The organism is Clostridia bacterium, from assembly GCA_024653205.1.
In the GTDB taxonomy this organism is placed as follows: Bacteria; Bacillota; DSM-521; order Neomoorellales; family SLTJ01; genus JANLFO01.
Genome location: JANLFO010000010.1, coordinates 1 through 57,007 on the forward strand (window position 1 = coordinate 1; position 57,007 = coordinate 57,007).

Annotated in this window: 57 protein-coding genes, 5 tRNA genes and 3 pseudogenes (1 of these 65 cut by a window edge); 9 read left to right on the forward strand and 56 right to left on the reverse strand. The window is 61.3% G+C overall.

What is annotated here, in order from left to right:
* Positions 1 to 70: 70 nt before the first annotated feature.
* The 8 genes from NUV99_06480 to NUV99_06515 all read right to left on the reverse strand — a co-directional run bounded on the left by NUV99_06480 (position 71) and on the right by NUV99_06515 (position 7,039).
* Complete coding sequence (locus tag NUV99_06480) at positions 71 to 352, reverse strand: spore coat protein (protein ID MCR4419767.1); 282 nt, start codon at positions 350 to 352, stop codon at positions 71 to 73.
* A gap of 14 nt (positions 353 to 366) precedes the next feature.
* Entirely contained in the window at positions 367 to 570 is a 204-nt protein-coding gene (locus NUV99_06485) for a spore coat protein (GenBank protein MCR4419768.1), read from the reverse strand.
* A gap of 78 nt (positions 571 to 648) precedes the next feature.
* Entirely contained in the window at positions 649 to 2,028 is a 1,380-nt protein-coding gene (locus NUV99_06490) for an aspartate aminotransferase family protein (GenBank protein ID MCR4419769.1), read from the reverse strand.
* A 21-nt stretch (positions 2,029 to 2,049) separates the two neighbouring features.
* On the reverse strand, positions 2,050 to 3,105 hold the full coding sequence (locus NUV99_06495; protein MCR4419770.1) for a flippase-like domain-containing protein: 1,056 nt from the start codon (positions 3,103 to 3,105) through the stop codon (positions 2,050 to 2,052).
* A 14-nt stretch (positions 3,106 to 3,119) separates the two neighbouring features.
* Positions 3,120 to 4,493, reverse strand: a complete 1,374-nt coding sequence (locus NUV99_06500) for a radical SAM protein (GenBank protein MCR4419771.1) — start codon at positions 4,491 to 4,493, stop codon at positions 3,120 to 3,122.
* A gap of 69 nt (positions 4,494 to 4,562) precedes the next feature.
* A complete protein-coding gene (locus NUV99_06505) occupies positions 4,563 to 5,294 on the reverse strand; it encodes a hypothetical protein (protein MCR4419772.1) in 732 nt (243 codons plus the stop codon).
* Between the two features lie 118 nt (positions 5,295 to 5,412).
* The gene (locus tag NUV99_06510; GenBank protein MCR4419773.1) at positions 5,413 to 6,603 is read right to left on the reverse strand and encodes a flippase-like domain-containing protein; all 1,191 of its coding nucleotides are present in this window, start codon (positions 6,601 to 6,603) and stop codon (positions 5,413 to 5,415) included.
* A 347-nt stretch (positions 6,604 to 6,950) separates the two neighbouring features.
* Positions 6,951 to 7,039, reverse strand: a tRNA-Leu gene (locus tag NUV99_06515).
* 213 nt (positions 7,040 to 7,252) lie between these two features.
* On the opposite strand from NUV99_06515, the gene NUV99_06520 reads away from it, so the two are divergent.
* Positions 7,253 to 8,482, forward strand: a complete 1,230-nt coding sequence (locus NUV99_06520) for an MFS transporter (GenBank protein ID MCR4419774.1) — start codon at positions 7,253 to 7,255, stop codon at positions 8,480 to 8,482.
* A gap of 123 nt (positions 8,483 to 8,605) precedes the next feature.
* On the opposite strand, the gene NUV99_06525 is transcribed toward NUV99_06520, so the two are convergent.
* Positions 8,606 to 9,172 carry a hypothetical protein gene (locus tag NUV99_06525; protein MCR4419775.1) on the reverse strand — a complete coding sequence of 189 codons (567 nt, stop codon included), beginning with the start codon at positions 9,170 to 9,172 and terminating at the stop codon, positions 8,606 to 8,608.
* A 294-nt stretch (positions 9,173 to 9,466) separates the two neighbouring features.
* Between NUV99_06525 and NUV99_06530 the strand changes: the two genes are divergently transcribed.
* From NUV99_06530 to NUV99_06540, 3 genes are all read left to right on the forward strand, one after another.
* Positions 9,467 to 9,541 (forward strand) — tRNA-Gly (locus NUV99_06530).
* Positions 9,542 to 9,550: 9 nt separating this feature from the next.
* Positions 9,551 to 9,626 (forward strand) — tRNA-Cys (locus NUV99_06535).
* Between the two features lie 119 nt (positions 9,627 to 9,745).
* Positions 9,746 to 10,000: a DUF3243 domain-containing protein gene (locus NUV99_06540; GenBank protein ID MCR4419776.1), complete on the forward strand. Its 255-nt coding sequence runs from the start codon at positions 9,746 to 9,748 to the stop codon at positions 9,998 to 10,000.
* Positions 10,001 to 10,073: 73 nt separating this feature from the next.
* Here the strand turns inward: NUV99_06540 and NUV99_06545 are convergent.
* The 36 genes and pseudogenes from NUV99_06545 to NUV99_06720 form a co-directional block, all read right to left on the reverse strand.
* A pseudogene (locus NUV99_06545) lies at positions 10,074 to 10,565 on the reverse strand (manganese catalase family protein).
* A 13-nt stretch (positions 10,566 to 10,578) separates the two neighbouring features.
* Positions 10,579 to 12,186 (reverse strand): recombinase family protein, encoded by a 1,608-nt coding sequence (locus tag NUV99_06550; protein ID MCR4419777.1) that lies wholly within the window; start codon positions 12,184 to 12,186, stop codon positions 10,579 to 10,581.
* Between the two features lie 221 nt (positions 12,187 to 12,407).
* On the reverse strand, positions 12,408 to 13,151 hold the full coding sequence (locus NUV99_06555) for a hypothetical protein (GenBank protein ID MCR4419778.1): 744 nt from the start codon (positions 13,149 to 13,151) through the stop codon (positions 12,408 to 12,410).
* A 54-nt stretch (positions 13,152 to 13,205) separates the two neighbouring features.
* Positions 13,206 to 14,609, reverse strand: a complete 1,404-nt coding sequence (locus NUV99_06560) for an MFS transporter (protein ID MCR4419779.1) — start codon at positions 14,607 to 14,609, stop codon at positions 13,206 to 13,208.
* Between the two features lie 60 nt (positions 14,610 to 14,669).
* Positions 14,670 to 15,896: a SufD family Fe-S cluster assembly protein gene (locus NUV99_06565; GenBank protein MCR4419780.1), complete on the reverse strand. Its 1,227-nt coding sequence runs from the start codon at positions 15,894 to 15,896 to the stop codon at positions 14,670 to 14,672.
* Positions 15,897 to 15,908: 12 nt separating this feature from the next.
* The gene (locus NUV99_06570) at positions 15,909 to 16,691 is read right to left on the reverse strand and encodes an ABC transporter ATP-binding protein (protein ID MCR4419781.1); all 783 of its coding nucleotides are present in this window, start codon (positions 16,689 to 16,691) and stop codon (positions 15,909 to 15,911) included.
* A gap of 179 nt (positions 16,692 to 16,870) precedes the next feature.
* Positions 16,871 to 16,963: pseudogene (locus NUV99_06575) on the reverse strand (manganese catalase family protein).
* Between the two features lie 15 nt (positions 16,964 to 16,978).
* Positions 16,979 to 17,236, reverse strand: coding sequence for a spore coat protein CotJB (locus tag NUV99_06580; GenBank protein MCR4419782.1), 258 nt, complete (start codon positions 17,234 to 17,236; stop codon positions 16,979 to 16,981).
* Positions 17,237 to 17,239: 3 nt separating this feature from the next.
* Positions 17,240 to 17,449: a spore coat associated protein CotJA gene (locus tag NUV99_06585; protein MCR4419783.1), complete on the reverse strand. Its 210-nt coding sequence runs from the start codon at positions 17,447 to 17,449 to the stop codon at positions 17,240 to 17,242.
* A gap of 143 nt (positions 17,450 to 17,592) precedes the next feature.
* Positions 17,593 to 17,668 (reverse strand) — tRNA-Phe (locus NUV99_06590).
* Positions 17,669 to 17,675: 7 nt separating this feature from the next.
* A tRNA-Asp gene (locus NUV99_06595) sits at positions 17,676 to 17,754 on the reverse strand.
* 49 nt (positions 17,755 to 17,803) lie between these two features.
* Positions 17,804 to 18,733 (reverse strand): agmatinase family protein, encoded by a 930-nt coding sequence (locus NUV99_06600; GenBank protein ID MCR4419784.1) that lies wholly within the window; start codon positions 18,731 to 18,733, stop codon positions 17,804 to 17,806.
* A 3-nt stretch (positions 18,734 to 18,736) separates the two neighbouring features.
* Positions 18,737 to 19,594 carry a polyamine aminopropyltransferase gene (gene speE, locus NUV99_06605; protein ID MCR4419785.1) on the reverse strand — a complete coding sequence of 286 codons (858 nt, stop codon included), beginning with the start codon at positions 19,592 to 19,594 and terminating at the stop codon, positions 18,737 to 18,739.
* Positions 19,595 to 19,596: 2 nt separating this feature from the next.
* Entirely contained in the window at positions 19,597 to 20,124 is a 528-nt protein-coding gene (gene mobB / locus NUV99_06610) for a molybdopterin-guanine dinucleotide biosynthesis protein B (protein ID MCR4419786.1), read from the reverse strand.
* A 2-nt stretch (positions 20,125 to 20,126) separates the two neighbouring features.
* Positions 20,127 to 20,375, reverse strand: a complete 249-nt coding sequence (locus NUV99_06615; GenBank protein MCR4419787.1) for a zinc ribbon domain-containing protein — start codon at positions 20,373 to 20,375, stop codon at positions 20,127 to 20,129.
* A 104-nt stretch (positions 20,376 to 20,479) separates the two neighbouring features.
* Positions 20,480 to 21,001, reverse strand: coding sequence for a ferrous iron transport protein A (locus tag NUV99_06620; GenBank protein ID MCR4419788.1), 522 nt, complete (start codon positions 20,999 to 21,001; stop codon positions 20,480 to 20,482).
* A 5-nt stretch (positions 21,002 to 21,006) separates the two neighbouring features.
* The gene (locus tag NUV99_06625; GenBank protein MCR4419789.1) at positions 21,007 to 22,464 is read right to left on the reverse strand and encodes a ferrous iron transporter B; all 1,458 of its coding nucleotides are present in this window, start codon (positions 22,462 to 22,464) and stop codon (positions 21,007 to 21,009) included.
* Positions 22,461 to 23,000: a 50S ribosome-binding GTPase gene (locus tag NUV99_06630; protein ID MCR4419790.1), complete on the reverse strand. Its 540-nt coding sequence runs from the start codon at positions 22,998 to 23,000 to the stop codon at positions 22,461 to 22,463. Before NUV99_06630 ends, NUV99_06625 begins: the two co-directional genes overlap by 4 nt.
* Before the next feature lie 473 nt (positions 23,001 to 23,473).
* Positions 23,474 to 24,649 carry a LysM peptidoglycan-binding domain-containing protein gene (locus NUV99_06635; GenBank protein ID MCR4419791.1) on the reverse strand — a complete coding sequence of 392 codons (1,176 nt, stop codon included), beginning with the start codon at positions 24,647 to 24,649 and terminating at the stop codon, positions 23,474 to 23,476.
* A 93-nt stretch (positions 24,650 to 24,742) separates the two neighbouring features.
* Positions 24,743 to 25,108, reverse strand: coding sequence for a hypothetical protein (locus NUV99_06640; protein ID MCR4419792.1), 366 nt, complete (start codon positions 25,106 to 25,108; stop codon positions 24,743 to 24,745).
* Positions 25,109 to 25,312: 204 nt separating this feature from the next.
* A complete protein-coding gene (gene oah / locus NUV99_06645) occupies positions 25,313 to 26,446 on the reverse strand; it encodes a 6-oxocyclohex-1-ene-1-carbonyl-CoA hydratase (GenBank protein MCR4419793.1) in 1,134 nt (377 codons plus the stop codon).
* Between the two features lie 29 nt (positions 26,447 to 26,475).
* A complete protein-coding gene (gene had, locus NUV99_06650) occupies positions 26,476 to 27,546 on the reverse strand; it encodes a 6-hydroxycyclohex-1-ene-1-carbonyl-CoA dehydrogenase (GenBank protein MCR4419794.1) in 1,071 nt (356 codons plus the stop codon).
* A 43-nt stretch (positions 27,547 to 27,589) separates the two neighbouring features.
* On the reverse strand, positions 27,590 to 28,354 hold the full coding sequence (locus tag NUV99_06655) for an enoyl-CoA hydratase-related protein (protein MCR4419795.1): 765 nt from the start codon (positions 28,352 to 28,354) through the stop codon (positions 27,590 to 27,592).
* Positions 28,355 to 28,470: 116 nt separating this feature from the next.
* Positions 28,471 to 29,589, reverse strand: coding sequence for a sodium ion-translocating decarboxylase subunit beta (locus tag NUV99_06660; protein MCR4419796.1), 1,119 nt, complete (start codon positions 29,587 to 29,589; stop codon positions 28,471 to 28,473).
* 145 nt (positions 29,590 to 29,734) lie between these two features.
* A complete protein-coding gene (locus NUV99_06665) occupies positions 29,735 to 29,950 on the reverse strand; it encodes an acetyl-CoA carboxylase biotin carboxyl carrier protein subunit (GenBank protein ID MCR4419797.1) in 216 nt (71 codons plus the stop codon).
* A 12-nt stretch (positions 29,951 to 29,962) separates the two neighbouring features.
* Positions 29,963 to 30,091, reverse strand: coding sequence for a hypothetical protein (locus tag NUV99_06670; GenBank protein ID MCR4419798.1), 129 nt, complete (start codon positions 30,089 to 30,091; stop codon positions 29,963 to 29,965).
* Between the two features lie 34 nt (positions 30,092 to 30,125).
* Positions 30,126 to 31,280 carry an acyl-CoA dehydrogenase family protein gene (locus NUV99_06675; GenBank protein MCR4419799.1) on the reverse strand — a complete coding sequence of 385 codons (1,155 nt, stop codon included), beginning with the start codon at positions 31,278 to 31,280 and terminating at the stop codon, positions 30,126 to 30,128.
* Positions 31,281 to 31,300: 20 nt separating this feature from the next.
* Complete coding sequence (locus NUV99_06680) at positions 31,301 to 32,875, reverse strand: acyl-CoA carboxylase subunit beta (protein ID MCR4419800.1); 1,575 nt, start codon at positions 32,873 to 32,875, stop codon at positions 31,301 to 31,303.
* A 195-nt stretch (positions 32,876 to 33,070) separates the two neighbouring features.
* On the reverse strand, positions 33,071 to 35,005 hold the full coding sequence (locus NUV99_06685; GenBank protein MCR4419801.1) for a sigma 54-interacting transcriptional regulator: 1,935 nt from the start codon (positions 35,003 to 35,005) through the stop codon (positions 33,071 to 33,073).
* Positions 35,006 to 35,349: 344 nt separating this feature from the next.
* Positions 35,350 to 35,760 (reverse strand): Zn-ribbon domain-containing OB-fold protein, encoded by a 411-nt coding sequence (locus NUV99_06690; GenBank protein MCR4419802.1) that lies wholly within the window; start codon positions 35,758 to 35,760, stop codon positions 35,350 to 35,352.
* A gap of 4 nt (positions 35,761 to 35,764) precedes the next feature.
* Entirely contained in the window at positions 35,765 to 36,919 is a 1,155-nt protein-coding gene (locus NUV99_06695; protein MCR4419803.1) for a thiolase domain-containing protein, read from the reverse strand.
* Positions 36,920 to 36,932: 13 nt separating this feature from the next.
* The gene (locus NUV99_06700) at positions 36,933 to 37,682 is read right to left on the reverse strand and encodes a beta-ketoacyl-ACP reductase (protein ID MCR4419804.1); all 750 of its coding nucleotides are present in this window, start codon (positions 37,680 to 37,682) and stop codon (positions 36,933 to 36,935) included.
* A gap of 64 nt (positions 37,683 to 37,746) precedes the next feature.
* Complete coding sequence (locus NUV99_06705) at positions 37,747 to 38,262, reverse strand: gamma carbonic anhydrase family protein (GenBank protein ID MCR4419805.1); 516 nt, start codon at positions 38,260 to 38,262, stop codon at positions 37,747 to 37,749.
* A gap of 222 nt (positions 38,263 to 38,484) precedes the next feature.
* The gene (locus NUV99_06710; protein MCR4419806.1) at positions 38,485 to 38,649 is read right to left on the reverse strand and encodes a hypothetical protein; all 165 of its coding nucleotides are present in this window, start codon (positions 38,647 to 38,649) and stop codon (positions 38,485 to 38,487) included.
* Positions 38,650 to 39,488: 839 nt separating this feature from the next.
* Positions 39,489 to 39,761, reverse strand: a complete 273-nt coding sequence (locus tag NUV99_06715; GenBank protein MCR4419807.1) for a MoaD family protein — start codon at positions 39,759 to 39,761, stop codon at positions 39,489 to 39,491.
* 63 nt (positions 39,762 to 39,824) lie between these two features.
* Positions 39,825 to 40,610, reverse strand: a complete 786-nt coding sequence (locus NUV99_06720; GenBank protein ID MCR4419808.1) for a HesA/MoeB/ThiF family protein — start codon at positions 40,608 to 40,610, stop codon at positions 39,825 to 39,827.
* A gap of 273 nt (positions 40,611 to 40,883) precedes the next feature.
* Between NUV99_06720 and NUV99_06725 the strand changes: the two genes are divergently transcribed.
* Positions 40,884 to 42,956: a molybdopterin-dependent oxidoreductase gene (locus NUV99_06725; protein MCR4419809.1), complete on the forward strand. Its 2,073-nt coding sequence runs from the start codon at positions 40,884 to 40,886 to the stop codon at positions 42,954 to 42,956.
* A gap of 129 nt (positions 42,957 to 43,085) precedes the next feature.
* Here the strand turns inward: NUV99_06725 and NUV99_06730 are convergent, their stop codons facing one another.
* From NUV99_06730 to NUV99_06760, 7 genes are all read right to left on the reverse strand, one after another.
* Entirely contained in the window at positions 43,086 to 43,586 is a 501-nt protein-coding gene (locus NUV99_06730; protein MCR4419810.1) for a 4Fe-4S dicluster domain-containing protein, read from the reverse strand.
* A gap of 21 nt (positions 43,587 to 43,607) precedes the next feature.
* A complete protein-coding gene (locus NUV99_06735; GenBank protein ID MCR4419811.1) occupies positions 43,608 to 45,536 on the reverse strand; it encodes an aldehyde ferredoxin oxidoreductase family protein in 1,929 nt (642 codons plus the stop codon).
* A gap of 39 nt (positions 45,537 to 45,575) precedes the next feature.
* Positions 45,576 to 45,815 (reverse strand): hypothetical protein, encoded by a 240-nt coding sequence (locus NUV99_06740; protein MCR4419812.1) that lies wholly within the window; start codon positions 45,813 to 45,815, stop codon positions 45,576 to 45,578.
* 46 nt (positions 45,816 to 45,861) lie between these two features.
* The gene (locus tag NUV99_06745; GenBank protein MCR4419813.1) at positions 45,862 to 46,596 is read right to left on the reverse strand and encodes a heterodisulfide reductase-related iron-sulfur binding cluster; all 735 of its coding nucleotides are present in this window, start codon (positions 46,594 to 46,596) and stop codon (positions 45,862 to 45,864) included.
* Positions 46,596 to 47,921, reverse strand: a complete 1,326-nt coding sequence (locus NUV99_06750) for a 4Fe-4S dicluster domain-containing protein (GenBank protein ID MCR4419814.1) — start codon at positions 47,919 to 47,921, stop codon at positions 46,596 to 46,598. Before NUV99_06750 ends, NUV99_06745 begins: the two co-directional genes overlap by 1 nt.
* An 84-nt stretch (positions 47,922 to 48,005) precedes the next feature.
* Positions 48,006 to 48,200, reverse strand: a complete 195-nt coding sequence (locus tag NUV99_06755) for a hypothetical protein (GenBank protein MCR4419815.1) — start codon at positions 48,198 to 48,200, stop codon at positions 48,006 to 48,008.
* Positions 48,201 to 48,683: 483 nt separating this feature from the next.
* Positions 48,684 to 49,004, reverse strand: a complete 321-nt coding sequence (locus NUV99_06760) for a hypothetical protein (GenBank protein MCR4419816.1) — start codon at positions 49,002 to 49,004, stop codon at positions 48,684 to 48,686.
* Positions 49,005 to 49,318: 314 nt separating this feature from the next.
* Between NUV99_06760 and NUV99_06765 the strand changes: the two are divergent.
* Both NUV99_06765 and ypeB read left to right on the forward strand, forming a co-directional pair.
* Positions 49,319 to 49,687 (forward strand): annotated as a pseudogene (locus tag NUV99_06765) (cell wall hydrolase).
* 24 nt (positions 49,688 to 49,711) lie between these two features.
* A complete protein-coding gene (ypeB, locus tag NUV99_06770; protein ID MCR4419817.1) occupies positions 49,712 to 51,082 on the forward strand; it encodes a germination protein YpeB in 1,371 nt (456 codons plus the stop codon).
* A gap of 10 nt (positions 51,083 to 51,092) precedes the next feature.
* On the opposite strand, the gene NUV99_06775 is transcribed toward ypeB, so the two are convergent.
* The 4 genes from NUV99_06775 to NUV99_06790 form a co-directional block, all read right to left on the reverse strand.
* Positions 51,093 to 52,091: a S1 family peptidase gene (locus NUV99_06775; protein MCR4419818.1), complete on the reverse strand. Its 999-nt coding sequence runs from the start codon at positions 52,089 to 52,091 to the stop codon at positions 51,093 to 51,095.
* A gap of 215 nt (positions 52,092 to 52,306) precedes the next feature.
* Entirely contained in the window at positions 52,307 to 53,920 is a 1,614-nt protein-coding gene (groL, locus tag NUV99_06780) for a chaperonin GroEL (GenBank protein ID MCR4419819.1), read from the reverse strand.
* Between the two features lie 47 nt (positions 53,921 to 53,967).
* Positions 53,968 to 54,252, reverse strand: coding sequence for a co-chaperone GroES (gene groES / locus NUV99_06785; GenBank protein ID MCR4419820.1), 285 nt, complete (start codon positions 54,250 to 54,252; stop codon positions 53,968 to 53,970).
* A gap of 113 nt (positions 54,253 to 54,365) precedes the next feature.
* Positions 54,366 to 54,884: a nitroreductase family protein gene (locus tag NUV99_06790; protein ID MCR4419821.1), complete on the reverse strand. Its 519-nt coding sequence runs from the start codon at positions 54,882 to 54,884 to the stop codon at positions 54,366 to 54,368.
* A 252-nt stretch (positions 54,885 to 55,136) separates the two neighbouring features.
* Between NUV99_06790 and NUV99_06795 the strand changes: the two genes are divergently transcribed.
* The gene (locus NUV99_06795) at positions 55,137 to 55,835 is read left to right on the forward strand and encodes a site-specific DNA-methyltransferase (GenBank protein MCR4419822.1); all 699 of its coding nucleotides are present in this window, start codon (positions 55,137 to 55,139) and stop codon (positions 55,833 to 55,835) included.
* Between the two features lie 304 nt (positions 55,836 to 56,139).
* Positions 56,140 to 57,007, forward strand: partial view of a transposase gene (locus NUV99_06800; GenBank protein ID MCR4419823.1) — the 5' portion only. 224 nt of this gene lie beyond the right edge of the window; 868 of the gene's 1,092 nt are visible here — the first part of the coding sequence; its start codon is at positions 56,140 to 56,142; its stop codon lies off the right edge, out of view.

Here is a 57,007-nt window from a genome sequence, read left to right on the forward strand (position 1 = left end):
AATGTACTCAGGCGAGCACCCGGTACCGCCAGTCAACTCAAGTTAACTCGAAAGTAGGGATCCGTCAGCGCTAGCGGAACTGGTAACCTCCGGCCGGCGAGGCCGAGGTTTGGAAGTGCCGCTGAACCTGGGCCACGTCCTGCGGGCTGGCCTGGTTGATCTGGTACCAACCCCGGGCGGACATGGCGTCGAAAACCTGGCGGTGCAGGTTCTGCTCCTCCTGCCAGATGGACATGAAATCCTGGCGCAACTGGGGATTGGCGCACTCGGTGATGGCGAGGTTGTAGGAGGAAACCAGGAACTTCTGCGTGGCCAGGGCATCGCTCAAGATGTCCTTATCCGAGAACTGCACCCTTCAACCCTCCTTCACATTACCGGCTGCCCGGCGCCCAGGTGCCGGAGCAGCATGTCCCGGTGCCGCTCGTGTGTCCTCTGCATGTTCAAACACATCTGCTTGAGCTGCGGGTCGTCAATTTGGGCGGCGAAGTTGGCCAGTTTGCTGATTACCAACAGCTCGCTGCTGAGGTTCTCCCGCAACTGCTGCAGTTCGGGCTGGGTAAAGTTGGCCATGCCAATTCCTCCTTTGGCCAAGGTTCAACCTCAAGCCTTATTATTCCCCCAGCCCCCCAAGTAATGCACGTTTGAGAGTCACTCCTTGCGGAACAGGGACTTGAGCAACGTGCGGCTCGAGGCCAGGGCCAGGCTGCCGAAACTCCCGTGCTCGCCCAGAATCGCCTCCAGCGCGCCCACTACCCGGTCCAGGTCCTCGTAGGTGATGGTGAGGGGCGGCTCCAGCCGGATAACGTTGGGGTTGTTAAGCGTGTAGGCGGTAAGGATGTGGTATTCGTTGAGCAGCAGCCCGGCAACCAGCGAGGCAGTGTACTCCTCGCGCAGTCGGGCGGTCATGCCCCCGGTAAGACGGTCGAGAAGCCCTTGCTCCTTCCCCACGAATTCGATCCCTATCATTAGGCCCCGGCCCCTGACGGCCTTGACCAGGGGATGGGTTTCTACCCGCTCGGCCAAACGCTGGCGCAGAAACTCGCCCTTCTTTCTAGCCTCTTCGGCCAGGTTCTCCTCTACCAGCGTCTTCAACGCGGCCAGACCGGCCGCCATGGCCCAGGTGTTGCCGCCGAAGGTGGAGGTATGTAGCAGACACTTGTCCATGCCACCGTAGGCCCGCTGCCACAGCTCGGGGGTAGTTATGAAGGCTCCCACCGGCATTATCCCTCCGCCCAGCGACTTGGCCAGACAGAGGATGTCCGGGGCCACCTGCTCGTGCTGGCAGGCAAAAAGGTTACCGGTCCGACCCAGGCCGGTCTGGATCTCGTCCACGATGAGAAGGACGCCATGGCGGGAAGTAAGCTCGCGCGCCCGGGTCAGATACCCCGGCGGAGGCACCACGATGCCGCCTTCTCCCTGAATGGGTTCTACAATGAAGGCGGCAGCAGGACGCTCTTTAAGGGCTTGCTCCAGTGCCGCCGCATCTCCGTAAGGAATGCAACGGCAGTCCGGGACCAGAGGCTCGAAGGGACGCTGGTACTTGTCCCTTCCGGTAACCGACAAAGCTCCCAGGGTCTTCCCGTGGAAAGAACCCTCACAGTAGATGAGGCCTGTCCTGCCCGTAGCCGCTCGCGCCAGTTTCAGCGCCCCTTCCACCGCCTCGGCCCCGCTGTTACAGAAGAAGCAATGGCGCAGGTTTCCCGGCGCCACTTCCGCCAGATTGTGGGCCAGGGCCGCGGCCAGGGGGTTCAACGATGCCTGCAGGAGGTTGGGTCGCTGCTTGACCTTCTCCAGTGCCGCCAGTACCTGCGGCGGGTTGTGACCGAGGTTCAGCGCTCCGTAGGCGCCCAGGCAGTCGAGGTAACGGTTGCCCTCGGCATCCCAAAGGCAGGGTCCCTCGGCCCGCACGAAGCGCTTGTCAAAGTCCAGCAGTCCCAGGACGGCAGCCAGACCCGGATTAACGTATTCCTTGTAGAGCTTGCCTACGGTGGCCCGGTCGAACTCCAGGGCCTCATCCAAAGTGAACATGCGAATGCCCGCCCTTCTGCCTTAGCCTATTCTTGCCAGCGGACGCTCGACCTCCGTGTGTACCGCCGGAGCGCGCGCCAGCCTCACCAGTAACGGGCCACCGGCAATTATCCCCGCATAGTAAGTGAGGAGCCGCCAGGTGGCCACGAAGCCGGCCAGTACCGGGGCCGGCACCAGGGAAGCGAACAGGGAGGCGTATCCTACTTCCGCTACCCCGCTGGCGCCGGGAAGTGGCACGTAGCAGAACAGGAAATAAAGCAGTACCTGACGAATGGTAGCCGCGGCCCAGGGCACGGGATAGCCCATGCCGAGCAGGAGCACCGGCGCCACGGAAAAGAAAAGCAGCCATATGGCCACGGTGTAAACCGTCAGAAGGACCAGCTTCCGCATCCCCGAGCGCACCAGCAGGCTCAGGGTGCGGCCGAACTTGGTTACCTCTTTCTCCACACCCTCCGCCAGGCTGCGGGCGTCCACGCGAAACCTCCGCGCCGGCAGCCACAGGAGCACCCGATAGGCCATCTTTTCTACCAGGGGGGGGCGGTACACAAAGTAAAAAAACAACCCGAAGGAAACCGACATGACCGCCACCGCTGCCACGGCCGCCACGAGCAGCGGCCAGCTTAACTGCAGTACGCCCCACCCGAAGATCAACAGCAGCGGAACCGTGACCAGGAAGAAACCGAAGGTCAGGAGGAGGCGGACGCTGACCATGGCCAGGGAGCGGTCCAGGGGAACGTTCTGGCGCCACAGCAGGTAGGCTTCCACAGGTGGCCCGCCGCTGGCCAGGGGGGTGACCGACGCGGCGAAGTTGCTGGCCAGCTGGACCTGAAAGGCAGCCCAAAAACCGATGCGGCTCCCGGTGATTTCCAGGATGGTCTTGGTGCGCAACCCTTCTACCAGCCAGATTATCAGTACCAAGCCCAGCGCCAGGTAAAACCAGCCGCAGCGGAATTGGGCCGCCACTTCTGCCAGCACTTCGCCGGAGGTGGCAAAAGAAACCAACGCCAGCCCGGCCAAGCTCAGGAGAACTGCCAGAACCAGGCCACGCCAGTACTTGCGGTCAGCCGGCTGCGACATGGCTGGCCTCCGGCTCAATTGGCCGAGGCGCTTACCGCGTTTCTGCCCTGCTTTTCCGCCCAAATGGCGTCGGCCACTTCGCCCCAGGCCTCGGAATAGGGTTTAATCTTCTCCACGAACTCGTCGATGGTCTCGTCCTGGTGTAGCTGGGTCGGATACGCTCCGGATTCCTTGATGATTTCCCGTAGCATCTCCGGATTGTCTATGATCGGGCAGGGACGGCGCAGGTTAGAGTGGAAGGGCTGGCGCTTCTGGTAAGCTTTGAACAGCGGGTTCTGCAGGGCTTCCTTGAGGCTCACGTTCTTTATGTTACAGGTGGCGTAGTGCACGAAGGCGCAGGGTTCAACCTCTCCCGCGGCGTTAATGTGGAAGTAGGTGCGCCCCCCCGCTATGCACCCGTTTACCGCTTCGCCGTCGTTCCAGAAATCCACCAGAAAGATGGGTTTGGTCCGGCGGTATTCGAGTATGCGATCGTATACCAGAGCCCGCTGCTCCGGCGTAGCCATCATTTCCAGGTCGATGTCCTTGCCGATAGGAATATAGGTAAAGTACCATCCGTAGGCAACGCCCTTCTCTATCATGAAGTCCACGAATTCCTCACTGCTTACTTCCTCGCTGTTGCCCCGGTGGTAGGTTACGGAGACACCGAAGACGCAGCCGTTTTCCCGGAGCAGGTCCATGGCCCGGCTTACCTTCTGGAAAACGCCCTTGCCCCGCCGGGCGTCGGTCTTTTCTTCGAAGCCGTCAACGCTGATGGCTGTCGTAATGTTGCCCACCTGTTTCATGCGGGCCACAAAGTCTGCGTCTATGAGCGTTCCGTTAGTAAACAGATGGAAAACCTGACCCTCGTGCTTTTCGGCCAGGGCCAGTATATCGTCTTTACGAACCAGCGGCTCGCCGCCGGAGACGACGATGAAATATATGCCCAGCTGCTCGGCCTCAGAGCAAACCCGGTCCAGGGTGGCGAAGTCCAGCTCTTGAGCGCGCTGGTAATCTCCGGCCCAGCAACCTATGCAGTTGAGGTTGCAGCGCTCCGTGGGGTCTATCAGCACCGCCCATGGCACGTGTACGCCTTCCTTTTCCTCAACTTCTCTCTGCCTGGGAACACCCAGCAGGCCGGCGTTAACAAAGAAGTTGACGGCCAGGCGGGTACGGATATTCGGGTCGGTCTCGTTCAACATGCGGTGAGCGAGCTGAGCCCAGTTATTGTTGGGATCGTTAAAGGCGGTACGCATTCCCTCGATGAAGCCCTTATGCTTGGGGTCGCGGGCGATCTTCTCCGCCCAGGCCAGCAGGGTGTTGATGTGCTTCTCCGCGTCCCCCCGCATGATAAGCTTGACGCCCTGCTCCAGGAATTTTTCACCCAGGAAGGTACGGGCCAGGTTCACCAAAGTCCCCTCCTCTCACGGTTGACGGAAGCCCTTGAAGCCCTACGGCTCTTCCGGCACCCGCCTTTATCAACTTCCGGCTTCGGCAGCAGCGGGCCTGGACCACAATTCCTCTATGACCTCGGCGGCGAAATCGCGCAGACGCAAGGTCTCGTCATGGTCGAGCTTCTTCATGTGCTCTTCAAATACGCCCAACTGCTGCCACAACGGAATCACACTGCTCCCCTGCGGAGCCCGCTCTGCCAGAAAGGCCAGCGCACAACCGGCTAAAGCCACCAGAGCGATCTGCGGACCGTTCAGGAGCGGACCCAGGTAGCCCAGTATCGCCTGGTGATCGCCCTGGCTGGAAGCTCGCAGGGCCACCAAGACAATGACCAGCAAGTAGGCACAGAACACAAAGGGATGCCGTATTCCGGCCAAGTCCGACACGAGTTCCTGTAAGGTATTCCACACCCCCTGCTCCCGGCTGCGCAGTACCTTGGCCCATAGACCGCTGCCGGTCCTGGCCAGCACTTCACCCGCCCCGCTACCGGCACCGTCCGGCCGATCACTCTTGCCGAGAAAAGCTAAGGCTCGGGCAGTTGGAACAAAGAGCACCCGTGAACGCCCTCCACCTCCCTCACGGGCCAGTTCGTGCGTCACTTCCAGCATGTCCTTTTCTACCAGACTGGTCAGAACGTCGTAGGCGGTCCACCGGCTGACACCCATTACTTCTGCCACCCGGGTATAGTGAACTCCCTGACCGCCCTCCGCCAGCCGAACCACGACGGCCAGAAACTCCTGCTGGCGCTTGGTTAGCATGACTTACCCCCAAAAGACCCAAATATTCTCGGGAAAATTTTATCTCTAGTTGCCGCTCAGGTCAAGCCCCGATTTCCACTGCAATTTCCAGCATTGGGCTGCCCCCGCGCTGCGCTCCTCAGGTCTTGCCGGGTTCTTCTCTCCACCTTCTGGGAGTGAATCCGCGCTCCGGCCGTCGTGACAACCACCATACCATGGCCCCCCCTACGAGCAGGTTGAGGTGATAGGTAAAGAAGCGCCAGGTAGCCACGAGACCGGGCAGGAGAGATTGAGGGACCAAGCCTGAGAGGAGTGCGGCCAGACTCAATTCCGCCGCCCCGCTGGCGCCGGGTAAGGGAACATAGGACACGATAAAGAAGTACAGAAACTGGCGGGCCGCCACCGAGGGAAGGTCCAGCCTCAGGCCGAGCGTGTAACTCAGGAGGGGTATTATCGAGAAGAACCCTATCCAGTAGCCGGTGGTGAGGAACAACAGGAGGAGACGCAGGTACCAGCTCGCCGCCGCCACCGCCGCCAGGCTGGAGCGGAACTCATCCAGCCTGGTGCTCAACGCATTCAAGATATCCTCTTCGCTCCATTGACGGTGCAGCCGAGCGGCGATACGGGCAACGTAGCCGAGGACTCGCTCGGCAAGCCCGGATCGAAAGAGGAGATACAGGAGGCCGGTTATGAGCCCGGCCAGGCCAAGGGCCGCTCCCAGAATCACCAGCTCCAGCGGCGCCGGCAACCGCAGCGTATGGCGGTACAGAAGAAAAAGGGGCGGTCCCATGAAGGCAAAGAACACCAGGTTCAGCAGGAGGCGGGCAGTTACCACCGCGGCCGCCCTCTCCGGGCCCAGGCCTACGCGGGTAAGAAAGTAGACGTGCGCCGGAGGCCCCCCGCCGGCCGCCGGAGTAACCGCGGCCACAAAGGCTGCGGCCAGGTTGGCCTGCAGCACCTGGCCGACTCCAACCCGCCCCCCGGCGGCCCGCACCAGGCTCTGTACCCTCCAGGCCTCCAACAGCCACAGACACCCCACCAGAGCCAGGACCGCCAACATGCCGGTACCGGACACCCGGCCGAACCAGGCCAGGGCGCTGCCGGCCGTCCGCAAGCTGTAAAGGAAAAGGGTGCCAACGCTTAGGGCCAGGGCCAGCAGCAGCCACTGCCAGTATCCCCGGCGCCAAGTTCCCGAGACTGCTTCCCGTCCAGCCACGACTCTCACCCCGAAAAAGGCGGTGAAAATAGTATGGCCCGGCAGGTAGGGATTATCCGGCGACCGCGCCGGTGATGCGAGCTCCAGGCAAGAACCCGCCTCTGCAATAACCAAGCACGTTGCCTGCCTGCCGGCAGGTCGGGGAAGAAGGGTCAGGCACGCACTCGCCAGCCCTTCGATCTCCAGCACGTAAATCCAACTACGTTCCTTGGGCTCCTCTTCTACCCCAAGAAAGGAGGTAACGTGCAAGACATCGAAAAATGGACCCGAACCGAGTCGCTAACGGTAAACTCCGGCCAATCCCCGGCCCGGCCTTCAGCGCCCTGAAATAGCCGGCAACCCAAGCCCTCCCGCTTCGCCAATCCCTTTCGCCCTCATACTCGCGCGTCCGAACCGGGCCGTCCCCGGGCAAACTAAAAGGGGCCATCCTCCCTCCAGGATAGCCCCTAGAAACCCTTGTCTGGTGCCGGAGGCGGGGCTCGAACCCGCACGGGGCACGCGCCCCAACGGATTTTAAGTCCGTTGCGTCTGCCAGTTCCGCCACTCCGGCTGGTATCACACATATTGTAGCATATTCTATGGCCACCCACAACCTCGCGACCTACCCCTGTCATCCTTAGTGATGCTGTCTGGGTTATGTGAGGTATGAACAGATCCCCGGTTGGCTCCGCGGACTTGGAATCGACAGGACTTGAGGGCTGGACCGTCGAAGCATAGTGCAATCCGGTCTCCATGTCCACGCAGAAAGCAGGGCGGGTATGCGATGGCATCTTGGCGCAGCAACCTAAAGGTCATGGTCCTGGTACAGTTCGTGATGATGACCGGGTTCAGCTCTATGGCGCCCTTCCTTCCCTTCTTTGTGGCGGAATTGGGCATTGCCCGCCAGGAGCAGGTAAGACTCTGGGCCGGCGTCCTGGCATCTGTCAGCGCTCTTTTCGCCGCCTTGTTCTCGCCTATCTGGGGTTCTCTAGCGGACCGCCTTGGCCGCAGGCTTATGGTGGTGCGCTCCTGCCTGGCCGCCGGAAGCGCCATTTTCTTGGTGGGTTTTGCCCATAACGTTTACCAGGTACTGATCCTCCGGATTCTGCAAGGAATGTTCGGGGGCTATTCCGGCGCGGCCATCGCCCTGGTGGCTTCGGAGGCTCCGGTGGAGAGGCTGGGGTGGGCTCTGGGTCTGCTGCAGACCGGCCAGACACTGGGGCTTCTCGTAGGCCCCACCATCGGCGGCGCCATTGCCGACCACCTGTCCTATCGGGCGGTTTTTATGACCAACGGTTTGCTCGCCTTTGGGGCGGGCCTGATCACGTTATTCTCGGTCCGCGAAACCTCTCCTCCCGCCGGAGCGCCCGACCGGGGCCCATTTTGGGCGGGCATCCGAAAGGGCCTCGCCCGGCCGGCCATCGGGAACATGTTCCTGGTGCTGTTCCTGGCTCAGTTTGCCATCCGCAATGTAGAGCCGGTTCTATCCCTGTACATACGTGAACTCGAACCGGAACATGAACTGCTGGGTACGCTTACGGGTACCATTTTCGCCGTGACCGGCCTTGCCCAAGTCGTAGGGCTGCTTCTGGCCGGTCGTTACTCCGAGCGTCTGGGCCCCCGTACTCTGCTGCTGATCTGTATACCGGCCTGCGCCCTCCTCTACTTTCCGCAAGCCATGGTGCACAGCGCCTGGCAGCTGCTGGTCCTGCGCGCCGCTCTGGGGCTTTTTCTGGGCAGCATAGTGCCCATGGCCAACGCCGTGGTGGGACAACTGGCTCCCCCCGAGGCCAGGGGAAGCGTGTTCGGTCTTACCTCCGCCGCCCTGTTTCTGGGTGGCTTTACCGGGCCTCTGGTAGGGGGAACACTCGCCGCCTACCTCGGTCTGCGCTTCGTTTTCGTGTTTACCGCCTGCCTGTTCTTGGTCAACTTCTTATGGTCTGTCAGGGCTCTCCCGCCGGTTGCTCGCCCCGAAAGGATCGAGCCTGGCCGGTCGTGGGACTGTGAACAGTAGCCTACCGATCTCCGAAGCACCGGTTCCCTCTCCTCCTGCCACCAACGCCGGCATACAAGAAGGACGCACACCACGGTGCGTCCTTGACAAGGCCTTTAGGCCGGTACGCTCGTGAGGTACATGTTAGTTGTTCTTCCCCTTAGCCAGCCCCTTGGTCTTCGCGGCCGCTACCGGCCTATCGTTCCCAAGCGCCTCGCCCTTCTTGGCAGGTAACAACCGCACTACCAACGCTTTGCCGTCTGAGGTAGCCTTCACCTTGACCATAAGGCCTTTCTCGACCTTTGTCTGGCCCTTTAGGTTACCTACGCCTATGATCTGCGTGTCTTGGGTCAGGGTGAAGGTCTTCACTACTTCGTTTCCTTTCCCGCCCTTGGTCACGGTGAACTTGTTACCATCTACGGCAGTGACCACGCCGGCAAACTGCACGACAGCCGGAGTCGCCCCGTTGGCCAATCGCTGCTGCGCCGTCTCCCTCAGCCGCTCGCGCACCAACTCCCTCAGGGCCAGGAGCTGCTCGTGCGAGAGAGACTTGACCTGGTCCACAAGCGCGGTTGGCAACTCTGCCCCGATAACACGGACCCGAACCTCGTTCCGGGCTTGCGTCTGTTCCCCGGCAAAGGCCGTAAGGGCCAAAGATGCAGCCAGGCAGACCGCGAGCAGGATAATGGCCACCCTTTTTGCCGCGCGCACCTGGTACCACCTCCTTTCCGGCCGTTTTCGGCAAAATGTTAGCAAATCCTGGTGTGTCAGGTCAAGGCGGATACCAGACCGAATTTCCCTGCTACGAGCCGTATTGCCGAATGTCAGGCCCGGCAGTGAAAGGTGCGACCTCTTAACGCCGATACGGCGCTATAACCAACAATCTCATTCGCCTAGTAAAGTCGTCGGCCGTACCGCCCAAAGCTATTGACTTGCCTTGGGTAGCGTGCTATCATAATGACGTCGGCCCGGTCTGGAATTAGGGGCTCTGACACCGGGCCTCGAGCGGAAGTAGCTCAGCGGTAGAGCATCGCCTTGCCAAGGCGGGGGTCGCGGGTTCAAATCCCGTCTTCCGCTCCATTTATTTAGGGTGCGGTGGCGAAGTGGCTAACGCCGTGGTCTGCAAAACCACTATTCGCCGGTTCGAATCCGGCCCGCACCTCCAAAGCAACTAACTCGGCAGGGTAACGGCCCTGCCGATCTCGTTTCTTGGCACCCTTACCGCCTTGGAGGTTTAAGAGCCGGATTGACGGCGAACACTACGGTAGGAGGTGAGACGTTCAGGTGGAAATCAGCAACTTTGACCAGTGGGTGAACACCCTGTCCACCGCCGTGAGCAAGGCCAGGGGCATGGGCATGTCCGATGAAATGATCAGGAGTTCGGCCGTACAGGTGGGAAACTACCTATACGCCAATGTCGACCCGGACATTCCGGAGAACCGGGTGCTGAGGGCGATGTGGGAAGTAGCCGACGAGCCCGAGCGCCAGGCGATTGCCAGCACCCTGGTGAAGCTCTGCGACAAATACGGTCGGCACTAGCTCGCCACCCAGGAAGGGGCAGCCGGCCTCCCCGCCTGACTGCCCCTTTTCCGGCGTGAAATCCAAATCTCCATCAGTAGTATTTCTTGGAATCCATGTACTCGTACAAGAGCTGGAGAGTCTCGCCGAACCGCTGGTAGTGCACTATTTCCCGCTCCCTCAGGAAGCGCAGCACGTCGGTAACGTCGGGATCGTCCGAGAGATTGATGAGCCACTCGTAGGTGGAACGCGCCTTCTGCTCGGCGGCCATGTTCTCGTGCATGTCAGTTATGGGATCCCCTTTGGACTGAATATACGAAGCGGTCCAGGGCACCCCGTCGGCGTTGACAAAGTACAGCGCCCGGTCGTGGTCGGCATAGTAGCCGTCCAGGCCGGCCCGCTTTATGTCCTCCAGCCGCGCGTCTTTGATCAGGTTATAAACCAGCGCCGCCACGATTTCCATGTGCGCCAACTCTTCGGTCCCGATATCGGTTAGAACGGCTTTGGCCTGGGGAATGGGCATGGTGTACCGCTGGGTCAGGTAACGTAAAGAGGCCGCGAGTTCACCGTCCGGGCCCCCGTACTTTCGCTTTTGATAACTACCGCCGCCGGAACACCACCTCGCCGATGGTGTAATCCTTCCTCAGGTACAGGGCCTCAAAAGCAGCCCCCAACAGTTCCTTCTGCACCGAAGGTGACAGCCGGTGCAGATTGTCCAGTTGGTGTCTTATACGGCCACAAAGCGCTTCCACGTCCTTCTCCGTTCCTCCGGACCGGGCGAGGCGCCCTTCGACCGCTCTCTTTGCCAGTTCCAGCCGGTGCCTTTCTTCCCGCAACTCCGCCGCCCGCCGACCGTATTCGTCCAGGGTAATGGCGCCCTGCTCGTAGGCCAATTGTTGCTTCCTGAGGGCACCGTCCAGCCTCTCGAGTTCGCCTGCCAGCCGCCTCAATTCCTCCCCCAAATCCTCTCGTACTGCTTCGGCGACCGCCAGGTGCTCCCGTACGGTCTGTCTCAGCCTCTCGCCGTCCGCAAGCAACCCTCGCAGCAGCTCCAGGATGGCCCGATCGACCCGCTGCATGTCCCAGTACTTCATGGGCCGGCTGCAGCGGCCGTAGAGGTCGGCGCACCGGTACCGGTAGAGGAACCGGCCCGCCGGCTTGTTGGCGCCCGACTTGGCCGGGTAGCGGGCCCCGTAAATCTTGGCCCCGCACTCCGCGCAGCGCAACAGGCCGGAGCCCAGGTACTTGCGCTCGGTGGTCCAATCACGGCTCTGCTTCCGGCGTCTCTCCCTCAACATTGCCTGCACCTGCTCGAACTCTTCCGGGCTGATCAGCGGGGGATGCGTTCCCTCGCGAATTATCCACTCGTCGGGAGGGCGCATCACCCGCCTCTGTCTGCCCAGGGCATCTCTAATCAGAGTGGTGGTATTGTAGATGGTGAGACCCAGGTAAACCGGATTGCTCAATACCGTACGGACCGCGTTAGGGCTCCACCTGCCGCCTCTGCGGGTGCGGCACCCTTGCGCGTTCAGATGGCGGGCGATCTTGGCCTGCCCCCAGCCTTCAAGGAACCGCGCTACTATGAAGCGGTAGACCGGTGCGTTGCGAGGATCTACTTCCAAGTGCTGGCGGTCGGCGCTCAACCGGTAGCCGAAGGCCGGCAGGGGCACGTTGGTCCTGCCTTCCCTGGCCTTCACCAGCTGGGTAATCCTCACCCGGCCGGCCGTTGCCTTGCGTTCCTTCTGGGCCAGGGCGGCGTGCAGCACGAGCAGAAACTCGTCGTCATCGGTACGGCTGTCGTAGTTCTCCTTGATCGAGACGAAGAATCCGCCCCACCCGGCAATCTCCCGTTTCAATTCCAGGACATCCATGACGTCTCTGCTGGTCCGCGATATCTCCTTGGTCACTACTCCCCTTATTCGGCCGAGGCGAATATCTTCCCTGAGGCGATTCAGCTCCTCCCGCCCGGCAACGTATTCGCCGGACCTTACGTCTATATAAAACCGCACCAACCGGTACCGGTGCAACTCCGCCCACTGGCTCAGCACCTTCTTCTGATTCTCGATACTGGAAAGCTGGCCTCCCTTACGGGTAGAAATCCGGATGTACCCGCCGACGGGAAGCCCCGACTGCTCCAGGGTACGCCGCGGATCGGCCAGGACTTCCAGCCGTCTTCCCACCAGGTGGGCCGGGATCAACTCCCTCAAGTCCAACCCCCCTCAGGAGACCGTACCTCGAGGCGCAGAAGGCCCTCTCCCCGCCCCGTTTTCTCCCCGCACCAGCCGGAGCAGTATCCGAACCAAGCGCCTGAAGACCTCCTCCGGCACTTCCGGGCCGTGCCCGGCCGACGGCTTCTGCATTCTTGCTCCCCCCACTGACCGTGCATCCTTGTTTGCCGTGTGCCACCGCTAGTCAATATACGAGCGTTCTAGGAGGCCCGTGAATGCAAGAGATACTGCCTCCGGTCATCAAGGAGCAGGCGGCAGAGGCGAAGATTGATCTCTTCGTTGGTTCGGATGGCGCGAAGCTCGGAATCCGTCGGCCAGCAACCAGAAGGAATTATTTCCCCGCATACGTCCACGCCGACCAACCGGTAACGGTCACGCAGGAGGGAAAGCAATTCAAAGAGGGATTGGGACTCCAGCCTTCCGGAGCCCCAATCGGTGACCGCCTCCTGAAGGACGTCCTTATCGATCGAAACGTATACCTGTCTGGCGGCAAGCTGTGCCGTGGCCAGCATTTCGCGCGCCCGTCTGGCAGACAGCACCCGCAGCTTGGGCGAGGGCACAGGCCGGCAAGGGCCTTCAGACCCCACCAGCCACGCCTCTTCCACCTCCGGGCGCTTGACCAGCTCCAGCAGCCACGATCCGCAACTTACGTGTCCGGGCGGAGAGGGCAGGTAGTCACCGTGACGGTCGAAAACCACTGCGGTCAAGGGTTTTCCCTGCCGAAGGGCAAGGTGATAGGAGAGGTGGTGCAGGCTGGCGGAGCCCGAAAAGACTATTCCCGCCGGCAGGGCGGACAACTGCTTTCCCGCCTCGCTGAAGCGGGGCCAAGGGGATAACAGCTTCAGCTCCCCCGGCTCCAGGACCAGCTTCACCGAGGCTACCCGCTGCAACCGAGGCTGCCAACGGAGGGCATCGTCGGCATGAACCAGGCTCACCGTCCACATTGTTCCCACGCCACCCGATTACCCGGCAGTAAGACTGAGCTCTGCCGTACATTATTACTCGGCGTTGTGCGGGTGAATTCTGCCCCGGGCCAAAGAGGCCGGGACGGCTACGGCGGATAAGGCGGCGAATATCACTAGGCTGACGCGCACTCCCTGACTCAGGTAGGGAGCGGCGACAGGACCCAGGGGCAGATCTTGCAGATACGCGGTCAGCACGGCGCCGGCCACCCCCATACTCAGCGTCTGTCCCAGGAGCCGCATCAGGGCCAGAACCGAGGAAGCGCTGCCGTAGTGCGACCTAGGCGCGGTGCTCATAATGGCGTTAACATTGGGCGAGGCAAAAAGCCCGAATCCCAGTCCTAGAAGGCAGAGGATACCCGTCAATTCCAGAAGCGTAAAATCAGAAAGATAATTTGCCATCAGGACCAAGGCCGCGGAAACCAGGACCATGCCCGCCGAGGCTACCATCCTTGGCTCCCAATGATCAGACAGCCGCCCTGCCAGGGGTGAAACCAGCGTTTGGAGTATTGGCTGACCGAGCAAGACCAAACCGGCCGTCTGAGGAGAAAGGCCCAGGACCAGCTGTAAGTACAGGGACAGTATGTAGCTGACGGCGAAACTGCCGCTGTAACTAATGAAGGCAGCCAGGTTGGAGAAGCTAAATCCGGCATTTCCGACAAATAGCCTTACGTCGAGAAGGGGTCCGGGACAGCGCCTCTCCCACATTACAAAGGCAACTACCAATACCACCCCGAGCAGGAATAAGCAACGGTTAACCACCGCCGGCAGACCCGAGCCCGAGGCCGCATAGAGCAGAATAGAAATGCCCAGCACGGAGAAGACCGTGCCCGGCAGGTCCAAGCCGTCTTCCTGCCGCTGTGCCGAACGGAGGCCCAGAACCGCCGCGCTCAGAACCAGGGCAGGTAAACCGATAAGGAAGCTGAACCCAAAGATCCACCGCCAGCCCAGATAATGAGTAATTATGCCGCCGAGCACCGGTCCGGCAGATAGGCCGGCATAAACGGAAGCGTTGTAGAGCCCCAGTCTCCTTCCCCGCTCTCCCGGAGGGGAATAACTGGTAAGGATCGCGGGCAAGGTGCCGAATACCATGGCCGCCCCTACACCGCTCGCTACCCGGGCTCCGATTAGAAACCCGACCCCAGGAGCAAGCGCACAGGCCAGTAACGAAGCGATGAAGACGGCCAGACCCCAGAAGAAGACCTTTTCCCGCCCCCGCAGATCAGCCAGCCGTCCGCAGGGCAGGAGGGCGGCGGCAGTGGCCACCAGATATACGGTGACTACCCAGCCTATCAGTCGGGCGCCGGCTCCGAACTCTGCTCCCAGGTCCGCCACTGCCAGAGTGAAAGAGCTACTCATGAACGGGGTCAAGAACGCCGCCAACGTAGTTGCCGGAACCACCCAGGCGGGCTCCGATTCCAATACGACCTGCGTTCTCACCGATACCGCACCTTCTCTCTACAGACCGCATGTTGCTGTCGTCCGGTATCGGCTACCAGCCTACAACAGGGCCTTCTCGCCTGCCGCCACCGCCCGGTCGATCTCGGCCTGCAGGGCGGCGGGGAGCCCGACTATCTGCACGTTAAGAAAACCGCGGACGATCGTAGCGGTAGCCTCTTCTTCGCTCAAGCCCCTGGCCATCAGGTACTCGATTTCCTCCTGGGCGATCTTGCCCACCGCTGCCTCGTGCGATAGATCCACGTTGCCCACCTTGGTAAGCAACTCGGGGATGGCATCGATAACTCCTTTTTCTCCCAAGACCAGGCCCCGGCACTCCAGGTGCGCCTTTACCTCCTGGGCCTCGGCCACCAAGCAGCCGCGGTTGATGATCTCCCCGCCGGTCGTCAGGGTTCGGGCCACTACCTCCGCCCTACTGCGGGGCGCCTGAAGCACCACCCGCGAGCCCAGGTCCATGGACGTGCCCGGCGGGGCCACCAGGATGCTGTAGTAACGGGCCACCGCCTCCGGTCCCTTGAGCCAGGCAGTAGGGTACATCTGCAGGCTGCCTACCGGCCGCAGGCAGACGTAGTTAGAAACAAAAAGGCCACCCTCTTCCACCAGGGTGGCAGAGCGAGGCCGCACCGCCACCTCTTCCCCCCAATAGTGGATCATGGTGAAGGTGAGGCGGGCGCCTTTCTTCACGTAGAACTCCGAAACGCCGATGTGCAGGCCGTGCCTCACCCGGGAGGCGCTGGCGCAGCCGCTAATCAGGTGCAGTTCCGCCCCTTCCTCCACGATCACGATGTTGTGCACGTTCTGGACCGCGCCTTCTTCCTGGAGGTAAAGGCAGGCCTGTAAGGGGTATATCGTACTCGAACCGGGTAGAGCCCGGATGAAATAGCCGTTGCGGTGCTCGGCCAGCGCTACCTGGGCGGTGTACTTGTCCTGATCGGGGGCCACTATCCGCCACCAGTAGTCCTCCGCCCAGGGATACTTCTCCAGCGCCTCAAAAGTACCCAACACCTCTATGCCTTCCTGAGCCGCACCGCAACGCAGCACCGAATGGTTCACCTGCAGAAACGTTCCTGCCCGATCCGCCCCCTCCAGCTCCACACCGGTAGCCAGCAATCGCTCGCGATCTTCTAATGCCAATGCTCCGGGATTAAGGGATCCGGGCTCGTCCGAAGCCGGAACCCGGTAGGCGCCCAAATCCAAGTCTTCTCCGTAAGCTGCCGCCTTATCTCGAGCCGCCCTGGCTCGGGCCATAATCTCCTGCCGCCGTGACATGCTCATCGGTTCTTACTGCCCTCCCGCCGGGGTAGAGTTTTCGAACGAACAGCGCACGCATTCTTCGTAACCCATTTCTTGAATGCAGGCCAACAGCTCCCGTGGATTGCCCCTGCAGGAAAGATGGCCCTCAAACAGCACGTGCCCCACATCGCCGTTCACGTAATTAAGGATGTGCCCGGTATGAGTAATGATTAGACCGGCCTTGCGACGACCGTGCCGCACCTGGCGCTGAGACTTGCCTTCACGGTGGGAAATGTTCCTCTCCAGCAGACGGTTCACCACCCGCCCGATGAGAGCCATGTTTTCTAGGTCTACGCCGGATTCCGGCTCGTCCAACAACACCAGCTGGGGATCCTGGGCCAGCAACTGGAGCAGTTCCGAGCGCTTGAGCTCGCCGCCGGAAAAACCCAGGTTCACTTCCCTATCCAGGAAGTTGCGGAAGTTCACTTCTTCCGCCAGGCTTTCTATATCCACCCCTCCCCGGCCGCAGACCTGGACCAACTGCCGGGTGGTGACTCCCCGAACCGTGGGCGGTCGCTGAAACGATAGTCCAATACCCAATCGCGCGCGGGCATCTACCGGCCAGTCCGTCACGTCCTGATCTTGAAAATAGATCTTCCCCCGCACCACGCGGTACCGCTCAAAGCCCATAATCGTACCCAAGAGACTGGTCTTGCCCGAGCCGTTGGGTCCGAAAAGAACGTGCACCTCGCCGGGGCGGATCTCAAGGTTAATATCGTGAAGGATTTCGCGGTCCCCTACCGCTACGGTGAGGTTTTCCAGCCTAAGCATGACTTTCCCCCGCTTCACCGGTTATTGTCAGCCCGTGCTCTGCGTCGCTGCTATTATATCCCCGGACGATACGGGTGACAAGAGAGAAAGGATCCCGGCAACAGGCGGTACTCGAGGATTCGCCAACACCGACTGCACGGGTATGTAACTCAGGCAGGATAGCAATAAGGGCGGTACGGGCCCCCATACTGGGTAATAACGTTCTTGGCCAGGCGGGGATTGGGTTGACGCACTCTAATAGGGTACTGCAGCTTCTTTTCGTAAACCCACATCCGCCTCTCCCCCCTTTACCAGGATACTTCCCAGGGCCAGGGTTCATCCGGCCAGCGCCAGCAGTCGTGGCTGGGACCCCAGCCGTAGTTGAACAGCGGCCCGTAGCGGTGTTCATACTCCTGCTTCAACCCGGCCAACTCGTGCGCTACCTGGTTGAAGTCCGCCAACGCCCTATCGTCATTCGGGTGGGTATCCAAGTAGAGGTTCAGTTCCAGGGCAGAGAATTCCAGGGCCATAATCTTGCGGAGCAACTCTCTGCGGTGCGAATCCATTCATTATCCCTCCCGGCTGCCACCCAATCGGTACGGTTGGTAGAGTTCGGGGAAAATCGTACCCTTTTTTAAACCCTCCTCGGGACTGTAGCGCCGGGTATATTCCTGAAAGGGAACATAAGCCCGAGCCAGGCGCCGGGCAGGCCCGGCTCCCAGGGCCTCGCCTCCGGAAGGAGCAGACGACTCGGGCTTTTCCTTGCCTAATGCTGTCATACATACCACCTCCTGCCATCAAGATATGAGTGCGGGTCCGGCGGGGTTCACTTCCCGGGTGCACGGGGAGGGAAAGGGAAGGAGCGCAGAAAGCCGGGACCGAGCAGCAATTGCTCGGTCCCGCCGCAGGTTTCTCGTTTTTATGGTGCCTCAGGGCGGAATCGAACCGCCGACACGTGGATTTTCAGTCCACTGCTCTACCAACTGAGCTACCGAGGCACCTTCATGGCGGAGCTGACGGGATTTGAACCCGCGATCTCCGGCGTGACAGGCCGGCGTGTTAAACCGTGCTACACCACAGCTCCACAGCTCCACCACTGACGCCGTTATTATATCACGGCGTTTGCGCCGGTGTCAAACCCCGGCCTGGACCAGAAGCAGTTCGCGGATCAGCTTGGCCGCCACCAGGGAGGTAATGTCACCCACGTCCACCAGCGGGTTCACCTCCACCACATCGAACCCCACCAGACGGACCCTCTCCAGACAGCCGATTGCCCGGAAGAGTTCTTCCGGTTCTACTCCTCCCGGTTCCGGACAACCGGTCCCGGGGGCAAAGGCCGGATCCAGGACGTCAATGTCGCAGGTCAGGTACACCGGGTGGTTGCGAAGCTGGGCCACCAGTTCGGCCATAGGTGCCGCCACCCGGTGGGCGAAAAGCCTGCCACGCTGAGAATGCAGTCCCGGGTTACTTCGGCTGCCGCCTTGGCCACCGTTTTCCGTTCCCTTCATCAGCGAGGAAACCAGAGCCCGCTCTTCCGGGGCCGCCGAGCGGATGCCCAGGTGATAAACGGACAAACCCAGGTCCCTCACCAGGTGCATGGTGGTGGCGTGGGATAACCGGCTGCCCAGATACTCCGGACGCAGGTCGGCGTGGGCGTCCCAGTGGAGGACTGCCAGGTCGGGATAAAACCCGGCTAGCGCCCGAAGCACGCCGTAGGTGAGGAGGTGCTCGCCGCCTACCACGGCGATTCTCTTCTCCTGCTCTGCCAGCCAGGCCACGCAGGCTTCGATCTGCTGCAGGTTACCCGCGGTATGGCCGGGAACCAGCCTCAGGTCGCCGAGGTCGTGCAGACCGGCTTCCTCCAGACTCCGATCCAGGCGGAGGCTGTACTCCTCCAGTCCCTCGGAGACCTCCCGAATACGGGCCGGGGCGAACCGCGTACCGGGACGAAAGGAGGCGGTATCGTCCAGGGGTATTCCGACCAGTACCCACCGGCAACCTTCCCAACTGGCGGATGCCCCCAGGAACCCCCCCTTGCGCTCGACCCGAAAAGGCTCCAACAAGATCTATTCCTCTCCTCCGGCCGAGGCCGAACCGTCCAACAACTCCCGAACGAAGTTGGGCAGGGCGAAGGCCGCGCGGTGAACCGCGGGGTTGTAGTACCGGGTGGCCGCACCCCGGGACATCTCGGGCTCCACCGCCAGAGGATCGTAAACCTTGCTTCCCAAGGTGAAGCTCCAGAGGCCTCCCGGATAGGTGGGCACGCAGGCCAGATATACCCGGCAAAGGGCAAAAACCCGGGATACGGCCCGGTAGATGCGCCCCAGGAGGTCCTGGTTGAAGAACGGGGACTCGGTTTGCGCCACGAAAAGCCCGTCCTCGCGAAGCGCGCGGTGAACGTCCTCGTAGAAGGTGGCCGCGAACAGGCCTTCCGCCGGCCCCACGGGATCGGTGGAATCCACTATGATGACGTCGTAGGCTGCCGGATGCTCCCGCACGTGCACTATGCCGTCTTCGTACCGGATCTGGGCCCGGGGGTCGTCCAGGGCCAGGGCGATTTCGGGAAGGTATTGACGTGACACTTCCGCTACTCGCCGGTCGATCTCCACTAGGGTGGCGGATTCCACCGCCGGGTGCTTGAGTACCTCGCGCAGGGCTCCACCGTCTCCCCCGCCTATGATGAGCACCCGGCGCGGGCAGGGGTGGGTGTTGAGTGCCACCCAGGTAATCATTTCATGGTAGACGAACTCGTCCCCTACCGTGGTCTGGATAACGCCGTCCAGGGTCAGCATCCGACCGAAAGGCTCGGTATCGAGTACCGCCAACTCCTGGTACGGGGTTTTCTCGCGGTGTAAAGTCTCCTTCACCTTGCAAGACAGGGCCAGCGTCGGAGTTTGAAGCTCGGTAAACCACAGACCCTTCACCATTACCGCCTCCCGCCCTTCCGCCTCTCCAGCCAATCCAACACTATCTCCGCCAGTCTATCCTCTTCACCGTAACGGATCCAGCGGACTCCGGCCGGAGGCGGAACGTCTCCCACCACGGCCAATAGCTCCTCCGGGGGCGAAATAAGCTGGGGATTTACCGCCCGGCGCACCACCTCTATCTTGGGACCCGGCCGGCTCTTGAAACCCTCCAGCAACACCAAATCAAAAGGGCCGAGGGTGGCAAGCAAACCCAACAGTCCCTCGGGCCCCTCTTCCTGCTCGGATCGGTAGCACAACAGGCCCGCATCGGCGGCCAGCAATCCCACCGCTGCCGCACCCGCCTTCCGCAACCGATCGGTGTCCTTGCCCGGTACGTCGGCAAATAAATGGTGGGAATGCTTGATGACCGCTACCCGGCCCAGGCCCCGTGCCGCCAAAGCCGAAATCAGCCTCTCGATTAAGGTTGTCTTCCCGCTACCGCTCCAGCCTACAACCGCCAGAACTGGCGCTGACCCACCGGCTAACATGCTCAACTGGCCGCCGAAGGTGTTTCGGCCTTGGAGCCGCCGCTCTCCGCCTCCGCCTTCTCCTTGTACTCCTGGCTGCGGTAGTCGGTACAATGCCAGCCGCTCCCCTTGTACAGAATGGATACGTTACGGCTGAGAAGGCGCGTCACCGGCCCGCCGCACGTGGGGCAGCTGGTGAGCGGCAGTTCGGTGATGCGCTGCTGCACCTCGAAGACACCGCAACGTTCGCAGCGGTAATCATAAGCAGGCACGGCCTACACCTCCTGACGACGGTATTCGCCTTGAGAACCCTAGCCAGATTTATACGCCAGAGCCACCCGTTTGTCAAGGCCGGCCTTCCCTGAGAAAAAGGCCTCTAGGTGCTGCCTTCGCCGCCCGGTCGGCCGGGTTCGGGCTCCACGGGGCTATGGCCGGGCCGATCGGATTCGCTATTCCTGGAAGGAGTTTCGGTCTCCGACGGTGCCTCCGAAAGTGCGGACTCCCGGGCCACCCGGACCGCGGCCGCCGTGTGGGCGTCCAGCGCCACCTGCGCCGTTCCCAGCGACACCACGTAGCAGGGAAAACGCTGCATTAGCTTCACCCGGGTTCCCGGTACCAGGCCGAGGGCCAGGAGGCGCTGCAGACGCAAGGGGTCCAGAGTATCCAGTTCCACTATCCGGCACAGGGCGCCTTCTTCAAGACCGGGGAGAGGCTCACCCGCCACCGCTTGCCGACCGGGAACCTCCTCCTTTCCCCTGCCTCTACCCCCGCGAAAGCGCCACCGCCACCTCCGGCCCGGGCAGGTCCCATCTCCCTGGGAGAAGCGGCCGCCGGCCCACCGCCACCAGCAGCCCCGCATGCCGCTTCCCGTCATGCCCACCCAACGGCCTGTCCCCATCCGGTTCAAAGCCCTATCCCCCACAACAGGATTAGCCGGTTCAGCAGGTACCCGCCTGAAAAGGCCACGGCCAGCACGAGCAGCATTATCGCGGCCGCGCTCTTCAGGCCCCGCTCCCGGATCATCAGCATGGCCTGAGCCACGCAGGGTAGGAAAAGGGTCAGAACCACGCAGGCTACCAGTAATTGCTCCGGAGTCAAGGCCCCGGCAGATGCCAGGTCGTACAGTCCGGCTACCCCGTAGTCACGCCGGAAGAACCCGTAGAGGAAGGCCGGCGCCGTTTCCGGCGGCAGCCCCAGAGTTCCGACCAGAGGTGCCAGCCCCTCAAGGATCAGGTCAAAAACGTTGGCCAGTCTCGCCGCCCAGATAATCACGCTGACGGCAAGAAAGATCGGCAGCACCTCCAGGAAGTACCAGCGCATGCGAACGCAGGTCTTGGTGAGCACGTTATCCGGCCGGGGCCAGCGCAAGGGAGGCAACTCGAGGTAGAAACCGGAGGCCTCTCCGGCCAGCAGCCGTGAGGCCAGGCGACCTGCCAGGGCGAGCACCAGGGCCACCACGCCTGCCCACAACAGCAGGGCCCGGGGATAGGAGGAAAGAAGGGCCAGGGTCACTCCCAGTTGGGCGGAACAGGGTACTCCCAGGGCCAGGAGCAGGGTGGCGATCACCTTTTCTCTCCGGGTCTCCAGAGTACGGGTTACCAGCGTGGCCATGGTACCGCAGCCCAACCCGAGAACCAGCGGGATTACCGCGCGGCCGTTCAGGCCGACGAACTTGAGAATCCGGTCCGCCAGCAAGGCAAGGCGCGGAAGGTAACCGCTATCCTCAAGCAGCGAGAAAACCAGGAAGAACATCCCTACCACGGGCAGGACGATGGCGACGGCATACCGCAAGCCCAGGGTAACCACCCCGTATTCCATGCCGATCAGTTCCCTCAGCCACGGCCAGGGCAGGGCGGCCACCCAGGCATTGACCTGCGGATTGATAACCCGCTCGAACAGGCCTTCCTCGAGCAACCCTACCAGCCAGCCCGCACCGAATCGGCCGACGAATTGGTAGAGGCCGAGGTACAGTACCAGGAGCAGAATCGGTATGCCCGGCCAGGGCCGAATGACCCACTCGCCGATCCTGGTCCCGAGACCCGTCCGGGCTTGGGGCGGGCGCGAGACCACCCCCTCGGCCAGTTCGGCTCCTACCCGGTAGTACTCCCGCATTAGAACGTAGCGAAAAGGATGCCGGCAGGCGGAGCGAAGTTTCTCGACCTGGCTTTGGATCTCCCACGCCCGTCCGGCCTCCCGCTCCGCTACCAGCGCCGTCACCTCGGGGTCTCCGGCCAGGAGCAGTAAGGCCACCGCCCTCCGGGCCACCGGGTAAGAGGCCTTGAGGAGACCGCTCAGCTGCTCAACGGCAGTCTCCAGTTCGGCCGAAAGCCGGTACGCAGGGGATGGCACTTGAGTACTCATACTGCCTCCCTCTCACCCGTCCGGTGCCAACTCCGGGATACGGATGCCTTTAGCTCTTCCAGCCCGCGTCCGGTGGCCGCCGCAGTTCCTACCACCGGAATGCCCAGCCGCTCCTGAAGCCGAGCCAGGTCCACCTTTATGCCGGCCCTTTCCGCTTCGTCCAGCATGTTAACCACGAGTATTAGGGGCAACCCGGTATCCATGAGCTGGAGGGTCAGCGCCAGCGAGCGCTCCAGATGCTTGCCGTCAACCACGTGCAGTACCAGTTCCGGACCCGTGAACAGGATGGCTCTCGCCACCTTCTCTTCCTCGGTAATGGGTAGCAGGGAATAGAGACCCGGCGTGTCGATTACTTCCCACGTCCGGTTGCCGATCACCGCCCGTCCCCTGGTTACTTCCACCGTGGTACCGGGATAATTGGAGATGGTGGCATACATTCCGGTCAGGGCCCAGAACAGGGCGCTCTTCCCTACGTTGGGCGCGCCCATCAGGACCAACCGCGGGCCGGTTTCCCTGCCCTTCACCTCACCCTCCACCGCTCTGACCTCCGAAATTGATTATCATTCTCAATAAGCGAGAAGAAGAAAAAGAACCATGCGGTTCGTAAATGGTCACGGGCTTCAGCCCGGTAATACTATCCGGTAATACTATAATGATAACGTCTCTCATTTGTCAAGATGAACTACGTCTGCATATCCCAATGTCGCCTTAGGCGGTACCGGGCGCTCCCCATTCCGTACTATCACTTGGCCGACCGAACCAGCACTCGCCCTGCCCTCCGGGGCCTTGCGGCTCCAGCGCCATCCGTGGCGCCCGGTACCGCTTGCCGGCCCAAAGCTGCGCCGTGGCTACGGTTTCACCGGTACCCGCAGCGTGTCGGTTCCCGAACCGGGCGCCGGCCGGCAGACGATCTAACCCTGCCTTGAAGCGCCGGGGGCAGCCGGGCGCCGCCCTATTGCCGCCTGCAGGAGTGGGTGAAGGCCACCCGGCGGCCGCCCGTGCCCGTTGCTCAGATTCTTCCGGCGGCAATAAGTACGTTGCGCTGGTGTACCGCGTCCGGGGCGTTGGTGTTATGGGTGCGGCTGTTATAGAAGTACAGGTCGAAGTGGCCGGAAAAATCGTTGTCCGGGATGCTTTCCACGTCGTGGGGCATACCCGCCATGGAGGCCGCCAGCACCCTGCCCTCCACGTCCAGGAGTGCCGGCCGCTTGCTCCAGGACCAGGTGCCGCCGAAGACCGCCTTCATTACCGCGGTGTCCGCCCGGGTTAGGGGTTCGGAGTCGGCGTGATTGGACCCCCCCAAATGGCGGACCCGAAAACTGCGGCCGGTGTAGAAGTCGGTCAGCGTGGCCACCGTCCCCGGGTTGTATACCCAGCGCGCCCACTCCCAATCCAGCAGCTCGCCGTAGCCCTCCCGCTGTTCCCCGCGCGGGCCGGCCACTGACACGGGTTGCGAGCTTCCGACCGGAATGTAGAGGGGTTGGCCGGGCATCAATACCTCCGAGTGCAGCCGATTGGTGGCGTAAATGGCCCCCACCGTTGTGCCGAACCGCCGGGCCAGAGAACCCAGGGTGTCTCCGCTCACCACCCGGTACAGGATGACCTGGTGCCCGCTGTCCGCACCGCGATCATCCTCCGAGGCGCGGTCCCGGGGTATCTGCAGCAGCTGCCCCCGCAGCAGGACCTCGCCGGGCAACCCGTTGAGCTGTTTCAACCTGTCCACGGAAGTGCCTACTCGCCGGGCGAGAAGATACAGGGTATCTCCCGGCTGTACGCTGTAGGGCAGGTAGCCTTCGGCAGCGATGGGAACAAGTAGGGTCTGCCCGGGATAGATGAGGTCTTGACCCAGCCCGTTCAGCCGCCGAATCGCTTCCACCTCACGACCGTGACGGCGGGATATTAAGTACAGGGTATCACCCGGCTGCACGCGGTAGACCAACCCGTCTCCTTCTCTCAGGACCGGCAGGTACAGAAACTGCCCGGGTCTAAGGTCGGTACCCGGTTGGTTCAACGTCTGAATCTCGGCCACCGTGGTCCCGTAACGCTGAGATAGAAGCCACAGCGTGTCGCCGCCACTCACCCGATAGCCCCAGTAGGCCCCCTCGGCCGCCAGGGCCTGTCCAACCCAAAATTGCAAAAACAATCCCCACACCACCGCGGCCAGAATCCACCTGAGCCTCCGCACGGTCTTCCCTCCCTCGTAGAATTGGCGCTTGGGCTCTGGGCCCAGTTTTGGGATGACAAGTTCTACGAGGGAAGGGACAACCCTCTTGGTAAATTATGCCCGGCCTTTCTTCTCCCCCGTCGCCCGGTCCGGGCCCCTTTCGGGTGCCAGAAGGTTGACCAGTCCCATCAGCGCCGCCGGGTTCTTACCCAAGGAACGGGCCAAGTTGGCCAGGCCGGAAGCGGCTTCGTGATCTGAGCCGCCGAGCACCGCGGCCAGCGCTTTCTGCAGCGCGGGCTCGGAGGCCGCAGAGGGCTCCGCAGGCAGCGCCCGAACCGCTCCGGAACTCTGCTGCAGGTAGTCCACTATGGCCAGGAGGGTATAAAGGCTCAACAGCCCTACCAGCTGCTCGGAGCCGACCTTGCCGGGAGCCTGGCGCTCGAGCAGGGAAAGGAAACCGGAAATCGCACTACCGGCCACGCTATCGCCTCCGCTTCAATGTGACGACCGGTAAACAGTATATGCCCTCCCTGATCAACCGGTCCCAACCCGAGCCTAATTGGACAGGGCAACCCGGGCGGGCCCAGCAGCGCTCACCGGCCTGCCTGGCTACTCCTCTCTACCCAAAAAACAAAACCGAGGCCCCTTTTGGGGACCCCGGTGTAGAAAGCTGTGAGCCGGAAGCTACTTCTTCGGCTTGGGCATAAGCTCCTCGAACAGGGCGTCGTCGAAGGTCCGTACATCGGCCAGTGCCTTGCGGTACTTGATCCAGTCGATTTCCCGCTCGCCGGTGAGCTTCTGGGTGTTGAAGGCGTTGAAGCCCATGTAGGCCTCGCCGCACATGTTGGCACCCAGCCAGTACAGTTGGGCCGACTTGAGGAGATCCCAGAAGTAGCGCTTCTTGGAGCGTACGCTCTCAATAGTGTTCATGGAGCACATGGGCATGATATTGGTCAGCGTCCACACCATCTTGTCGATGTAAGCGTCCAGCAGGCTGAAATCGGTCTGAAGGCCCTTGAGCTCCTCCATGGCCTTCTGGTATTCCTCTCCGGTCTTGAACTCGCCGTAGACGATCTCGCCGTTGTCGACGTACTTCTCGGTAATTACCCGAGGGTCGCGGACCCATTCGCCCTTGGCGTTCTTCTTGATGGGTACAGCCTTGGTAACCAGGCCGAGGCGCTCCATCTTGTAGGCGCTCCACAGCTCGTTGGACACCGCGCTCCACATGGCCTGCTCCATGGAGAGGTTCCAGGGCAGGAAGTCGGTGGCGCCGCCGACCGGAGCCGACCCGTGGCGGGTACCGGCCTGCCCGAAGGAGGCGGTATCGGCGGCCACGGTAAAGTCGCACGCCTGGCCGATCTCCTGGCCGCCGGCCACGCGCATACCGTTGCACCGGCAGATCACGGGCTTGCGGGCCTTAAGGATGGCATCCACCATCCCGGAGAAGAGGTCCATGTACTGGATGTACTCCAGCGGCCGCCGGCTGTAGTACTCGGCGTACTCCTTGGTGTTACCGCCGGTGCAGAACGCACGGTCTCCGGCCCCGGTGAAGATGATGGCCACCACGTCCCGCTCCATGGAAGCCCTATGCATCCCGGCAATTACGCCCTTGACCATCTCGGTGGTGTAGGAGTTGTACTGGGCGGGGTTGTTCAGGGTGATCCACGCAGTGTAGAGCCCCTCCACTACGTTTCCCTTGGGGTCTACCACGGGCTTCTTTTCATACATTGTGCATGGGGGCTCGGTACCGAAGAACTCATCACCGAACAGATGGTGATCCTTGGGCTCGTTGTCACGTACCAGCCAATCCAGTGCCATAGACATTCCTCCTTATCCCAAACTGTTTATTAGAAGTCGGGGGTCAGTACCACCCGTTTGGTCAACCGGCCACCATGAGAGTCCCTGAAGGCCTGCTCGATCTGGCTCATGGGACGCAGTTCCACGAAGGGCTCCACCTTGATCCTGTCGTCCAGTACCATCTGCAGCACTTCCGGATAGTACTGCGGCTTGCATCCCCACGTGCCGATGATCTCCGCGTCAAAGGCCATGAGCCGCGACAGCATGTACTCTACCTTCTGCATGCCGTAACCCACTACTATTAGTTTGCCGATAAAGGCCAGTAATTCCAGGGCGGTCTCCTGGCCGACCTTGCTCCCGCTGCACTCAAAAATCTTCCACCCGTAGTTGGAGGGGAAGCCGTTGGCCTTGCAGTAAGCGCGGAATTCGTCCCGGACGTCCTTGACCGATTTGTCGGCGGTGCTTATGGCGTGGGTGGCCCCGAACTGCAGAGAGCGCTCCAGCTTTTCCTGGTTGCGGGCGATGGCCACTACCGCCTTGGCCCCCATCACCGAGGCAATCTGGGTCATATATACCCCGATTCCGCCGGTAGCGCCTATGACTACTACTAAGTCTCCTTCCTGCAGGTCCGCCCTCTTGGCGGCCTGATAGGGGGAGGTAATGGCGTCGGCCACTACCGCCAGGTATTCCAGAGGTTTACCCTTGCGGTCCTCCACCACGCAAAGGTCAACCGCCGGCACCGGGATGTGGCTCGAGAAACCCCCGTAAATGCCGTAGCTGTTACCCGGCATCTTTTGGTTAAGGCAGCGGTTCTCCCGGCCGGCCGCGCAGATGGGACAGTTGTGGCAGGGCATTACCGCGGGGATAATTACTTCCTTGCCGATCAGACTGGCCTCTCCCGCCACCACCCTGCCGCTAATTTCGTGCCCCAGGGTCAGCGGCGGCTTGGTCACCGTGGGCACCCCGTCGTAGAAGTAACCCACGTCGGTGTGACATACGCCGCAGGCGGCAACCTCCACCAGGGCCTCTCCAGGCTTAAGCTCGGGCACGTCGATACTGGTCCGCACCAGCTTGCCCGGCTCTGCCATCTGCCAGGTTTCGATCTTACTGGGCACGCCCAAGGCTAGCACCTCCCTTTCCAAACCAGCACCTTTCTTTCGGCTCTTACCTGCCCCGCCACACCGGCTTTCTCTTCTCCAGGAAGGCGTTCAGGCCTTCCACCGCGTCCGCAGTACGCATCAATTCCTCCAGGTAGATGCGGTCGATGACCTCCATACCGCTGCGGAAGTCGCGGTTCAGCCCGGCCTTCACCGCCTTCTTGGTCAAGGCCAGGACCACCGGGCTCTTATCCGTGAATTTAGTTAAGAAGCTCTCTACTTCCGCCTCGAAGTTCCCGGCCGGCACCACTTTGTTCACCAGCCCCAGTTCGTACGCCCGCCGCGCATCAATAGTTTCCCCGCTCAGGATGAGTTCCATGGCCGGAACGTAGCCTGCGAGCCGGGGGAGGAGATAGGCGGCCACGGGAGGGAAGACACCCACGGCAATTTCCGGCTGACCCAGCTTGGCCCTTTCGGATGCTACCACCAGGTCACAGGCCAACACCAGCTCGCATCCCCCGCCCAGCGCCGCGCCGTTGACCGCCGCCACTACCGGCTTGTCTATGGCGTCTATGGTGTGGAAGATCCGGTCAAATACCGCTACCATGTCCGCCACCTTGTCCGGCTTGTGGTCGCCCACGTCCACGCCGGCGGAAAAAGCCCGACCCTCGGCGTTGATGAGAATGACGCCCGTGTCCTCTTTGGCGGCCGCCTCCAGGGCCTGCACCAACTCCTGCATCATGGCAATGTTCAGTACGTTCAACGGCGGCCGATTAAGGGTTATGCGGCTGACGCCGTCCTGGGAAGCCACCTTGAGGCATTCGTAACCCACTACGCTTCCCCCCTTTCGCGGCTCATCTTTCTCCGCCGCCCGTTCCCGTTCCTTCACTCTTTAGGGTGAAGTGGGAGTTAACCCGCCGGAGCGAAGAAACGCCTTATTCGTTACAGCTACTTGAGCTGGGCCAGGAAGGATGCCGCCGCGCACAGGGTTCCGATCACTCCGGCGACGTTGGGTCCCATGGCGTGCATGAGCAAATACGTCTGCGGATTGGCCTCCGCCGCCACCTTGTGCGAAACCCGCGCCGCCATGGGCACCGCCGACACGCCGGCCGAACCGATAAGGGGATTGATCGGTTCCCGGCTGAACAGGTTCATCAACTTGGCAATTAGAATCCCGCCCGCGGTACAGGTGGCAAAGGCTACTACCCCTAAGGCGAAGACAAACAAGGACTGGGGCCGCAGGAAGGTTTCCGCGCTCATGGTGGCACCCACACCTAGTCCCAGGAATATAGTTACAATGTCCATGAGGGCCGTACGCGCGGTTTCGGTCAGCCGGCCTACCACTCCGCACTCCATGAAGAGGTTACCCAGCATGAACATGGCCATCAGGGGTGCGGACTCCGGAAGGATCAGGATGATAATTATGCACGCCACTACCGGGAAGAGTATTTTTTCGGTCTTTGAAACCTTGCGCAATTGCCGCATGACCCTTCCGCGTTCCTCTTTGGTGGTTAAGGCCTTCATTATCGGCGGCTGGATGATCGGAACCAGAGCCATGTAGGAGTAGGCGGCCACCGCCGTCACCCCGAGAAGGTGGGGAGCTAAATTGCTGGTCAGGTAGATGGTCGTAGGGCCGTCTGCGCCCCCGATGATGCCGATAGAGGCTGCCTCGGGAATGCTGAAGCCCAGAAGAAGAGCCCCGAAGAAGGTGATGTACACCCCGATCTGCGCTGCCGCTCCCAAAAGCAGCGTCTTGGGATTGGCGATAACCGGTCCGAAATCGGTCATGGCTCCCAGCCCCAGAAAGATAAGAGGGGGTATGAGTTCCGTCTTGATACCGTAACTGTAGAAGAGATCAAACAGGTGCCCCGGCGCCATGAGATCCGCCCGGGGGAAGTTGACCACAAAGACGCTGAAGCCAATGGGCACCAGCAGCAGAGGCTCGACCTTCTTGGCTATTCCCAGGTACAGCAGAACAAAGGCCACGAGCCACATGACTGCCTGGCCCCAGGTAAGATCCATAAGGCCCATGCGTTGGACGAAGTCAAAGACGTTACTGAGGGCCATATTCATCCTCCCCTTTCCCTACCCGCTCCCGATGAAGGCGCCAGCCGCCCCGGGCTGGCAAGCAGGTAGTCTGTATGCTGCATACACGAGGAAAGTAAAAACCGGCGGGTCGCCCGCGCCAGGAGCGACCCGCCAACCTTTGGGCTTACTCGATAATGGCCATAACCATTCCCGTGTCCACTACGTCGCCGGGTTTCACCTTGATATCCTTGATGGTGCCGCTGGCCGGCGCCACCACGTCAACGTTCATCTTCATGGCCTCTATGACCACAACCGTCTGGTTAGCCTGCACCTGGTCGCCGTCCTTGACCAGTACCGAAACCACTTTACCGACCATGGGGCAAACCAATTCTGTAGCCATTGCCATTCCTCCTCATTTCTTTTCCATTCTTTGTACTACCCGGCCTACGGCATACACGGCCAGCCCCAGAATCGCCAGAACCACAAATACATTGGCCAGTCCGATGGCGCTTACCGAGACCGCCTTGCTCCAGTCGATCACGACCGCACCTCCCCGCACCTGGGTGGGTTGCACCCTACTTGCGGTAACCCAGCACGTAGCCGGAGATGATGACCTTCTGGATGTTGGAGGTGCCTTCTACCACCTGGAACGACTTGGCGTCGCGCAGGTAGCGGGCCACCGGGTACTCCTCGGAGTAACCGTAGGAGCCGTAAATTTTCATGGCCTCATTGGCCGCCTTAACTGCGGCTTCGGCCGCGTAGTACTTGGCCATGGAGATCTCCTTGGTGTTACGCACATTGGGGTCCTGGTCTTTCTGCCACGCCGCCCGATAGACCAGGAAGCGCGCCGCCTCCTCTTCCACCGCCATCCGGGCGATTTCGTCCTGGATCATCTGGAAACGGCCGATAGGCTGCCCAAACTGGGTCCGCTGGTTGGCGTACTCCACCGACGCCTTCAGACAGGCCGCGGCCACGCCCAGGGCCCGGGCGGCGCAGCTCAGGCGGGTATTGTCAAGCTGCCACATGCAGATCTTGAACCCGTCACCCTCTTGCCCGACGAGCGCCTCTTTGGGTACCCGGCAGTCCTCAAAGGTAACTTCCCCCGTGGGAGCGCAATGAATACCCAGCTTATCCTCAATGGGCCGGGCGGAAAAACCGGGGGTATTGGTGTCTACGATGAAGCAGGACATGCCCTTGGCCCCGGCGGACGGGTCCGTCTTGGCGTAGACCAGGAGGCAATCGGCCACGTGGGCGTTAGAAATCCACATCTTGCTGCCGTTCAGGATGTAGTAGTCGCCGTCCTTCTTGGCCGTGGTCTTCATGGAGGCCACGTCGGAACCGGTATCGGGCTCGGTAATGGCAAAGCCACCGATTATCTTTCCGGATACCAGGCCGGGAATGTATTTCTTCTTCTGCTCCTCCGTACCCCACCGGAGCAGCGTGTATGCCGGACCGTGGGCCTGCATGTTGAAAGGCAGGGTATGGGCCGCGCTGACCTTGGCGATCTCCTCGCACATGATCACCGAGGCCAGGAATCCGGCTTCGTTTCCGCCGTACTCCTCCGGGATCAGGCAGCCGAAGAAGCCCAGCTCACCCATTTTCTCCACCAGTTCCCGGCGGAAGCGGTGGGCCTTATCGTCCTCCTCCAGCTTGGGGGCAATCTCCTTAGCCGCGAAGTCCCGGGCTAGATCCTGGAAGGCAAGGAGTTCATCGCTCAAGGAGAAATCCATTTGACCGCCCTCCTTACGGGTTACAGGTTAATGTTAGAGTACTTGCGCCACGGGCGCACTTCCTGCTTGTTCTCCAGCACGTCCAGGGCCCGGTTAATGTACTTGCGGGTTTCGCTGGGCATGATCACGTCGTCCACGTAACCCCGGGCTGCCGCCTGGTACGGGTTCTCGTAAAGGTCGCGGTACTCCTTGATCCTCTGGTACTGCACCTCCTCCGGGTTCTCGGCCGACTTGATCTCCTTGGCAAAGATCACGCTGGCCGCAGTCTCCGCCCCCACAATGGTGATGCGGGCAATGGGCCAAGCGAACACGATGTCTGCGCCGGTATCCTTGCAGCACATACCCAGATAGGCGCCGGCGAAGGACTTACGCAGGATTACCGTCACCTTGGGAACCGTGGCGTCGATGTACGCATAGAGCATCTTGGCCCCGTGCCTGAGAATGCCCTTCCACTCCTCGCGGGACCCGATCCAGTACGCCGGGGTGTCGTGCAGGTTGATGAGCGGGATGTTGAACAGGTCGCAGAAACGTACGAAGCGGGCCACCTTGTCCGCGGCGTCGCAGTCTATGCCTCCGGCGAGCCAAGCCGGCTGGCTGGCGACAATGCCGCAGGAACGCCCGTTGAACCGGGCAAAGCCCACAATGACGTTGCGGGCGAAGTCCTTCATGATCTCGAAGAAATACCCGTTGTCCACGATGCGATTTATGACTTCGTGCATGTCGAAGGGCTTGAACGGCTCCGCCGGTACCAGCGTGTCCAGTTCGGGAATGAGCCTTTCGGGGTCGTCGTTGCAGGGAATACGCGGTGGCTTCTCCCGATTGTTGGAGGGGAGGAAGCGGAGCAACTCTTTGGCCTTGTCCAGGCAGTCCTTATCGTCTTCGGCCACAATGTGGGTGGAACCCGACTTCACCGCGTGCGCCTCTACCCCGCACAGCTTCTCCAGGGTGATGTCTTCGCCGGTCTGGGTCTTGACGAACGCGGGTCCGGCAATGCCCATGAAACCGGTCTTGCGGCACTGGATGATGAAGTCCTGCATTATCGGATGGTAGGCTTGGCCACCCAAACACGGACCCATCAGCAGGGCGATCTGAGGAACGATTCCCGAGGCCAGGATCTGGGAACGGAACAGCCAGGCATAGGCCTCTAAGGTATCCATCCCTTCCTGCAGCCGGGCCCCGCCGGAGTCGTTCATCCCTATGAAGGGGATGCCCTGTTTCTTGGCGAAATCGATCATTTCCGCGAACTTCTTGCCGTGATACTCGCCGAAGGTACCGGCCATCACCGTATAGTCTTCAGCGGCCACGGCCACCATCCGTCCCTCTACCCGCCCGTATCCGACGATCACGCCTTCGGCCGGCAGCACACGACCGGCCATACCAAAGGCGGTTTGGCGGTGGGTAACCCACATGCCCACCTCGGTAAAGGTTCCCGGGTCAAAGAAGTATTCGATGCGCTCCCGGGCGGACATCTTGCCGGCCTTGTGCTGGGCTTCCACTGCCTGAGGGCCGCCCATGGCCAGGAGCCTCTGCTTCTTCTCCTGGTACTCCTTGTAAATGGTGGCATGATCCTTAAACATGTCCGCATAAACGCCCATTAGTCATCCCCCTCTTGGCCGTGGTTTTCTACCCTGGAAGTGGCCGTCACCGTGGAGACATGCAAATAAAATGCCAGGATAAACGCCGTGGCCTCAGTTTCTTTTCTGTTCAAAAATCAAACCCCAAGGCCGCGATGTTCACTTTCAAGACAGGCCACGGCCCCAACTGGGGACCGTGGCCTGCACCGCGGTCTACTACGCCTCTCCCAATTCTTTTAATTTCTTCCACAGGGTAGTGCGGCTGATCCCCAGGCGCTCTGCCAGTTCCGTACGGTTGACTCCCCACCGGGAGTGCGCCAGGCGCAGGATCTGCTTCTCCATATCCTCCAGGGTGCCGAGCCGAATGACCAGTCTGCTGCCTTCCTCATCGGAGAGAGCAGAGGGCACTTCGCTCGGCGACTTCCGCACCAGCTCCTCAAAGAGTTCCTCGAAGACCTGGTCGGCATCTTCCGCTCCGGCGGCCAGGACACAGTAGCGCTCGATGAAGTTCTCCAGCTCCCGAACGTTGCCCGGCCACTCATAGGATTCCAGTCGCTTGATGAGGATTTCTTCGGGCCGTCTGACCAGGAGCCGGTGTTCCTGGGAATAGCGGCGAATGAAGTGCTCGACCAGCAGCGGAATATCTTCCTTGCGCTCCCGCAGCGAGGGGATCTTGAGGCTCAATATGTTCAGGCGGAAGAACAGGTCGGCGCGGAAGGCTCCGTCCTGGACCGCCTGGCGCAGGTTCTTGTTGGTGGCGGCGATAACCCGCACGTTGACCGGTATTACCCGGCTCCCCCCCAGGCGCATGACCTCTTTCTCCTGCAGTACCCGAAGCAGCCTGGCCTGCAAAGGGGAGGGCATTTCCCCGATTTCGTCCAGGAAGATGGTACCGGTGTGAGCAAGTTCGAACAGCCCCGGTTTCCCACCTTTTCTGGCCCCGGTAAAGGCCCCCTCTTCGTAACCGAAGAGCTCGCTCTCCAGGAGGTTCTCGGGCAGCGCCGCGCAGTTAACGGCCACAAAGGGCCCGTTCTTGCGCCGGCTGTGGGCGTGAATGCTTTGGGCAAATAGTTCCTTCCCCGTACCGGTCTCCCCGTACAAGAGCACGGTGGAGTCCGTCAGCGCGTAACGCTTGGCCTTTTCCACCGCCTCCTTGAGGGCTTCGCTCCTGCCGATGATGTCCCTAAAGTTGAATCTGGTAACCAGGCCCTTATGGTAGAGTTCGCGCCGGATTTTGGCTTCCAGCTGGATGATCCTGGTTACGTCCTGGAGGGTAAGCACCAGCCCTATATTCTCCTCACCCAGGGTCATGGGGACGCGGTTTACGACTATGCTTAAGTCCCCAAAGCGACATAGCTCGCCGTTAACGGCGCTGGCATCACCGTACACCTGGGCCAAACTGGGATTTGTAGCCGCAACTTCCGCTACGGGCTGTCCGAGGACCTCACGGGGATCCAGCCCCAGGAGTTGGGCGGCCACGGGATTGCACAGACTTACGCGACCCTGCTGGTCCACGGCCAGAATCCCTTCGGAGGCGGAATCGAGAATGGTCTGGAATAACTCCGCCCGGGCCATCTCCCGCCGCCGGACCATGATCAATTCCTTGGCCCGATGCACCGCCCGCACCAGTGAATTGCGGCTGGACTGCACCAGCACGCCCCGCATGCCCTGGGCTTCGGCCATCTGCACGATGCATATGCCCGTGCACACCACCGTATCCACGCCTTCATGACGCGCCTGCACTATCTGCTCGGCCAGTTCGTCCTCCGTGCGGTAGAAGAAGGTGTTGACCTCTATACCCAGCATGCGCTGCAGAAGGCCGAAGTCAAAGTTGCGGTCGCTCTTGAAGTAACCTACATAGGCGATCTTCCGGCCAAGCTGCTTACCCTTCCACAGGGCCTGGAACAGCTCGAAAGAACCGATCTCGATGTTGATCACCGGGATGGAGACTACCCGGCGGATTTGGGCACCGGTGGCCCCACGGCTGATAATAACCTCGACCCCGTTCTTTTCGATTTCCCGGGCAATCCGTTGCGCCTCACCCAGGACTTCTTCTCTGATGAGGATGGGTTCTCCCAACTCCTCCGCCACTTCCTGAGCCAGCCTGGTCATCTCAGGATAGGTGGAGATAAGGGCAATATGGGTGTCCATGGAGTATCCCTCCCTTGCCCCGCGCGGCCCCGGCCTCTTAGCGGGCTGCAGTCCGAGTACTGCGCCCCATGCTCCCCGTAGCTGGCGGATCCCCACTCTTTCCCTCCCGGCATCCTGGTTCCCCCTCGTACCGATCGCTTCGCCGGCCGAACTAGGGCTCGAGCGTCGGGTTCCGGCGGGCACACCGCGCAAGAACCCGTCCATGGCGCCGGCGCGGCTTCGGCCATCCGTGGCCTTCGGCCCGCCTCCACAGTCGCTTGCGCCGAGTTCGGTGCCCGGCGAGGCTTTAGGTACTCGGTGGAACCAGGACTGCCGGAGGAAAGCGGGGATAATCCGTGCTCCCTCTAGGCCTTGACGAACTCGTAGCTAAGCTGCCCGTCCGGCATCCTTACCACCTTCAGACGAACCGGCAGCCCTACGGCGAGTTCCTGCTCCGGCACCTCCTTGCTCATGCGACCAAAGACCTTTAGACCGTCGAACTCGGCCATGGCCAAGGTATAGGGGACGTCGGCTTCGAACCCGGTGGGGGCGTAGTTGGCAGTGGTGAAACTCACCAGCCGTCCCGTGCCCTGTATGGGCTCGAGGACTACCTTATCGGAGAGACAACGGTAACAATCCGCCCGTGGGGGAAAATAGCGAGCCCCACACTGGGTGCAGCGGCTGGCTACGACCTCTCCGCGCTCGAGGTGATCTACGAACGCCGCGACCTTAGTCTGCGCAGTAAAGCTGATCCGGCCGAATTTCTCGAAGCCCATGTGCCTACCTCCCCAGAATGGTAACCGCCCCGTAAATGCCTACGCCTCCGATATTATGCACCAAACCTATCTCCGCTCCCTTTACCTGCACGGGCCCGGCCTCACCCCGGAGTTGCAGTACAATCGTGCGTATCTGGGAACCGCCGGTGGCCCCGATCGGGTGCCCTTTGGAAAGCAATCCTCCGTCCACATTGACCGGTATCCTACCCTCAACATAGGTCTCGCCCTCGCGGATCAACTCTGCCCCTTTGCCCGGTTCGGCAAAGCCCAAATCTTCGTAGGCCATGAGTTCGGCGATGGTGAAACAATCGTGTACCTCGGCCACATCGATGTCCTTGGGCCCCACACCGGCCATGGCATAGGCCTGACGAGCGGCCTCACGGGCGCAACTTAATCCGGTAAGATCCTCGCGTCCGGTAAGGGTCATGGGCGCGCTGGCCGCACCTAGGCCCAAGATCCAGACCGGCTTCTGGCTGATCTCCTTGGCCTTCTCCGCCCGAGCCAGGATAAGGCAGGAAGCTCCGTCGGCATTGGCGCAGCAGTCGAATTTCTTAAGGGGGGTGGAAATGTATTCGGAGGTCAGGACTTGCTCCAGGTTGAGGCCCTTGCGATATACCGCCTTCTCGTTAAGGGCACCGTATTTGGCCGACTTCACCCGGATCAGGGCCAAGTCTTTCTCGGTAGTACCGTAGCGGGCAAAGTGGGCCCGGGCGTGCATGGCGTAGTAGGCCGGCATCATGGTCCCGAAGGGCGATTCCCACATGATGTCTGCCCCGCGACCCATGCGCTCCTGGGAGTCGGCAGAGCTGATCTCGGACATCTTCTGGAAACCCAAAACCACTACGATGTCGTGCAACCCGGACTTTATCAGGGAATACCCGGCCCGTAAGCCCATACTGCTGGAGGAACAAATCGTCTCCAGACAGAAGGTGGGCTGGGGATTAAGCCCCAGATACTCGGCGATCAGCCCGGAGGGGCTGCGCTGCTTGTCGTATTCCGGGGCGGAGCAAATAACGGAGGCATCGATATCCTTTACGGTTATGCCCGCATCTGCCATGGCCTCCCGGAAGGCCTCGAAGGCCAATTCCCGTATGGACCCTTCATAACCTCTGACAAAAGCACTCTGACCCACTCCGATGATGGCGACGTCCTTAGCCATTCTGAACTCCCTCCTAACCGCCCATAACCATGCCGCCGTCAACGCACAATACCTGGCCGGTTATGAAACTTGCTTCCGGCGAGGCCAAGAAAACCACCGCCGGCGGTATCTCCTCCACCTCGCCGAAACGGCCCATGGGGATACGGGCCAGGTACTTCTCCCGGAACCGGGGATCGGTAGCGATCTTAGTGGTCATTTCCGTCTTGGCCATGGGAGAGATGCAGTTCACGGTAATGTTGTATTCGGCCAGCTCGCGGGCGGCGGACTTGGTAAAAGCCACAATACCTCCCTTGGCCGCCGAGTAGTTCACCTGCCCGATGGTACCCACCAGACCGGCCGAGGAGGTGACGTTAATGATCCGGCCGTACTTCTGCTCCGCCATTCGGCGGGCCACCGCCTGGGTACAGTTAAAGGTGCCTTTGAGGTGCACGTTGATGACCGCGTCCCACTGCTCTTCCGTCATCTTGAGCAGCATGGCCGGCCGGGTAAAGCCCGCGTTGTTGAAGAGCACGTCAATGCGGCCGAACTCCTTCATGGCCGCTTCCACCATTTCTTCTACTTGCCCGCGGTTGCCCACATCTACTTGGACCGTAAGCACCCTCCGACCTAATTCCCGGCACTTCTTTACTACCTCGTCCTCCTCGGAAAGCTTGCGGCTGAGCAGGACCAGATCGGCTCCCTCGGCGGCAAAAGCCTCGGCCACGGCGCTGCCGATCCCCTGCCTGGCCCCGGTCACAATCGCTACCCTTCCCTGTAAGCGCATATACCTATTCCTACCTCCTCCCTTGAGCCGCTGAACTCGGGTACCCTGCCAAACCGGCCTGAAGTCATCCCTCAAGCCGGTACCGGCGAACCAGAGCGTGATAAACACCGGTATTGCGGGTGAGCAACTCCTGCATCTCCGGCGAGACGTCACCCACGATCCGTGCCGGCACCCCCAGGACCTTCTTGGCCGCCGGGATGACCGTTCGCGAGGTCACCAGCGCCCCGGCGCCGATTATGCACTCGTCGCCGATTTCCACCTCGTCCATAATAATGGCTCCCATACCCACGGTAACGTGGTAGCCCAGGACGGCGCTGTGGATGATGGCCCCATGTCCGATGTGACAGTTGGGACCGAGCCTGACCGGAAGATGCTCTGCCAGGCAGTGCATCACGCAGTTGTCCTGCACGTTGGAACCGGCACCGATAATTATGGGGCCCAGATCCCCCCGAAGACGAGCACCCGGCCCGACGAAACACCCTTCGCCGACGACTACCTCTCCTATGAGGGTAGCCTCCGGGTGAACGAAGGCACTGGGAGCTATGGATGGGGTTTTGCCCTCAAAAGAGTAGATGGCCACCGCCGTTGCTCCTCTCGAAACGCGTATCTTGCCGCCGTCATGAAGTCCATTCTACATTCTCCCGGAGGTTTCCTGCTCAGAAACTTTCGCCGCCTTCCCCCCGCCCTGAGGATAAAAAGCGGCAGCCGTGTCCGGCTGCCAAACCATGGGTGGGGTGGTTGATAAGGATGCGAACCCAATATTGGGTCGCTTTCGCAGTTGGAAAACGTTTAAGTACCGGCCTTACCGTTCGTTCAGCCATAAAAACACCCGAAAAGTTACCCGACACCACTCAGAAGTATACACCGCCAGGATTAAACGTGCAAGAGCAACCGCTACCAGCTCTGCCAACAGGAGGATGACCGCCCTGGTGGTCTTGACGCCGACGTCTACTGCCGCCGCGGCCACCTCTACCCTCTGCCAAGTCTGTAATCGTAGAGCAGCCAGATTATCTGGTTTCTTACTAGGCCGATTATAGGGGTCTGCCCGCCAAGGCGACATCCCTTAAAGGGAGCAAAACCAGATTAGCCTCGGAGCGGCATCGGATTAGCCCAAAAGGGCGAACCCGGACGGCCCAGTGCAAGGGCTACCCGTCTCGCGGTGAACGCCGGGCCTCTGCCCGGCCTGAGAACACAGCACGGCCTTGACCGGACCACGCCGGTCAAGGCCGCACCCTACCGTCCTGCTGCGCCTGAACGCCCGGTCCTGGAGCCCCCGAGGCGTCAGGCCCCCGGCGGACCGGTGGAACCAACCGTCTACCCACCGTGCTGCCGTCCTACCCTCAAGGACCAAAAAAACTCTCCGCCCCTAGGGACGGAGAGTTCTCTTCCGCGGTACCACCCTACTTGGTCCGTCTTGGCGGACCCGCCTCGACCGATACGGGGGACGCCAAAATCCCCGATATCGTCCTCCTTCTAACGGCGGAGGCTCCGGTGCCGCCTACTGAACCGAACCGGATCGGTCGTTCAGCGGACAGCTTCGGAGGGAACTTCAACTAGGCGTCGCCCGAAGAGGCTCTCAGTCCACGGCCCCTCCTCCCTGTCCGGGTCCCACCCAGCCTACTTTCCTCCGGCATCGCCTTTGACCGGCTAGATTTAGCCTAATTCTACCGCAGGTACCCGGTGCCTTCAACCCGGTTGAAGGCCTGCCAATAGGCCTGTGGCCCTACCAAATCCAGATAGCTTCGTCTCACATGGCCGAGCGCAACCGTTCTCCTAGTTGCACTTTCCTGGGCCTTTGTCCACCGTTCATCCGCTGGTGGCGATCACCACGATGTCCAACTCATCGCCGTCACTTACCGGATACTTTAGTTCCTCCGGATAGGTGGGCTGGCCGTTCACGTACACCTCCACGTGGTTGCGGAGCTGGCCGTTCTTATCAAAGAGGTCCTCCCTAATGGCCGGATAGCGCTTGAGCAATACATTCAGGCATTCGCCAACGTTCTTGCCCTCTACCTCCACCACTTCCTGCCCGCCTACCTTTTCCACGTAAAACGGGTGCACGCGTATCCTGACGCCCACGGTTTCTCCCCTCCTTAAGGTAATTTCTTTGGTGTATCCTCGTCTCGCTTCTGCCTCTGGGTCTCACATACTCCCGCGCTCCGTGCCGGCCGCCTCGCCTTGAACCCCACCGCACACCGGGCAACCCGGTCGGGGACGGATGGAGGCAGTTACGAACTTCATGGTTTCCCCGTCGAGGTAGAGGACCCTCCCCGCCAGCAGTTCACCGAAGCCTAACAGGAGCTTGAGGGTTTCCATAACCTGGAGCGCAGCCACCACACCGGGGGTAGCCCCCACCACCGGAAAGGGCCTTCGGGGCGGCTGAGGGGGCGGCGAAGGCAAAAGACATTCCAGGCATGGGGTACGGCCGGGCAGGATGGTAGTTATCTCACCGATCAATCCGTTGATTCCGCCGTGAACCAGAGGCTTACCCCGGCGGTGGCAGGCCCGGTTAATCACCAGCCGGGTCTCCACATTGTCCAGGGCATCGACTACCACCTCGGCCTCCGCCAACAGTTCTTCCGCATTCTCGGCGGTTACGCGGGTACGTATGGCCTTGAGATCCACTTCGGAATTCAACCGTCTGAGCTTGGAAACTGCCGAGACCACCTTTTCGCGCCCCACGTCTTCCTCCCAATGCAGGATCTGCCGGTTCAGGTTGGACCACTCTACCGTATCGGAATCTATAAGCGTAAGGTGGCCCACGCCGGCACAGGCCAGGTAGGTGGCCGCCGGGCAGCCCAGCCCCCCTACCCCGACCACGACCACGCGAGCCCGCCGCAGCCTCTCCTGTCCCTCCTCACCGATAGGCGGGAAGATGATTTGGCGTTCGTAGCGAGACCGGGCGGTGTCTCCCTCCCTTGTACCCACTTCCCTCACCTCTCTTTCGCTCCGGCGTAGCCGCCGGCCAAACACTGTCGACGGCTTCCCGCTCCTTTGGTCTTTATGGGTCCCGCATTTAACAGTACTTTACCGTACCGCCGCCACGTGCGCAAGCCGTTTCCGGGCCGAGCGATTGCCGGCCAAAAGGCGGCGCAGTTCACCGTTGCCGCCGTTTTCCCGCCTGTGCTATACTGCTGGCAAGACACAACAATCAACTGGCCCGCGTCGCCTCATCTCAACCGGAGGGGGTTAGGAATTACCATGCCGGAGGTAAGAACCGTTTGCGGCGGGTTGGATCACGGCGGATGCGGATTGATCGTCGAGGTTGAGGATAACCGTATCCGGCGGGTTCGAGGAGACCCCGCATCTCCCCCACCCAGCGCCGGTTACGCCTGTGCCAAGGCTCCGGCCCTTGAGGAAAGACTTTCCTCCCCTTACCGGCTGACTCGCCCCTTGAAGAGGAAAGGCCCGCGAGGAGCCGGGGAGTGGGAGGAGGTCACTTGGGAGGAGGCCCTGGACCTTACTGCTGCCGGCTTAGCCCGTGTCCGAGACAAGTGCGGGCCGGAGGCGGTGGCCTTCCTCCAGGGAGCCCCGAAGGGTCTGGAGTACCTGGCCTTGAACCGCTTTGCCCACGCCTTTGGCTCCCCCAACCTCGTCACTCCGGCGGCGGTGTGCTTCATGCCCCGGGTCGCGGGTGGGCTTCTCACTTGTGGCTATTATCCGTTACCGGATTATTCCGGGAGCCCGGAATGCGTTCTGGTGTGGGGCAGCAACGTCACCTCCACCAATGCGGACGGAACCCCGGCCTCCGAGGTGCGGCGCGCCCTGGCCGGAAAGGCCAAGCTCATCGTGGTCGACCCGCGCCGCACCGAACTGGCCGCCAGGGCGGACCTCTGGCTGCGTCTTCGGCCCGGATCGGATTCCTGCCTTGCCTTCGCCATGCTCAAGGTCATCATCGAGGAAGGCCGTTACGACCGCGAATTCGTCCGGAAATGGACCGTCGGTTTTGAGGCCCTGGAAGCCCGTCTGCGCTCCTACTCCCTGCAAGACCTGGCCCGGGCCTGCTGGCTCTCCCCCGACGAGGTCGTTGCCGCCGCCCGCCTCTATTCCGAGCACCGCCCCGGTTGCCTGCAGTGGGGTAACGCCATAGAGCATGGCCCCAATAGTGTGCAGACGGCGCGGATGCTCCTGATCCTGTCCGCCATCTGCGGAAACCTGGAGGTTCCCGGCGGCGACCTCCGGCCTCCTGCCCTGCCTCTGCTCAAGGGCGGGGAGTTCACGCTCAACGAACGGGTAAAGCATGCCCACCGCCCCATTCTCAGCACACGGTACCCTTTGGCCGCCCAGTTGGGCTTTGTTCCCAATCACGTGGTGATTGAGGCCATGATCGGCGCTCGGCCCTACCCCATAAAGGCCGCCTACGTCCAGGGTTCTAACCCTCTTCTCACCTATCCGGACTCCAGAAAGACCTGCCGAGCCCTGGCCGGCCTGGAATTCCTGGCCGTGGCCGAGGTATTCATGACCCCTACCGCCGCCCTGGCGGATGTGGTTCTTCCCGTAGCCACCCGCCTGGAACACCACGACCTGGCCTTCTACACCCAACCCTTCGGACGGGTGGCGGCCCGCCCCAAAGCGGTGGATCCACCTGCGGGCTGTCCTTCCGACCTCCGGCTGCTGGCCCAACTGGCCGACCGCCTGGGCTTCGGGTCTCTCTTCTGGAAGGACGAGGAGGAGGCAATCAACGCGGTACTCGCTCCGGCCGGAGTCACTTTTGACCAACTCCGGCAGACCCTGGTCCTGGCCGGAAACAGGGCCTACCAACAGTATCGGGAAAACGGGTTTCGAACTCCATCCGGCAAGTTCGAGATTGTCTCGAACCGCCTGGCCGCCTGGGGGCTCGACCCGCTGCCGGCACCGCATCTGGACCTGCCGGAGCCCGATGACGACTTCCCGCTGCTGCTCACTTCGGCCAAGAGCCCCTATTACTTCCACTCTGCCCACCGTCAGCTCGAGCGCCTGCGCCGGCGCGAACCCGAACCCCTGGTCGCGGTACACCCGGACACCGCCGGGGCCCTGGGTCTGGGCGAGGGAGACCCGGCCAGGATCAGTACGCGGTGGGGGAGCATCACCCAGAAGGTGAGACACGATCCCTCCTTGCACCCCAAGGTGATCGTGCCTAGCTACGGCTGGTGGCTGCCGGAGAAGGGGCCGAAAGGCTTCTTTGGCTGGGAGGAGGCCAACCTCAACCTCCTGACCTCCGCCGACGGTCCCTTCGACCCTGTGGTAGGGTCCCTGTCCCTGCGCGGGCTGCCCTGCCGGATGGACCCGGCGTAGGCCCGGGGAGCCCCGGACCGGGACGGTAACGGTCCACGAATAAGCGGGCCGGCAACCGAAGGGGAGGACCCCCGGCCAAGCCGGAATGGGCCCTCCCCCTGTTGACCTCGTTCAGACCGCGTCTGTTCCCTAGGAAACCTCCGCCATCGCCTCTACCAGCTTGTTCAGCAGGGTCGCCACCTTGCCCGCGATCTCCCGCTGCTTCAGGGTAGTGACCTTTTCCGCCTCCACATACTGTAACGCTCCCACCAGGCAGAACTGTGCACAGGTCGGATCGCCGTCGCAGAGGTCGCAGCGGATAACCTTCGCCCCAATGCTGTCGTACTTGCATCCGCCGAAGGGGCAAATAGCTACGCACATGCGGCAACCAATGCACAGGTCGTAGTCAACGACCCACCGTCCCAGTTCCTCGTCCCTCTTTATCGCCTTGACGGGGCAAATACCCTCGCACGGCGCGGACTGGCACTGCTGGCAAGCCATGGGGATGTAGCGGCCTTCCCACTCAAACTTGATGATCTTGATGCGGGCCCGCTCCGGGTTGGCGACCCCCTCGTGCTTGACCGAGCAGACCAGCTCGCACAGCCGGCACCCGGTGCATTTGTCGTGGTCGATCATCAGTACCTTAGCCATGGCTTTCCTCTCCTTAACAGGCTAGAGTATGTGGGACGGTTCGTTGTCGAGGCCCAGCCGCTTCAGCGTTTCCGGAGTAGGTACGCCGTTCTCGTCCCAACCGCGGTGCTGATAGTACTCGTCCCGGATCTTCTTGAACTTCTCCCGATCGATCTTGCGGCCCCTGACGCCCGGTGCACCCAGGGCACACGGCTCGTCGAAGTAGCGGTCGGGGAGCCAGTCGTCCTTCTCGGTCCAGCCCTCCCGCAGGTTGAACAGCCGCTCCAGGTTGTACCCGCGCTCGGCCACGTACCAGATCTCCTCCGGGGTCATCTCCAGACCGGTGTTGTAGTAGATGGCCTTGGACCAGTCGGGGAAGTTGGGCAGCGTGGCGCCCAGGAACGTGGTGTGGTACTTGCAGATGCCGACGGCGTCTACGCCCATGAAGCAGTGCTCGTGCCACACTACCTGCCACGCCTTGCCCTGATAATCGCGGTAGTCGGAGCTCAGCGGCCCGTTATAGGGGATGGGGGTGCTGTAGATCTTGCGCAGGACCGGCTCGGGCAGCTTGTACAGGTCGATGGCCGGACGGCCGCGCAGGTGGTCGGCGCCGCGCGAGGATACGGCGATGTTCAGGGCCAGGGCGGGAGTGGCCCGCTCGTCCGAGTGCAGGTTCTGCATGCCCTTGACGTCGATGAGGTACTTGGCGGAGTCCTTACCGATTTTCTCCGCCGCCCGCCGCCCGCCTTCGGCCAGGATGTCGCCCAGGCCCTCGCGGAAGGCGATCCGCCGGATCATCTCGAACAGGGCTTCGTAGTTGCCAAAGCGGAGGTCCAGCCCGCCGGTATCCTCGAGAGTGAGAATGCCCTTCTCGTAGAGCTCCATGGCCCAGGAGATTATGCTTCCGGTCTCCAGGGTATCCAGGCCCCACATGTTCACCATATGGTTGGCCACCAGTACTACCTCGCCGATGGGGATGCCGGGCTCGCCGGCAAACGCTCCCTGGGAGGTGTACTCCGGGCCCTCGTCGTACTCGCCGGCGTAGGGCCAGCCCTCGGGGATGCGGTAGCGCGGCCGGCAGTGGACCTGGCAGCCGTAGCAGGCGGACATGTGGTTGGGTCCAATGGTCTTCTCGGAAATCTCGTCCAGGTATTCTGCCTCGACGGTTTCCGAGTCCTCCAGCTGGTTGAGCTGGAAGTTGCGCACCCGCACGCCGCCCCAGGAGTTGGTGGCGCCCCAGATAAAGCCGGTACCGATCTTGCCCATGGTCTGGTTTACCTTGGCGCTGGTAATCAGCTTGACGAACCCCTTGTTGAACTCCAGCGCTTCCTGGGGGTGGGCGATCTTGATGTCCATGGTGCCCCGGGCGGCGATGGCCTTGAGGTTCTTGGAGCCCATTACCGCGCCCATGCCCGTACGGCCGCCGGAGTTCTTCAGACCGGTCATTACGTTGGCGAAGCGAACCAGGTTCTCGCCACCCTGCCCGATGCAGAGAACCTTGACCTCCTCGTCGCCCAGCTCCTTGCGGATGATCTTCTGACAGTCATGCACCGTGGTGCCCCACACGTTGGAGCCGTCACGGATTTCGATCTTGCCGTTGTGAACGTAGAGGTAGACCGGCTTCTTGGCCTTACCCTTGATCACCAGGTGGTGGAAGCCCGCGTAGGCCAGCTCGGCGGAGAAGAATCCGCCACCGTTGCAGCTTCCGAAACCGCCCGTAAGCGGGGACTTGGCGCACACGTGGGTGCGGGAAACGCCCGAGGCGAGGCACCCGGTGAGCAGACCGCCGCTCACCACCACCACGTTATCCGGACCCAGGGGATCCGCGCCCGGCTTCATATGGTTGTATAAGAGATAGGCGTCCAGGGCGCGGCCGCCGATGTACTTGCGGCGCATTTCCAGGGGGATGGGTTTGATCTCAATGTCGCCAGTCGTTAGATCGATAATAGCTACCTTGCGGTTCAGAGGCATTCGCCTTTCCTCCTTCCTTCCGCCCGTTTCCTCGAACCACTACTTCTGCTCACGCATTTTCCGGAAGCTGTCCCATACGGGACCGCGGATCCGCGGAACGGTCGGCTCGATCCAGTAGATCCGCCACTCGGCCCCGCACCCCGGGCACTTCACCTGCTTGGCTCCGGGCGGCACCTCGATCCGGTGGTAGCACTCGGCATTGTGACAGCGCACCTTACCGTAGGTTCTGGTCTTTGACAGCTCCTCAGAGGTGGAGTGGATGCTCTTGATGTCGGCCACACGCGTCACCTCCTTTATTGGGTATAGGTTGGCAGTTCTTCTGAGATCAGCCCGCTTGCAGGCCGTAGGCCTCCTGAAGAAGCTTTATGGGGTGAATGACCTTCACGCCCGCGCCGGTCTCGATCTGGAGCTGGCAAATGCCGCAGTCGGTCACCACCCGATCGGCCGGCGTTTCCTTTACGTCTCCCACCACTTTGGCGGCTATGCTCCGGGAAAGGCGGAAATTGCGCTTCTCGAAGCCGTTCGTCCCGCCCATCCCGCAGCAATTTCCGGCTATTTTCTTGTAGGTGAGACCCGGAATAAAGCGCAGGAGATCTACACTCTTGTCCACTACCGCCTGGCCTTGGGCCCGGAGGTGGCAGGGGAGGTGATAGAAAACCGTCTCCGGAATAGGCCGAAAGTCATGCTTGAGCTCGCCCTTTTCGGCCAGCATACTCAGGTATTCGCTTAGGTGAAGGGTCTTCTCCGCTACCAGACAAGCCTCCTCACCGGGCACAAAATGGGGATAGCTGCGCTTCAGCATGAGGCTGCAACTGCTGCAGGTAAGCACAACGTACTCGCACCCGTCCTGCAACGCGCGGCTCAGCGATGCCACGTTATCCTCCATGTTCTTGAACGCACCGCGGATGTTGCCCTTGGAAACCATAGGCAAGGCGCAGCAAGCCTGGGGCGGCACCTCGACCTCTACACCGTTGTGCTCCAAGACCCGGACAAAGGCCTTACCTATCTCCGGATCGTAGTAGTTGGCAAAGCATCCGGTGAAAAAGGCTACCTTACGCACTACTTCTCACCGCCCTTCCGCCTCTCGGCGAACCAGGCGGCGAAGGTTTCGCGGTGGAAGGGGGGCATCCGGACTTCCCGGTGTATCCCCACCGCCACTTCCATGGCCCACCGAACCGGCTTGATCTGCATGCCGTAATTGGCCAACGGCGCCACCATGCTTCCCGCTTTGGCCATCAATTCCGACCGACCCAATACCATGTGGCTCAGCGGAACCCCGTGTTTCCTAACGTGGTCGAGTTTGGCCTCCCACATCAGGTGCGGGAGGTCTATCTCCAGGGGACAGGCCAGCCGGCAACTCTCGCAGTGCAGGCAGACGTCTATCGATCTTATGGCCCCGTCCAGAAACTGTTTGAGGTAGTTACGCGGCGTCCACACCCAGTCCACCTCGGTAAACGAGTGCCGGATAGGACAGCGCTGGTTGCAGGCCCGACAACCGATACAGAGGAAAAGCTCGCGGAACTTGCTCTGCAGGAGGCTCTTCCGACCGTTATCCAGCATCAGGAAATGGAGCTCCCGCCCCTTCTCTGCCAGCGCCGCCGACGGCTCCAGCACCGGTGGTTCACCGCCGGGCCCGGGAACGCCGGGTTGAACCTCAAATAGCATACTTTCCGCGCCAAAGAGACCCATGCACCGAGCCTGAAAGAAGGCATCCTCGGCGTCTTTGGCCAGCTTATCCAAACCCACCACGATGACTACCTGGCGCGCCCGCTCGAGGTCCTTGTAAATGTTGGTGAAGTGCTGAAGGAAAAAGACCGTGCCGTCCGCCGCAGATACGGCATTTACCCCGAGGAGGGCCACGCACTCCTTTACCTCACCGTTCGCCGGCGGCAGTCCGGAAAGCCTCCTGGAAACCTCAAAGTCAAAGCTCAGATTTCGATCCAACAGGCGGGGTAAATCCCAATAATCGTTAATGCCCTTCTGGGTGGGTTCAAACTCCTGACGGTACGAATTCCACACGGTAAAGCCCCGCGACTGCAGTTGGGGCTTGAGCTCCCGGCGGACCACCGCCGAATTGTTGGTGAGGATAACTTTCCCCGCAGCAACTCCTTGGATGTATTCTACCGCCTCGCCTGCGGTGGCGGCTAACCTGGTTCTGACCTCCGGATAGCGATCGGGCAGAATGCGCGTGAGTTCCTTTTCCAGTCCCTCTAGATTGTCTGCGGCGTATTCACGTACTTCCCGCAGGTGCCGCTTTACTGCGGCCAGATCGCCAGCCTGGACATCCGGACCGGGGGCCTTAAGCAACTTAAACCTTTCGGCCACTGCCGAACGTTTCGAGTCGGGCACGGGCTCCATTATCCGTATGGGCAGGCTGGCGTTCATAATCCACTCCCTTTCCTTAAGTCGCGACGCCCGCGTCGTTAACCGTACCAGTCGCGAACTGGCTCACCCGCCGCGCTATCCTGTCTAACCCGCGGCCTTCTCGTCCTCTACCAACCACAGGGCCTCGTTGATGTTCAGCTCCAACATGCGCACACTGGCCAGGATCCGTTCGCAGTTACGTACTACGGCAGGGATTTCGGACATGCTCGAGAGTTGGGTGGCGCTTTCCCGCAGGTTTTGGATGAGCGCCGCCATCTCTTTTAGGTTTACTTCAGCCATGCAGGAACTCCTCCCTTGACAGCCGGACGCATCCGACTTTTTTAGGCTGGACCCAAAAGGAAAAGCTCGTCCCTTCTCTAAACCTCCCGGCAAGGGACGATCCTCTGACGGAGAACCAGACATTTGCGGGATACAAAGGACGGCCCACCCGCGGGGTATACTCCACCGGGTGAGGCCTTCTCGGCAGGTTTGTACTAACGGCCTGAACGAACTTTGCTCCCCCGGTTTCGCCGGTTGAGAAAGTCATGAGGAGTTCTCCTTCCCCAAGGACAATGGGCCGTTGTGCGTTCCTTGGCGTGAACAACCCTCTCCCGCGCAATAATGTATCAGAAATTCATCTCGAAGTCAATACGTGTGGATAGATCTCTCCACTACCGGTAGCAGTTCATGGAAGTGAACTCCTCCGTAGGCCGTGGGTTTATAATGCCAACAAAATTTACTTAGCGCCGTCAATATAGAACTAAACGGCAGTTCTCCAACAGCTCAGTATCCTGATCGGCCTGCCGGCAGTACCTTGGGATTGTCGGACTCGGGTTCGTGCTCCGGCGAAAAAGAAAGCAGCAACAGGATCAACACCAGGAACAGCATAAAGGGATTGGCCGCCGGTTTGCCTCCGGCGGTCTGGAGATCGCCGGACCCCATGAGTCGGCCGAAGGAGTGTATTGCCCTTTGCCCTCCTTCGCTGGTCAACAGCTCCACGCAGGTTTCTGCCAGCTCGGTGGCGGCTCCGGCCTGCGGGCTCAAGAAAGGCCGTAAGTCACGGAGCAGATTCAGGATTTGCGGATCTACAGGCGTCCAGTTCATATCTGTCCCCCTCTCATCCTCCGGAAACGGATTTGTGCCCGGTCACCTCTCATACTATGCGTGGCCCGGCGGCGACGCCACCCCGCGGGTTGCATAAACCCTCCTCTAACTTCCAAGACTATATTTTGAACCCAATAACAAGAGCGGAGGGACCATTGATGGCCTCGCAACTCGCCGACAGACTCCGGCGCCGCTGGCCTCTGTTCCTCGGCCTGGGAGCGGCCGTGGTGGCGATGATAATCTACGGGCTTGTCGGCGGCGAACGTAAACCGCAGACGGTTCCGGAAGTCCCGGTACAGGCATACCGAGCGGTCCGGGGGGTATCCAGGGCAGATGAGGTCGATCTCTTAGCCCGCCTGGTGGCGGCCGAGGCGGCAAACGAGCCTTACGCCGGTCAGGTGGGCGTGGCAGCAGTAGTACTGAATCGGGCAGAGCATCCTTCTTTTCCTAATACCCTGGCCGGAGTGATATACCAGCCCCTGGCCTTCGAAAGCGTGTCCAGGGGTTGGATTTGGCAGGCTCCCGTATCCGGTAGCGCCCGCCGGGCGGCCGTCGACGCTCTTAACGGCTGGGATCCCACTTACGGTTCGCTATACTTCTGGAATCCGGCCAAGCGGGTCAGTCCCTGGATATGGACCAGACAAATCGTCACCCAAATCGGGCGTCACGTTTTTGCCCGTTAGGCCGAAGAACGGGGAGGAAACCCTATGCGCAATAAATGGTGGCGCGCAGCCGCCGTAATAGGCTTGTGCGCGGCCCTGGCCGGCTGGGCCCTGTGGGAAAGGGCCGGCCGTGCCGATTACGTCCACGCAGTAGAGGCCGACAATCAGCTGGAGTTCTATAATCTGATCTCTCGCGTAGAGCAGGCGGAGGTGGCCGCCTCCAAGGCTTTGGTAGCCGCCAGTCCCCGTCAACAGGTGCTCTATCTGACGCAACTCTGGAACGAGGCGGCCGACGCTCAGGATTCGCTGGCCCAGTTACCGGTAGGGGAGCTAAACCTGTCGGCCACCCGCAAGTTCCTGGCCCAGGCAGGTGACTACGGTCTCGCCCTGGCCAGGAAACTGGCGGGAGGGGAAGACCTCACCGTAACGGAACGGGACCAGCTCAGCCGCATCACCGCTCAACTGGGCGAGTTCGGCCGACGACTGCACCTCCTGGAGACTCGCCTGGACCAGACCAATTTCCGCTGGTCAACTCTCGCCGTCCGGCCCCCCGGCTCCTTCATGGCCGGCAGAACCGCTCGTGCCTCAACCGAGCTGGAGCAATTAGCGGAACTGGGCAATTTCGACCGCCAGCTTCAGGAAGTGCCCAGCCTCACCTATGACGGCCCCTTCTCCGACCACCGTCTCCAGGTGGCGCCCAAAGGAGTTACCGGCCCCCGCCTCAGCCGCAGCTCCGCTCAGGCCAAGGCCCTGGCTTTTGCCCGGGAAGCAGGCTTGCGGGATCTCCGGGTGGCCTCTTCCCGTCGCACCAGCGGCCCCATACCGGCATACTCCTTTGCCCTCGACTCCACCCGCGACGGGGCCCGTATTACCGTAGACGTAACCGAGAAGGGCGGCCACATAGTGCAAATGCTGAACGACCGCAGGCTGGCCGCCGCCCGCCTGAACGCCTCCCAGGCCCTCCGCAAGGCCCAGGCGTTCCTCAATCGGCACGGCCTCAAGAACATGCTGCCCACCTACAGCCTGAGCGAGGCCAATGCCCAGACCATCACGTTCGTGGCCACCCAGCAGGGCGTATTACTCTATCCCGACCAGGTCAAGGTTAAGGTGGCCCTGGACAACGGAGACATCGTGGGCTGGGACGCCCTGAGCTACCTTACCAATCACCATTCCCGCCGCCTCCCCCGCCCCCGCCTGGACGAATCCGCCGCCCGCTCGCGGGTTAGTGCCGATCTGCAGGTAGGACGCGGCCGGCTGTGCATTATACCCACGGCCGGAGGACAAGAAAAGCTGGCCTGGGAATTCTCCACCCAGGCCGATGGGGACCGTTTCCTGGTATATATCAACGCCCTTACCGGGGCAGAAGAGCAGATCCTGAAGGTGGTGGAACAACCGGGCGGCCAACTTACCATGTGATATGTACGGGCTAGAAGTCCACCTGCAACAGCTCCAGGACATTCTGGATACGGTTGCAGATGGTGGACTTCTCCGAGCCCGCAAACAGTAGGCCCACGGCATAGCGTTCCTCGTCCAGTATCAGCGAACCGCTGTCCCCGGGTTTGGCCAGGGCCTCGGTAACAAACTGGTCGGAGAACACGGCCTCGCGGCCCTCGTCGAGGGTCACCTTGACCGTGGCGCCCACGGCCACCACTTCGCCCCGGTTGACACCGGAAGAACGACCGCTCTTGAGAACCCGCATACCCACGGCGGGTTCTCTTACTCCTCGAACCGTTCCCACTTCCAGTATCTCTGCGGTAACGGCGTCCGGACTGACCGGCTTGGCCAGCGCCGCATCAACCAGGTTCTCCGCGCTCAGCCGTCGATAAAGGCTCAGCCGATACTCCGGCCGCACCAGGCCCAGTACCCGGTTGGCCAGCCTCTCCGCCGCCCGGGCATGCTTACAGGAAGCCTCCTCGTAGTCTCTCCTCAGGGGAACAAAACGATAGAGGTGACCGAGCACCGCCTGTGCGCTGCCTCCGTCGTAAGGACCGGGCTGATAGATGGGATCGCCTATCATTGCCCTACCGTCACTTCCATTGGTGGAATTTGCCAGCACGTGATTGTTCGACAGTATCATAAGCTCTCCGGTCAGACGATCGCGAACTACCGCGCCGAAAGTCCCGGCGGTAATACGGTAATGGCCGATGCTCACCCCGGGTGGAGCCGGCCGGACGTATTGTGTTCTGCTCAGAAACCTCACATCGCCGACCTCGATTACGTCCACCGCTACCTTACTGAGGGCACGGGGAACCCTCTCCTCGCGTTTCAGTTCGGTTAGCGGCACCTTGCGTTTGACCAGCACCACTATGGCCGGCTCCTCCGTAGCCCGGCCCCCAACCCGGCGCACGCCGTGGCCTACCCCCACTACGTTCGGCAAACTCAACAGGTCCTCGCGGTGGCGCCGGCAAAGCCGACCCAGATCCACCCCGCCTCACCCCCCGGCGATTGCTTCCGGTCCATCGTATGAGGAAGCGCCACCGGGGGTTACCGAGCGACAGACCGCAGACGCCGGCAGTAGGCCCGGGCCTGCCCCGGCCGGGTTTACGGCGAGATGCCCGGCCCTTCAACCCCAAAAAAGGAAGCCCGCCCCCGGTGCGGAGGCGGGCCGGACGTTGGGCGAACCGTCCGTTGCCGGCCGACTTAGTAGTCCATGTCCGGCATGTGCGGAGCGTGCTTTTCCTTCTCCGGGATCTCGGCCACCAAGGCCTCGGTGGTCAGGAGCATGGCGGCGATGCTGGCCGCATTCTGAAGCGCGGTCCGTACCACCTTGGCGGGATCTACGATACCCGCCTTGACCATGTCCACGTACTGCTCGGTTACGGCGTCGAAGCCGATGCCGGGCTTCTCGTTCTTTACCCGCTCCACCACCACCGAGCCTTCCAGGCCGGCGTTGACGGCGATCTGCCGCAGCGGCTCTTCCAGCGCCCGGCGCACGATACGCACCCCGGCTATTTCGTCGCCTTCCACCTTCACGTCATCCAGCACCTTGATGGCGTTGACCAGGGCGGTACCGCCACCGGGGACGATACCCTCTTCTACCGCCGCCCGGGTGGCCGACAGCGCATCCTCGACCCGGTGCTTCTTCTCCTTCAGCTCGGTCTCGGTGGCCGCGCCCACCTTAATGACCGCCACGCCACCCGCCAGCTTGGCCAGGCGCTCCTGCAGCTTCTCGCGGTCGTAATCGGATTCGGTTTCCTCAATCTGACGCTTGATCTGGGCAATGCGGCCGTTGATGGCATCCTGTGTGCCGGCACCCTCCACAATGGTGGTGTTCTCTTTATCAATCTTGACCTTCTTGGCCTGGCCCAACATGCTCAGATCCACGTTCTCCAGCTTAACACCCATATCCTCGGAGATGAAGGTGCCGCCGGTAAGGATGGCGATGTCCTCCATCATGGCCTTACGCCGGTCGCCAAACCCCGGAGCCTTGACCGCCGCCACCTGGAGGGTGCCGCGGATCTTGTTGACTACCAGGGTGGCCAGGGCCTCGCCCTCCACGTCCTCGGCAATGATGAGCAGCGGCTTCCCGGTACGTACCACCTTTTCCAGCAGCGGCAATATGTCGGCTACCGCCGAGATCTTCTTCTCGTGGATTAGGATGTAAGGCTCCTCCAGTTCTACCTCCATGGTTTCGGGGTTGGTCACGAAGTAGGCGGAGATGTAGCCCTTGTCGAACTCCATTCCCTCCACTACTTCCACCGTGGTGGTGATCCCCTTGGATTCCTCCACGGTAATGACCCCGTCTTTACCTACCTTCTCCATGGCTTCGGCGATCAACTCACCGATCTCCCGGTCGTTGGCGGCAATGGAGGCCACGTGGGCGATGTTCTCCCGGGTTTCCACCGGTTGGCTCATCCTCTTAATGTCCTCTACCACCGCTTCCACGGCCTTCTCAATGCCGCGCTTGATGAACACCGGGTTGGCGCCGGCAGCCACGTTCTTAAGCCCTTCCAACACTATAGCCTGCGCCAGTACCGTTGCCGTGGTGGTACCGTCACCGGCCACGTCGTTGGTCTTAGAAGCTACCTCCCGGCACAGCTGGGCTCCCATGTTTTCGTAGGGATCCTTCAGCTCGATTTCCTTAGCTACCGTTACCCCGTCCTTGGTGATGGTCGGGGAGCCGAACTTCTTTTCCAACACCACGTTACGACCCTTCGGTCCAAGGGTCACCTTCACTGCCTCGGCAACGACGTTGACTCCCCGCTCCAAGGCCCTTCTTGCCTCTTCATTGAAAGCCAACTGCTTAGCCGCCATTGACCTGCAACCTCCCTTTACGGCAATTTACTTGGTGACGTGGCCGGCTACTCCTTAACGGCCAATATGTCGGTTTCGCGCAGGATCAGGTACTCCTGGCCGTCCACCTTGACCTCGGTCCCGCTGTACTTGGCGAATACCACCCTGTCTCCAACCTTGACCGAGGGAGCCACCCGGGTGCCGTTATCCAGCAACCGGCCCGGGCCTACGGCCACTACCTCACCTTCCTGCGGCTTTTCCTTGGCCGTGTCCGGCAGCACGATCCCGCCTTGGGTGCGCTGCTCCTCCTCGATCACCTTTACCACTACCCGATCCTCAAGTGGCTTGAGCACAGGCCACCCCTCCTCAGACCTGAGTTTCTGTTAGCACTCAACCCGCCCGAGTGCTAACAGCCACTCTTATAATGCCAAAAGACGGAGGAGATGTCAAGGGTAGTGTCGGCATTCTAATCCACCCACCTGACCACCTCGTCCAACGCCCGCCGAGGGACGGGAGGAGGGTTCTCGGCGGCATACCCCAGGGGCACCAGGGCCACCGGACGGATCCCAGCGGACAGACCCAAGGCGCGGCTCGCCTCTTCTTCTACGAAAGCGCCTACCCAGCAGGCCCCAAGCCCGGTCGCGGCGGCAGCCAGCAGCAGGTTTTCCAGTGCCGCCGCGGTATCCTGCAAGCAGTACAGGTACCGGCCCCGGTCCCCGTACACCGAAGCCGACTGTTCGGGCATTGCGCAGACCACCATCACCACCGGCGCCTGGGCCACAAAGGCCTGACGCGCCGCCCGAGCCAGGGCCCGCTTCACGTTTGGCGCCCGCACCACGTAAAAACGCCAGGGCTGCAGGTTTCCCGCCGACGGAGCCAGACAGGCGGCCTGCAGAAGGCTGGTCAACAATTCCACAGGCACTTCCTCCGGCCGGAAGGAGCGAACGCTGCGCCTTTGCCGGATCGGCCACCATAATTCCTCCATAACTTTCTCACCCCTCGGTGTAAGGTTTTGCCAGTATGGGGCTCCCTATACCTTCATACCATTGAACCGGTCTGACCGGCTACCGGCAAAAAGGAATAGTATGCCTAAAGGCAGAACTAAACCCTAAGCATCTTTGCCGCGGGGTAGGGTTAACCGCTTCGCGGGCCCGGCGGCGGAAGGACAGGAGGCGCGGAAAAGGGCTTGTCCCAAGTATTTGTTGGTTACCGCCGGAGCGGGTCTTTTTTCGACTGCCTGCGGGAGCACCGGTACCGGTACAACTACCCCCACCGGTGCGATGGCAAAGAATTGCTAGCGGTGATAGAGGACGCTACCGTACCTTGTGCGTTCTTCGACCCCCAGTATCGTGGGGTTCTGGACAAGCTGGCCTACGGAAACGAAGGGGTGAGCCGGGGCACGGCGCGCTGCCGATTACCGCAGATGAGCGAGAAGACCATAAAGGAATTCATCGCCCAAATAGCCCGCGTCTTAGTGCCGAGCGGACACCTTTTCCTTTGGGTAGATAAATTTCACCTCTGCGAGGGGGTGTCGGGGTGGCTGCCCGGGGTGCTTCAGGTGGTAGACATGATCGTCTGGAACAAGCTCAAGATAGGAATGGGATACCGTACCCGTCGGCAGTGCGAATACCTTCTGGTGGTACAAAAGAAGCCCGTTCGCGCTAAGGGAGTATGGGCGGTGCACGACATACCCGACGTTTGGGAGGAAAAAGCCTCAGGACCCCACCCCCACGCCAAACCGATAGGTTTGCAGGTCCGCCTTATAGAAGCGGTTACGAACCCCGGCGAAGTAGTCCTGGATCCTGCGGCAGGCAGTTTCTCGGTCCTGGAGGCCTGCTTGAGAACCGGGCGCACCTTCCTGGGTGGAGACATGATCTACGGCGAGGACTGGGCTCCCGAAAACCCGCCCCGGGCAGGAGACAAACAAAGGCAATAAAACTGGTGGCGAAGGCGGGATTCGAACCCGCACGTCCTCGCCGTTACCCTCCCGGTCTAAGGTATCTACCAAGCCGTTCGTTTGGCTGCGTCCAGACTGAGGGACCAGCAGGCAAATCGAAGGTATCACCTCTATTCCTTCCTTACCATCAAGTCTGAGGCCTACACTCTAATGCGAGCACGAAGTAATTGCTGAACCTGTGAGTAATAACGGTCTTGTCCCAAACGTCGTAGAAAAGCGGCTCCTCGAACCCCTGTGGTATAACAGGGGTAGGAAATACACCAAAAGGAGGTAACCGCCACCGATGCCAGTATACCACAGGATAGACGTCGAAGGCCTTAAGGTTTTGGGACAGGCCCCAAGTCTTCCGGAGAAAGTGGAGTTCGCGTTCCTAAAGAAACTGATGGCCCGCCAAAACTTGCTAGAGGCGATGTTCAACCGGCTGGTAGAAGAACTGACAAAGCACCTTCCCGACTTTGGCCGGGTACTGGCCGTAGACGGAAAAGCCATAGCCAGCTTTGCCCGAGGCAGAAAGCGTCAAGCCGGCAAAGTGGTTAAGCGTGATGGCCGGCGCGATGTGGATGCCGACTGGGGCCAAAAGACCCTGCGGGTAGAAAGAGAAGACGGCAGCAACTGGGAAAAGGTAGTGCGCTGGTTTGGCTTCAAGCTCCATCTGGTGGTAGATGCCACGTACGAGCTACCGGTAGCCTTTAGGGTCACCCCGGCCTCGGCCAGCGAAATAAAACAAGGCCACCGGCTCATAGACCAAATGGCCGAACAGGCACCCGTTATCCTCAAAAGGTGCGAATACTGGTTAGGAGACCGGGGCTATGACGACGGCAAACTCCACACCAAGCTATGGGACGAACACGCCATAAAGCCGGTCATAGACATCCGCAACCTGTGGCGAGACGGAGAAGAGACCAGGCTTTTAACCGGCTGGGGCAATGTGGTTTACGACTATAAAGGTCAGGTGTACTGCTACTGTCCTCAGACCGCACGGCGCCGGCCCATGGCTTACGGTGGGTTTGAAAAGGACCGGGGCAGCCTAAAGTACCGGTGTCCGGCGCGGCACTACGGACTAACCTTTATGGGCATGGACCGTTGCCGGGTGAAAGGAGCGGTAAGGATCCCGCTCAAAGAAGACCCTCGGATCTTCACTCCCCTGGCGC

What these genes read in the sequence shown, in the direction of transcription:
- NUV99_06760 (MCR4419816.1), bottom strand. Translation starts at nt 49,004, where the DNA reads ATGAACTGGACGCCTGTAGATCCGCAAATCCTGAATCTGCTCCGTGAC.
- ypeB (MCR4419817.1), top strand. Translation starts at nt 49,712, where the DNA reads ATGCGCAATAAATGGTGGCGCGCAGCCGCCGTAATAGGCTTGTGCGCG.
- NUV99_06505 (MCR4419772.1), bottom strand. Translation starts at nt 5,294, where the DNA reads ATGCTAACCAAGCGCCAGCAGGAGTTTCTGGCCGTCGTGGTTCGGCTG.
- NUV99_06555 (MCR4419778.1), bottom strand. Translation starts at nt 13,151, where the DNA reads ATGTGGACGGTGAGCCTGGTTCATGCCGACGATGCCCTCCGTTGGCAG.
- NUV99_06695 (MCR4419803.1), bottom strand. Translation starts at nt 36,919, where the DNA reads ATGGCTAAGGACGTCGCCATCATCGGAGTGGGTCAGAGTGCTTTTGTC.
- NUV99_06490 (MCR4419769.1), bottom strand. Translation starts at nt 2,028, where the DNA reads ATGTTCACTTTGGATGAGGCCCTGGAGTTCGACCGGGCCACCGTAGGC.
- NUV99_06625 (MCR4419789.1), bottom strand. Translation starts at nt 22,464, where the DNA reads ATGAGTACTCAAGTGCCATCCCCTGCGTACCGGCTTTCGGCCGAACTG.
- NUV99_06520 (MCR4419774.1), top strand. Translation starts at nt 7,253, where the DNA reads ATGGCATCTTGGCGCAGCAACCTAAAGGTCATGGTCCTGGTACAGTTC.
- NUV99_06680 (MCR4419800.1), bottom strand. Translation starts at nt 32,875, where the DNA reads ATGGGCGTTTATGCGGACATGTTTAAGGATCATGCCACCATTTACAAG.
- NUV99_06685 (MCR4419801.1), bottom strand. Translation starts at nt 35,005, where the DNA reads ATGGACACCCATATTGCCCTTATCTCCACCTATCCTGAGATGACCAGG.
- NUV99_06725 (MCR4419809.1), top strand. Translation starts at nt 40,884, where the DNA reads ATGCCGGAGGTAAGAACCGTTTGCGGCGGGTTGGATCACGGCGGATGC.
- NUV99_06485 (MCR4419768.1), bottom strand. Translation starts at nt 570, where the DNA reads ATGGCCAACTTTACCCAGCCCGAACTGCAGCAGTTGCGGGAGAACCTC.
- NUV99_06790 (MCR4419821.1), bottom strand. Translation starts at nt 54,884, where the DNA reads ATGGAGGAATTATGGTGGCCGATCCGGCAAAGGCGCAGCGTTCGCTCC.
- NUV99_06690 (MCR4419802.1), bottom strand. Translation starts at nt 35,760, where the DNA reads ATGGGCTTCGAGAAATTCGGCCGGATCAGCTTTACTGCGCAGACTAAG.
- NUV99_06660 (MCR4419796.1), bottom strand. Translation starts at nt 29,589, where the DNA reads ATGGCCCTCAGTAACGTCTTTGACTTCGTCCAACGCATGGGCCTTATG.
- oah (MCR4419793.1), bottom strand. Translation starts at nt 26,446, where the DNA reads ATGGCACTGGATTGGCTGGTACGTGACAACGAGCCCAAGGATCACCAT.
- NUV99_06620 (MCR4419788.1), bottom strand. Translation starts at nt 21,001, where the DNA reads ATGGGGACAGGCCGTTGGGTGGGCATGACGGGAAGCGGCATGCGGGGC.
- NUV99_06700 (MCR4419804.1), bottom strand. Translation starts at nt 37,682, where the DNA reads ATGCGCTTACAGGGAAGGGTAGCGATTGTGACCGGGGCCAGGCAGGGG.
- NUV99_06735 (MCR4419811.1), bottom strand. Translation starts at nt 45,536, where the DNA reads ATGCCTCTGAACCGCAAGGTAGCTATTATCGATCTAACGACTGGCGAC.
- NUV99_06675 (MCR4419799.1), bottom strand. Translation starts at nt 31,280, where the DNA reads ATGGATTTCTCCTTGAGCGATGAACTCCTTGCCTTCCAGGATCTAGCC.
- NUV99_06730 (MCR4419810.1), bottom strand. Translation starts at nt 43,586, where the DNA reads ATGGCTAAGGTACTGATGATCGACCACGACAAATGCACCGGGTGCCGG.
- NUV99_06570 (MCR4419781.1), bottom strand. Translation starts at nt 16,691, where the DNA reads ATGCTTAGGCTGGAAAACCTCACCGTAGCGGTAGGGGACCGCGAAATC.
- NUV99_06495 (MCR4419770.1), bottom strand. Translation starts at nt 3,105, where the DNA reads ATGTCGCAGCCGGCTGACCGCAAGTACTGGCGTGGCCTGGTTCTGGCA.
- NUV99_06585 (MCR4419783.1), bottom strand. Translation starts at nt 17,449, where the DNA reads ATGACAGCATTAGGCAAGGAAAAGCCCGAGTCGTCTGCTCCTTCCGGA.
- groL (MCR4419819.1), bottom strand. Translation starts at nt 53,920, where the DNA reads ATGGCGGCTAAGCAGTTGGCTTTCAATGAAGAGGCAAGAAGGGCCTTG.
- NUV99_06750 (MCR4419814.1), bottom strand. Translation starts at nt 47,921, where the DNA reads ATGAACGCCAGCCTGCCCATACGGATAATGGAGCCCGTGCCCGACTCG.
- NUV99_06565 (MCR4419780.1), bottom strand. Translation starts at nt 15,896, where the DNA reads ATGTCACGGCGGCAGGAGATTATGGCCCGAGCCAGGGCGGCTCGAGAT.
- NUV99_06665 (MCR4419797.1), bottom strand. Translation starts at nt 29,950, where the DNA reads ATGGCTACAGAATTGGTTTGCCCCATGGTCGGTAAAGTGGTTTCGGTA.
- NUV99_06755 (MCR4419815.1), bottom strand. Translation starts at nt 48,200, where the DNA reads ATGGCTGAAGTAAACCTAAAAGAGATGGCGGCGCTCATCCAAAACCTG.
- mobB (MCR4419786.1), bottom strand. Translation starts at nt 20,124, where the DNA reads ATGTTAGCCGGTGGGTCAGCGCCAGTTCTGGCGGTTGTAGGCTGGAGC.
- NUV99_06580 (MCR4419782.1), bottom strand. Translation starts at nt 17,236, where the DNA reads ATGGATTCGCACCGCAGAGAGTTGCTCCGCAAGATTATGGCCCTGGAA.